Annotated in this window: 45 protein-coding genes, 2 tRNA genes and 1 pseudogene; 21 read left to right on the top strand and 27 right to left on the bottom strand. The window is 66.8% G+C overall.

The window, feature by feature from the left end; genetic code table 11:
- From ACE3Q6_RS19965 to rhaM, 3 genes and pseudogenes are all read left to right on the top strand, one after another.
- Nucleotides 1-196, top strand: a pseudogene (locus tag ACE3Q6_RS19965) (hypothetical protein); the annotation flags it as partial.
- Nucleotides 193-1,149 carry an ABC transporter permease gene (locus ACE3Q6_RS19960; RefSeq protein ID WP_374436341.1) on the top strand — a complete coding sequence of 319 codons (957 nt, stop codon included), beginning with the start codon at nucleotides 193-195 and terminating at the stop codon, nucleotides 1,147-1,149. The pseudogene ACE3Q6_RS19965 and the gene ACE3Q6_RS19960, both read left to right, overlap by 4 nt.
- Complete coding sequence (rhaM, locus tag ACE3Q6_RS19955; RefSeq protein ID WP_374436339.1) at nucleotides 1,149-1,463, top strand: L-rhamnose mutarotase; 315 nt, start codon at nucleotides 1,149-1,151, stop codon at nucleotides 1,461-1,463. Before ACE3Q6_RS19960 ends, rhaM begins: the two co-directional genes overlap by 1 nt.
- A 4-nt stretch (nucleotides 1,464-1,467) precedes the next feature.
- On the opposite strand, the gene ACE3Q6_RS19950 is transcribed toward rhaM, so the two are convergent.
- On the bottom strand, nucleotides 1,468-2,820 hold the full coding sequence (locus ACE3Q6_RS19950; protein ID WP_374436336.1) for an FGGY-family carbohydrate kinase: 1,353 nt from the start codon (nucleotides 2,818-2,820) through the stop codon (nucleotides 1,468-1,470).
- Nucleotides 2,821-2,898: 78 nt separating this feature from the next.
- A tRNA-Arg gene (locus ACE3Q6_RS19945) sits at nucleotides 2,899-2,974 on the bottom strand.
- Nucleotides 2,975-3,221: 247 nt separating this feature from the next.
- On the opposite strand from ACE3Q6_RS19945, the gene ACE3Q6_RS19940 reads away from it, so the two are divergent.
- Nucleotides 3,222-4,232 (top strand): LacI family DNA-binding transcriptional regulator, encoded by a 1,011-nt coding sequence (locus ACE3Q6_RS19940; RefSeq protein ID WP_374436348.1) that lies wholly within the window; start codon nucleotides 3,222-3,224, stop codon nucleotides 4,230-4,232.
- Between the two features lie 55 nt (nucleotides 4,233-4,287).
- On the opposite strand, the gene ACE3Q6_RS19935 is transcribed toward ACE3Q6_RS19940, so the two are convergent.
- Genes ACE3Q6_RS19935 through ACE3Q6_RS19925 form a run of 3 tightly spaced genes read right to left on the bottom strand, consistent with a single transcriptional unit; the run spans nucleotide 4,288 to nucleotide 5,892 of the window.
- Nucleotides 4,288-4,737 (bottom strand): NUDIX hydrolase, encoded by a 450-nt coding sequence (locus ACE3Q6_RS19935; protein WP_374436334.1) that lies wholly within the window; start codon nucleotides 4,735-4,737, stop codon nucleotides 4,288-4,290.
- Nucleotides 4,734-5,015 (bottom strand): NfeD family protein, encoded by a 282-nt coding sequence (locus tag ACE3Q6_RS19930; RefSeq protein WP_374436332.1) that lies wholly within the window; start codon nucleotides 5,013-5,015, stop codon nucleotides 4,734-4,736. The genes ACE3Q6_RS19935 and ACE3Q6_RS19930 overlap by 4 nt, the downstream gene beginning before the upstream one ends.
- Nucleotide 5,016: 1 nt before the next feature.
- Nucleotides 5,017-5,892, bottom strand: a complete 876-nt coding sequence (locus ACE3Q6_RS19925) for an SPFH domain-containing protein (protein WP_374436330.1) — start codon at nucleotides 5,890-5,892, stop codon at nucleotides 5,017-5,019.
- A 155-nt stretch (nucleotides 5,893-6,047) separates the two neighbouring features.
- Here ACE3Q6_RS19925 and ACE3Q6_RS19920 point away from each other — a divergent pair, with 155 nt between their 5' ends.
- From ACE3Q6_RS19920 to lpxK, 3 genes are read left to right on the top strand one after another with little or no spacing between them, the layout of a single operon-like run.
- Nucleotides 6,048-6,293 carry a DUF4170 domain-containing protein gene (locus tag ACE3Q6_RS19920; RefSeq protein ID WP_374436328.1) on the top strand — a complete coding sequence of 82 codons (246 nt, stop codon included), beginning with the start codon at nucleotides 6,048-6,050 and terminating at the stop codon, nucleotides 6,291-6,293.
- A gap of 3 nt (nucleotides 6,294-6,296) precedes the next feature.
- Nucleotides 6,297-7,490 (top strand): 3-deoxy-D-manno-octulosonic acid transferase, encoded by a 1,194-nt coding sequence (locus tag ACE3Q6_RS19915; RefSeq protein ID WP_374436326.1) that lies wholly within the window; start codon nucleotides 6,297-6,299, stop codon nucleotides 7,488-7,490.
- The gene (gene lpxK, locus ACE3Q6_RS19910; RefSeq protein ID WP_374436324.1) at nucleotides 7,490-8,476 is read left to right on the top strand and encodes a tetraacyldisaccharide 4'-kinase; all 987 of its coding nucleotides are present in this window, start codon (nucleotides 7,490-7,492) and stop codon (nucleotides 8,474-8,476) included. Before ACE3Q6_RS19915 ends, lpxK begins: the two co-directional genes overlap by 1 nt.
- A 49-nt stretch (nucleotides 8,477-8,525) precedes the next feature.
- On the opposite strand, the gene ACE3Q6_RS19905 is transcribed toward lpxK, so the two are convergent.
- From ACE3Q6_RS19905 to ACE3Q6_RS19895, 3 genes are read right to left on the bottom strand one after another with little or no spacing between them, the layout of a single operon-like run.
- A complete protein-coding gene (locus tag ACE3Q6_RS19905; RefSeq protein WP_374436322.1) occupies nucleotides 8,526-9,659 on the bottom strand; it encodes a CaiB/BaiF CoA transferase family protein in 1,134 nt (377 codons plus the stop codon).
- Nucleotides 9,656-10,288: a DsbA family protein gene (locus ACE3Q6_RS19900; RefSeq protein ID WP_374436345.1), complete on the bottom strand. Its 633-nt coding sequence runs from the start codon at nucleotides 10,286-10,288 to the stop codon at nucleotides 9,656-9,658. The genes ACE3Q6_RS19905 and ACE3Q6_RS19900 overlap by 4 nt, the downstream gene beginning before the upstream one ends.
- Nucleotides 10,289-10,318: 30 nt before the next feature.
- The gene (locus tag ACE3Q6_RS19895) at nucleotides 10,319-10,843 is read right to left on the bottom strand and encodes a DUF721 domain-containing protein (protein WP_374436320.1); all 525 of its coding nucleotides are present in this window, start codon (nucleotides 10,841-10,843) and stop codon (nucleotides 10,319-10,321) included.
- Between the two features lie 667 nt (nucleotides 10,844-11,510).
- Between ACE3Q6_RS19895 and mutY the strand changes: the two genes are divergently transcribed.
- The 3 genes from mutY (at nucleotide 11,511) to ACE3Q6_RS19880 (ending at nucleotide 14,412) form a co-directional block, all read left to right on the top strand.
- Nucleotides 11,511-12,569, top strand: a complete 1,059-nt coding sequence (gene mutY / locus ACE3Q6_RS19890; RefSeq protein WP_374436319.1) for an A/G-specific adenine glycosylase — start codon at nucleotides 11,511-11,513, stop codon at nucleotides 12,567-12,569.
- A gap of 72 nt (nucleotides 12,570-12,641) precedes the next feature.
- Nucleotides 12,642-13,757: an alkane 1-monooxygenase gene (locus ACE3Q6_RS19885; protein ID WP_374436318.1), complete on the top strand. Its 1,116-nt coding sequence runs from the start codon at nucleotides 12,642-12,644 to the stop codon at nucleotides 13,755-13,757.
- 43 nt (nucleotides 13,758-13,800) lie between these two features.
- Nucleotides 13,801-14,412, top strand: coding sequence for a glutathione S-transferase family protein (locus tag ACE3Q6_RS19880; RefSeq protein ID WP_374436316.1), 612 nt, complete (start codon nucleotides 13,801-13,803; stop codon nucleotides 14,410-14,412).
- A 148-nt stretch (nucleotides 14,413-14,560) separates the two neighbouring features.
- Here ACE3Q6_RS19880 and ACE3Q6_RS19875 read toward each other — a convergent pair whose 3' ends face one another.
- The 4 genes from ACE3Q6_RS19875 to ACE3Q6_RS19860 form a co-directional block, all read right to left on the bottom strand.
- Nucleotides 14,561-16,105, bottom strand: coding sequence for an acetolactate synthase large subunit (locus tag ACE3Q6_RS19875; protein WP_374436314.1), 1,545 nt, complete (start codon nucleotides 16,103-16,105; stop codon nucleotides 14,561-14,563).
- A gap of 234 nt (nucleotides 16,106-16,339) precedes the next feature.
- Nucleotides 16,340-17,461, bottom strand: a complete 1,122-nt coding sequence (locus ACE3Q6_RS19870; RefSeq protein WP_374436313.1) for a site-specific DNA-methyltransferase — start codon at nucleotides 17,459-17,461, stop codon at nucleotides 16,340-16,342.
- Between the two features lie 87 nt (nucleotides 17,462-17,548).
- Nucleotides 17,549-18,181, bottom strand: coding sequence for a ribonuclease HII (locus ACE3Q6_RS19865; protein ID WP_374436312.1), 633 nt, complete (start codon nucleotides 18,179-18,181; stop codon nucleotides 17,549-17,551).
- 127 nt (nucleotides 18,182-18,308) lie between these two features.
- On the bottom strand, nucleotides 18,309-18,800 hold the full coding sequence (locus ACE3Q6_RS19860; protein ID WP_374436311.1) for a hypothetical protein: 492 nt from the start codon (nucleotides 18,798-18,800) through the stop codon (nucleotides 18,309-18,311).
- Nucleotides 18,801-19,047: 247 nt separating this feature from the next.
- Between ACE3Q6_RS19860 and ACE3Q6_RS19855 the strand changes: the two genes are divergently transcribed.
- Both ACE3Q6_RS19855 and ACE3Q6_RS19850 read left to right on the top strand, forming a co-directional pair.
- Nucleotides 19,048-19,332: a hypothetical protein gene (locus ACE3Q6_RS19855; RefSeq protein WP_374436309.1), complete on the top strand. Its 285-nt coding sequence runs from the start codon at nucleotides 19,048-19,050 to the stop codon at nucleotides 19,330-19,332.
- Nucleotides 19,304-20,008, top strand: coding sequence for a transcriptional regulator (locus tag ACE3Q6_RS19850; protein ID WP_374436308.1), 705 nt, complete (start codon nucleotides 19,304-19,306; stop codon nucleotides 20,006-20,008). Before ACE3Q6_RS19855 ends, ACE3Q6_RS19850 begins: the two co-directional genes overlap by 29 nt.
- A 41-nt stretch (nucleotides 20,009-20,049) precedes the next feature.
- On the opposite strand, the gene ACE3Q6_RS19845 is transcribed toward ACE3Q6_RS19850, so the two are convergent.
- A tRNA-Lys gene (locus ACE3Q6_RS19845) sits at nucleotides 20,050-20,125 on the bottom strand.
- A 94-nt stretch (nucleotides 20,126-20,219) separates the two neighbouring features.
- Here ACE3Q6_RS19845 and dapF point away from each other — a divergent pair.
- On the top strand, nucleotides 20,220-21,059 hold the full coding sequence (gene dapF, locus ACE3Q6_RS19840) for a diaminopimelate epimerase (protein ID WP_374436306.1): 840 nt from the start codon (nucleotides 20,220-20,222) through the stop codon (nucleotides 21,057-21,059).
- Nucleotides 21,056-22,318 carry a tRNA (N(6)-L-threonylcarbamoyladenosine(37)-C(2))-methylthiotransferase MtaB gene (gene mtaB, locus ACE3Q6_RS19835; protein ID WP_374436304.1) on the top strand — a complete coding sequence of 421 codons (1,263 nt, stop codon included), beginning with the start codon at nucleotides 21,056-21,058 and terminating at the stop codon, nucleotides 22,316-22,318. Before dapF ends, mtaB begins: the two co-directional genes overlap by 4 nt.
- 329 nt (nucleotides 22,319-22,647) lie before the next feature.
- On the opposite strand, the gene ACE3Q6_RS19830 is transcribed toward mtaB, so the two are convergent.
- The 8 genes from ACE3Q6_RS19830 to pyrF all read right to left on the bottom strand — a co-directional run bounded on the left by ACE3Q6_RS19830 (nucleotide 22,648) and on the right by pyrF (nucleotide 30,317).
- Nucleotides 22,648-23,697: a DUF1513 domain-containing protein gene (locus ACE3Q6_RS19830; RefSeq protein ID WP_374436343.1), complete on the bottom strand. Its 1,050-nt coding sequence runs from the start codon at nucleotides 23,695-23,697 to the stop codon at nucleotides 22,648-22,650.
- Nucleotides 23,694-24,635: an imelysin family protein gene (locus tag ACE3Q6_RS19825; protein WP_374436302.1), complete on the bottom strand. Its 942-nt coding sequence runs from the start codon at nucleotides 24,633-24,635 to the stop codon at nucleotides 23,694-23,696. The genes ACE3Q6_RS19830 and ACE3Q6_RS19825 overlap by 4 nt, the downstream gene beginning before the upstream one ends.
- Nucleotides 24,635-26,140 (bottom strand): di-heme oxidoredictase family protein, encoded by a 1,506-nt coding sequence (locus tag ACE3Q6_RS19820; RefSeq protein WP_374436300.1) that lies wholly within the window; start codon nucleotides 26,138-26,140, stop codon nucleotides 24,635-24,637. The genes ACE3Q6_RS19825 and ACE3Q6_RS19820 overlap by 1 nt, the downstream gene beginning before the upstream one ends.
- Nucleotides 26,141-26,454: 314 nt before the next feature.
- Nucleotides 26,455-27,477: a LacI family DNA-binding transcriptional regulator gene (locus ACE3Q6_RS19815; protein WP_374436298.1), complete on the bottom strand. Its 1,023-nt coding sequence runs from the start codon at nucleotides 27,475-27,477 to the stop codon at nucleotides 26,455-26,457.
- A gap of 75 nt (nucleotides 27,478-27,552) precedes the next feature.
- On the bottom strand, nucleotides 27,553-28,038 hold the full coding sequence (gene bfr / locus ACE3Q6_RS19810; RefSeq protein ID WP_374436297.1) for a bacterioferritin: 486 nt from the start codon (nucleotides 28,036-28,038) through the stop codon (nucleotides 27,553-27,555).
- Nucleotides 28,039-28,094: 56 nt separating this feature from the next.
- Complete coding sequence (locus tag ACE3Q6_RS19805) at nucleotides 28,095-28,313, bottom strand: bacterioferritin-associated ferredoxin (protein ID WP_374436296.1); 219 nt, start codon at nucleotides 28,311-28,313, stop codon at nucleotides 28,095-28,097.
- Complete coding sequence (locus ACE3Q6_RS19800; protein ID WP_374436294.1) at nucleotides 28,310-29,551, bottom strand: imelysin family protein; 1,242 nt, start codon at nucleotides 29,549-29,551, stop codon at nucleotides 28,310-28,312. The genes ACE3Q6_RS19805 and ACE3Q6_RS19800 overlap by 4 nt, the downstream gene beginning before the upstream one ends.
- 70 nt (nucleotides 29,552-29,621) lie before the next feature.
- Nucleotides 29,622-30,317: an orotidine-5'-phosphate decarboxylase gene (gene pyrF, locus ACE3Q6_RS19795; RefSeq protein WP_374436293.1), complete on the bottom strand. Its 696-nt coding sequence runs from the start codon at nucleotides 30,315-30,317 to the stop codon at nucleotides 29,622-29,624.
- Between the two features lie 80 nt (nucleotides 30,318-30,397).
- On the opposite strand from pyrF, the gene ACE3Q6_RS19790 reads away from it, so the two are divergent.
- From ACE3Q6_RS19790 to ACE3Q6_RS19775, 4 genes are all read left to right on the top strand, one after another.
- Complete coding sequence (locus ACE3Q6_RS19790) at nucleotides 30,398-31,267, top strand: ROK family protein (RefSeq protein WP_374436290.1); 870 nt, start codon at nucleotides 30,398-30,400, stop codon at nucleotides 31,265-31,267.
- Entirely contained in the window at nucleotides 31,258-32,052 is a 795-nt protein-coding gene (locus ACE3Q6_RS19785) for a copper homeostasis protein CutC (RefSeq protein ID WP_374436288.1), read from the top strand. Before ACE3Q6_RS19790 ends, ACE3Q6_RS19785 begins: the two co-directional genes overlap by 10 nt.
- 9 nt (nucleotides 32,053-32,061) lie before the next feature.
- Nucleotides 32,062-32,835 carry a hypothetical protein gene (locus ACE3Q6_RS19780; protein ID WP_374436286.1) on the top strand — a complete coding sequence of 258 codons (774 nt, stop codon included), beginning with the start codon at nucleotides 32,062-32,064 and terminating at the stop codon, nucleotides 32,833-32,835.
- 101 nt (nucleotides 32,836-32,936) lie between these two features.
- Nucleotides 32,937-33,761: a TolB family protein gene (locus ACE3Q6_RS19775; protein ID WP_374436284.1), complete on the top strand. Its 825-nt coding sequence runs from the start codon at nucleotides 32,937-32,939 to the stop codon at nucleotides 33,759-33,761.
- On the opposite strand, the gene ACE3Q6_RS19770 is transcribed toward ACE3Q6_RS19775, so the two are convergent.
- Entirely contained in the window at nucleotides 33,758-34,192 is a 435-nt protein-coding gene (locus ACE3Q6_RS19770; RefSeq protein ID WP_374436283.1) for a hypothetical protein, read from the bottom strand. The two genes, ACE3Q6_RS19775 and ACE3Q6_RS19770, sit on opposite strands and share 4 nt — an antisense overlap.
- Nucleotides 34,193-34,472: 280 nt before the next feature.
- Between ACE3Q6_RS19770 and clpB the strand changes: the two genes are divergently transcribed.
- Complete coding sequence (clpB, locus tag ACE3Q6_RS19765; protein WP_374436280.1) at nucleotides 34,473-37,088, top strand: ATP-dependent chaperone ClpB; 2,616 nt, start codon at nucleotides 34,473-34,475, stop codon at nucleotides 37,086-37,088.
- A 55-nt stretch (nucleotides 37,089-37,143) separates the two neighbouring features.
- On the opposite strand, the gene ACE3Q6_RS19760 is transcribed toward clpB, so the two are convergent.
- From ACE3Q6_RS19760 to ACE3Q6_RS19745, 4 genes are all read right to left on the bottom strand, one after another.
- Nucleotides 37,144-37,632 carry a YidB family protein gene (locus ACE3Q6_RS19760; RefSeq protein ID WP_374436279.1) on the bottom strand — a complete coding sequence of 163 codons (489 nt, stop codon included), beginning with the start codon at nucleotides 37,630-37,632 and terminating at the stop codon, nucleotides 37,144-37,146.
- Nucleotides 37,633-37,656: 24 nt separating this feature from the next.
- Nucleotides 37,657-37,911 (bottom strand): GlsB/YeaQ/YmgE family stress response membrane protein, encoded by a 255-nt coding sequence (locus ACE3Q6_RS19755; RefSeq protein WP_374436278.1) that lies wholly within the window; start codon nucleotides 37,909-37,911, stop codon nucleotides 37,657-37,659.
- Between the two features lie 140 nt (nucleotides 37,912-38,051).
- Nucleotides 38,052-38,543, bottom strand: a complete 492-nt coding sequence (locus ACE3Q6_RS19750; protein WP_374436277.1) for a fasciclin domain-containing protein — start codon at nucleotides 38,541-38,543, stop codon at nucleotides 38,052-38,054.
- Nucleotides 38,544-38,595: 52 nt separating this feature from the next.
- Nucleotides 38,596-39,081, bottom strand: coding sequence for a fasciclin domain-containing protein (locus tag ACE3Q6_RS19745; protein WP_374436276.1), 486 nt, complete (start codon nucleotides 39,079-39,081; stop codon nucleotides 38,596-38,598).
- A 285-nt stretch (nucleotides 39,082-39,366) separates the two neighbouring features.
- Here ACE3Q6_RS19745 and msrP point away from each other — a divergent pair, with 285 nt between their 5' ends.
- Both msrP and msrQ read left to right on the top strand, forming a co-directional pair.
- Nucleotides 39,367-40,266: a protein-methionine-sulfoxide reductase catalytic subunit MsrP gene (gene msrP, locus ACE3Q6_RS19740; protein ID WP_374436275.1), complete on the top strand. Its 900-nt coding sequence runs from the start codon at nucleotides 39,367-39,369 to the stop codon at nucleotides 40,264-40,266.
- A complete protein-coding gene (gene msrQ, locus ACE3Q6_RS19735; protein ID WP_374436273.1) occupies nucleotides 40,266-40,874 on the top strand; it encodes a protein-methionine-sulfoxide reductase heme-binding subunit MsrQ in 609 nt (202 codons plus the stop codon). The genes msrP and msrQ overlap by 1 nt, the downstream gene beginning before the upstream one ends.
- Before the next feature lie 6 nt (nucleotides 40,875-40,880).
- Here msrQ and ACE3Q6_RS19730 read toward each other — a convergent pair.
- Nucleotides 40,881-41,097 (bottom strand): hypothetical protein (locus ACE3Q6_RS19730; protein WP_374436272.1); only part of this gene is annotated, 217 nt, incomplete at its 5' end.

The raw sequence follows: 41,097 nt of genomic DNA, 5'->3' as shown, positions 1-41,097 counted from the left end.
CGGCTCCGGCTCGATGATCGGCGTCCTCCTGGGCGCGCTCCTCGTCGACACCATCGACAACTCGCTCACCCGCTGGGCAGTCGTCAGCGAATTCTGGCGCGACGCCCTCCTCGGGGGCCTCATCATGGTCGCTGTCACCGTGGACACGCTGGCCAGCCGCCAACTGACCAAACTTCGCAAGGGGGGAACGCAGTGACCAAATTCCTCACCCCCTGGGAAACCGGCCTTCTCGCCGTGTTCCTCGCCACGCTCGCCCTCAACGCCAGCTTCGCGCCCGAATTCCTGACGGTGCAGAACCAGATCAACCTGTTCCAGCTGTCGATCGAGAAGATCATCGTCGCGCTGATCATGACCCTCGTCATCATCAATGCCGAGATCGACCTCTCCGTCGCCTCGATCATGGGCCTCTCCGCCGCGCTCTTCGGCTACCTCGTCAACGCGGGCACACCGGGGGGCCTCGCCATTCTGATCTGCCTCGCCGCGGGCCTGATCGCCGGCGCGGTGAACGCCGTTCTCATCGCCCGCGTCGGTATCCCATCCCTCGTCGTCACCCTCGCCATGCTGATCGGCTTCCGCGGCTTGGCCCGGGTCCTCGTCCAGGACAACTCGCTCGGCGACTTCCCGCAATGGTTCACCGACCTTGGCCAGAAGGGCCTGATCGGCCCCATCCCCCTCGCGATACTCCTCTTCTTCGCGCTCCTGATCCTCCTCGGCATGACCCTCCACCGCTCCTCCTTCGGGCGGCAGGTCATCGTCATCGGCACCAACGCCGAGGTCGCCCGCTTCTCCGGCCTGAACGTCGCCCGGGTGAAGACCGTCCTCTTCCTCCTCTCCGCGCTGATCTCCGCCCTCTGCGGCCTCCTCTACGCCGCGCGCCTCGGCTCCGTCCGCGGCGACACCGCGCTGGGGTTCGAGCTCGACATCATCACCATGGTCCTCCTTGGCGGAGTCAGCATCTTCGGCGGCAAGGGCAGCATGGTGGGCGTGTTCCTGTCGATCCTGATCGTCCTGAACCTGCGGAACGGCATGGGCCTGATGAGCATCACCGGCCACATGCAGACCGGCGTGATCGGCGTCCTCCTGATCGGCTCTGTCCTGTTGCCGAACCTCATGGCCGACCTCAAGGCCCGCAAACGAAAGGAAGCGTAATGCAACGCCACGCCTTCAAGATGCGCCTGAACCCGGGTATGGAGGCCGAATACACCCGCCGCCATGACGCGATCTGGCCGGAACTGGTTCAGCTTCTTAAGGACACCGGCATCTCGAACTACTCGATCCACCTGGACCGGGAAACCAACACCCTCTTCGGCTACCTCGAACGCCGCGACGACCACAGCATGGACGACCTGCCGAACCACCCGGTGATGAAGAAGTGGTGGGCCTACATGGGCGACATCATGGCCACCAACCCCGACGGCTCCCCCGTCGCGATCCCGCTGGCCGAGACCTTCTACATGGCCTGAGCCGCTACCACCGCGCCACGGCGTCCCGCCACGCGGCAACATACCCGGTCCACAGCGCATCCCGCTCCGGCACCACCTCCACCGCCGGAGCCGCCTTCACCGCCAACGGTCCCGCCAACAAAGCCGCCCCCAGCCCCGTCCCGGCCCCAGCCCCCGATCCGCGCACAACGCGGCCCGTCGCAGTGGCCAGCATCCGCAGGAAGGCCAGGTTCCCCCCAAAAGCCCCCTCCACGATCACCGGCCCCTCCGCACCCGCCAGATCAAGACACTCCGCCCCCATCAGCGCCGCATAGAACGACGCCGCCGCCATCCGCGCGCCGCCCTCGGGCTCCCCACCAACCCAACCGAACCGCTTCCCCGGAAACGGCCCTGTCCCGGGATGCAACGACGGCATCGCCATCACACGTCCCTCCAGCACCGTGCGCAGTTCCCCATCGGACGGCTCGACAATCCGCCCGCCCATGATCTCTTCCATCTCGCGCCCGCCCATGAACCGCGCTGTCGGCACCGGCTGGCCCAAGGCATTCACGTTCACCAGCACATCCCGCGCGGCATCCAGCTCCACCGCCCGGCCCCCCAGGGCCATCACGATCATCCAGGTCCCCGTCGAGATCACTCCACACGGAGCCTTCGTCAGATGCGGCACCAGCGAGGCGTTGGAATCATGGATCCCGCACAACACCGGCGTGCCCACCGGCAACCCTGTCGCCTCCGCCACCGAAGGCAACACTGGCCCCAGCACATCCGCCGCGCGCCGGACCGGGGGGAACAACCCCTCCCACCCCATGCGGGAGACCAGCGACGAAAACCGTCCCTCCCACGGGTTCCACAGATCGGTATGGCACCCCAGCGAGGTCGCCTCGCTCGCCGCCACCCCGGACAGCCGGAATGACCAGTACTGCGCCAGCATCAGCACATGCCGCACCCGCGCAAACTCTGCCGGAAAGGCCCGCGACAGCCAGAACACCTGAGCGCCCACATTCAGTCCAACGGGCAACCGAGGCGACCCCGTCTCGGCAAACCCCGGCCGCACCGCGTCATAGTCGGCGGCCAGACCATCGGGCCCCACATGCTCATAATCCAGCATCGGCAGCGCCAGTCCGCCATCCGCGTCCACCAGTACGCAGGCCGCCCCGTGCGTGGTGATCGACACCGCATCGACCCCCCGCTCAGCCGCCACCCGCAATCCGGACAGCGCGAATGTCCACAGCATCTCCATGTCGTGATGCGGATAAAGCCCATCGCGCACCACCGCGTTCGGCGTCCGCGCCAGCACCTCCTCGACCCCCGTGGCCAGGTCCACGACCAGCACCTTGGCGTTGGTCTTGCCGATGTCCAGCACCGCGATCCGCCGCATTCCCCGTCCCCCACGAAAGCGTCGGGAACAGCCTATCCGACTGATTTCACAAGGGGAAGCGAATGGTGGGGAAGCGACTGGTGACCCCGGATGGATTCGAACCATCGACCTGCCGCTTAGGAGGCGGCCGCTCTATCCCCTGAGCTACGGGGCCACATGTCCTGAATGCTTGGAAACGCCCGACTTGGCAACGGCTGAAAAGAAAAGGGGAGGCAAGTTTTGGCCCACTACCTCCCCCTTGGTCCGTCGTGTCCAGTTTGAGAGCTTGCAGGACGCGCCAGATATGGCCAGCCGAATGGCTGTTAGCGGTAACAGTAGCACGCGAAACCGCCTTGGACAAGCCTTGTCTTTGGCGGTAACAAAGGGGGAAGCATCCCTGTCGGAAGTGCACCTTGACCAAACTGACCCCCGACCCGCGCCATACCCTGACCCTCCGTGACGTCTCCGAGGCGTCCGGGGTCAGCGAAATGACGGTGAGCCGGGTGTTGCGCAACCGCGGCGACGTCTCTGCGCCCACCCGTGAAAAGGTGCTCGAAGCCGCCCGCGCCCTGGGCTACGTGCCGAACAAGATCGCCGGGGCGCTGGCCTCGCAGCGGGTGAACCTGGTGGGCGTCGTCATCCCGTCGCTGTCGAACATGGTCTTTCCCGAAGTGATGACCGGCATCTCCGAGACGCTGGAAGGCACCGGCCTCCAACCCGTCGTCGGTGTCACCAACTACCTGCCCGACCGCGAGGAATCCGTCATCTACGAGATGCTCTCCTGGCGTCCCTCGGGCATGATCATCGCCGGGCTGGAGCACTCAACAGCCTCCCGCGCCATGCTGGCCCGGGCAGGCATCCCGATCGTCGAGATCATGGACATCGACGGCGAACCCATCAACCACGCCGTTGGCATCTCGCACCGCCGCGCCGGGCGCCAGATGGCCGAAGCGATCATCGCCGCCGGTTACCGCAAGATCGCCTTCCTTGGCACCCAGATGCCGAACGACTTCCGCGCCAAGAAACGTCTGGAAGGGTTCGAGGAAGCGCTGGCCAAGGCGGGCCTCTCGCTCGTCGACCGCGAGTACTACTCCGGCGGCTCGGCGCTTCTGAAGGGTCGCGAGATGACGGCGGCCGTCCTGAACCGGACTCCGGACGTCGATTTCCTGTACTATTCCAACGACATGATCGGGGCAGGGGGGCTTCTCTACTGCCTGGCCCAGGGCCTCGACGTCCCCGGGCGGATCGGGCTTGCGGGCTTCAACGGGGTCGAGCTTCTGGACGGCCTGCCCCGCAAGCTGGCAACTATGGACGCCTGCCGGCTGGAGATCGGCCGCAAGGCCGCGAAGATCATCGCCGACGCGCCCGAGGCTTCCCAGGTCGAAGAGCTCTTTCCGACGCTCGAACCCGGCGACACGATCCGTCAGGCGTAATGACGCCAGGAACAAGGTTGCCGCCCGGTAAACGCCCACAGCCAACCCATTGATCTTACAAAGGTGCCGGACCCTGTCCTGCGTGGACACTGATCTCGGCCCAGACAATCCCGGTGCGCCGCTGCATTTCCGGCACCGCGCCCGGATGCCCCAGGAAGACCCCGACCGGCATCAGTTCCCAGCCCTGGCCCTCATCCCCGAAGCGGATCCGACGGACCTCGTCCCGCCCCAGGCGCCCGCCGAAGAAGACCGACTTCCGCCCGTCCTCGACCATCGAGGGAAACACCCCGCGCCAGACCAGCCGCTCGGGTCCGAGCCGCAGCCCGAACTCCTCCCACAGCTCACGCAGAAGGCAGTCCTCGGGCCCCTCGTTCCCCTCGCGCCCGCCGCCCGGCAGGTCCCAGAGACCCGGCCAGCGCAGGCCCGGCTTTTCATCCCGAAGATAGACCAGGACCGAGGCCCCGCAGAACAGCGCCGCCTTGGCCCCGGTAAAATCGGGGGTCACGGGTTGTCGTTGATGTCGCGGTCCCAGAGCTTGACCTGCCCCTCGCGGACGCCCACCAGTCGGCGCAGCACCAGCCAGGCCACGACCGAGACGATCGCGAAGATCAGGATCAGCGCCGGCACCCCTGCCGGGATGCCGAAGCCGACCAGCGCTCCGGTCACCACCGCCCCGATGGCGAAGCCCAGGAAGATGTAGCCCGGAGCCAGGATCTCCAGCACGCCAAGCGCGAAGCCCAGGACGACCCAGGCCCACCAGGTTCCCACCAGAGTCGTCAGCATCTCACGGCCGTCCTTTCAGCATCTTGAACGCGTCGCCGAAGGCTTCCAGCATGTTCGCCGGCACCAGGATCGTCTGCTTGCCCTGGCCCACCGCGATGGCCTGCATCGCCTCGACCTGCTTCAGCGCGACCTGGTATTGCGCGGCCTCAAGCCCGCTTTCCTTGATCGTCTCGGCGATCACGCCCGTCGCATAGGCCTCGGCGTCCGCCGTGACCCGCTTGGCCTTGGCCTGCTGCTCGGCCGCGTAAAGCTCGGCGTCGGCGGCAAGCTCCACGGCGCGCTTCTTGCCCTCGGCCTCCATGACCTGGGCCCGCCGCGCGCGTTCCGCGTTCAGCTGCTGCAACATCGCAGCGCGCGTCGCCTCGTCGAGGTTGACGTCCAGGATTTCGGCCCGGGTGACCTCGACCCCCCAGTCATCGACCATCAGCGTCACCTGCTCGCGCACGCGCTCGATCAGCTGGGCGCGGTTCGACTGGACCTGGTCGAGCTCCAGCTTGCCGATCTCGCTGCGGACGATCCCGGCCACGGTCGTCGCGATGGCGCCGTCCACGTTGCGGATGCGGTAGACGGTCTTTTCCGGCTCGGTCACGCGGTAGAAGACGCTGGTCTCGACCTTGACCAGAACGTTGTCGGCGGTGATCGCGTCCTGGCTGGCGTTCGGCAGCTGGCGCTCCAGCACCGACACCTTGTGCGCGATGCGGTCCAGGAAGGGCACCACGAAGTTGATGCCCGGTCCCAGCACCGACCGCAGCCGGCCAAAGCGTTCCACCACGTGCTTTTCCGACTGAGGAACGATGCGGACCCCCAGGAAGATCGAGATGATGATGAATAGAGCAATGAAGATATAGACCAGCGGCCAACCGATAAGGTCTTGCATGTCCACGTAAAAACCCCCTCTTGAAACCTTGGCGCTTCCCACGCCGGTGCATATGTTGCCCTTCGGGGGCCACAACGCAAGTCCCCGGTGTCCATCTTCCCCCGGACGGTCGAAGCGGATAGGGTCGCCGCCGATCCCAAGTCACGGAGCCGACCATGACCCAGCGCCTGCATCTCGTCTTCGGTGGCGAGCTGGTGGACCCCCAGACCAACGTCTTCCGGGACGTCAACCAGATCCACATCGTCGGGATGTTCCCGAACTACGAAAGCGCCTTTGCCGCCTGGAAGGCCGAGGCCCAGCGCACCGTGGACAACGCGCACATGCGCTATTTCATCGCCCATCTGCACCGACTGCGCGACGAGGCCAAGGCAGGCTCCGCGACCGAGGAGCTTGGCGACTGATCCATGGCGTCCTCGCTGGGTCTGACCCTCTACAATCTCGGCCAGCGGCGTGAGCAGGCCGAGGGTCTGGAGCGGCCGCCAAGGCCTGCCGGACGGCTGGTCTGGCTGCATGCGCCGGACGACGGCTCGGTCAGTCCGATGCACGCCCTTGCGCGGCGGCTGGTCGAGGAGGACGGCCTTCCCGTCCTTCTGACCGCACCGGGCGAGGTGACGGCGCATCGCGAGGTCCTGGTCCAGCCCCCGCCCGCCGACAGCCCGGCCGAGGCGCGGGCCTTCCTCGATCACTGGCGGCCCGAGATCGCGATCTTTGCCGGAGGCCAGTTGCGCCCCGCCGTGATGCACGAGGCGTCCGAGCGGCGGATCCCGATGCTGGTCGTCAACGGCCGCGCGCCCGCCTTCCTGCGCGAACGGGACGGCTGGTATCCAGGCCTGATGCGCTCGGCCCTGGCGCGGTTCCGGGGGATCATGGCGGTGGACGAGGCTGCGGCCCGCGCCTTCCGCAAGGGGGGCGCAGCCCTGTCTGCCGTGGCCGTCACCGGGCGGATGGAGGAGGACAGCGTGGTCCTCTCCGCGCTCGAGGCCGAGCGGGCCGCGCTGGCCAAGCTCCTCGCCGCGCGCCCGGTCTGGTTTGCCGCCGGCGTGACCGAGGCCGAGGAGGCGGCGGTCCTGCAGGCCCACCGCATGGCCTCGCAGCATTCGCACCGTCTGCTCATGATCCTGATGACCGACGATCCGTCCCGCGCCCCGGCATTGGCCCGACGGCTGGAAGCCGAGGGCTGGGCCACCGCACAACGCGCGCAGGAAGAAGAGCCCGAGGCGGACGTCGAGATCTTCGTGGCCGACAACCCGGCGGAATACGGGCTTTGGTACCGCCTCGCGCCCGTGACCTTCCTGGGCGGCTCGCTGATGGGCAAGGGGCCGACCCGCAACCCGATGGAGGCGGCGGCTTTGGGCTCGGCCATCCTGCACGGTCCCCGTACCGGAAGTTCCGGCCCGGTATTCGGTCGGCTGGGCGCGGCGCGGGCGACGCGGGCCGTGGCCTCGGCGACCGATCTGGGCGATGCTCTGGGCGATCTCCTCGCTCCGGACCGTGCTGCCCGGCTGGCGCAGGCGGCCTGGGCGGTGGCCAGCGAGGGGGCCGAGGTGACCGAGATGATCCTGACCCGCATCCGCGAGATCATGGACGGGGACGCGTGATGCGCGCCCCCGGCTTCTGGTGGCGCGCGCCCGACCGTCCGGGACTGCTGCCCCGTCTGCTCGCGCCCCTCGGCTGGCTTTACGCCGCAGGCACCGCCCGCCGCTTGCGCCAGCCCGGCCATGTGGCGCGGGTTCCGGTGATCTGCGTCGGTAACCTGACCGCCGGAGGGGCGGGCAAGACCCCCACAGTCATCGCTCTGATCGAACGGCTGGTCGCGCGGGGCCGCAAGGTGCATGTCGTCAGCCGGGGCTATGGCGGCAGCCTTGCCGGTCCCCTCCGGGTGGTGGAAGCGCAGCACTCCGCCGCCGAGGTGGGGGACGAGCCGCTCCTCCTGTCCGCCTTCGCGCCCGTCTGGGTCGCCCGCGACCGCGCCGCCGGGGTCCGTGCCGCGGAAGCCGCCGGGGCCGAGGTAATCCTGATGGACGACGGGTTCCAGAACCCGGCCGTGAAACCCGCGCTGTCGCTCCTCGTCGTCGATGCCGCCAAGGGCTTCGGCAACGCCCGCTGCATCCCCGCCGGCCCCCTGCGCGAGCCGGTGGCCACCGGCCTTGCCCGCGCCGACCTGGTCCTGACCATCGGCGATGCCGAGGCCCAGGCGCGGTTCGATGCCGGCTGGGGCCCGCTTGCCGTCCCGCATCTGCGTGGGGCGCTGCACCCGCTGCAGATGGGCATGGACTGGAAAGGTGAGCGTGTGCTCGCATTTGCCGGTATCGCCGACCCGTCCCGCTTCTTCGCCACGCTCCGCGCCGAGGGGGCCGAGGTCGTTCGGGGTGAGGCGCTCTCTGATCACGAAATGCTGTCCGAGACGCTCCTCCGCCGTCTGGAGGCAGAGGCCGCCGCCGCCGGGGCCCAGCTTGTCACCACGGAAAAGGATGCCGCCCGCCTGCCTGCGCACTGGCGGCCCAAGGTCCTGACCCTTGTCGTGCGGCTGAAGCTCGACGACTGGACGCCGCTTGACGCCCATCTCCACCGCCTGGGCCTCTAGGCCGATTTCTTCAAAGAAATCGGACCGGAGTTTTCGAAAACTCCGTCGCCTACAACCCGCCCAGCACCTCGTCCTGATGCTGCCCCAGCCGCGGCGCGGGCCGGTCCAGGGCCAGCTCGGCACCCGAGAAGCTCATCGGGCTGCGCACACCCTTCATCCCCTCAGGAGCAATCTGCAACCCGCGCGCCACGACCTGCGGGTCGGCGAAGACCTCGGCCAGGTTGTTGATCGGCCCCGCCGGCACGCCCGCTGCCTCGCAGGCCGCGAGGAGGTCCGTCTTGGCCCAGGTCTTCGTCGCCGCTGTCAGCCGCTCGGTCATCTCGGCCCGGTTGGCGATCCGGTCGGCGTTGGAAAGGAACTTCGGGTCCGTCGCCATCGCGTCCAGCCCAAGGATGCCGCACAGCCGCTGGTACTGCCCGTCGTTCCCCGTCGCCAGGATCAGCCAGCCGTCCTTGCAGTCGAAGACGGCGTAGGGCGCCAGGTTCGGATGCGCGTTCCCCATCAGTCCGGGCGCTTTCCCCGAGACGAGGTAGTTCATCGCCTGGTTCGCCATGATGCTGGTCGCCACGTCGAGAAGCGCCATGTCGATCTGCTGGCCCTTGCCTGTCCGTCCGCGCTGCACCAGTGCCGCCAGGATCGCCGTTGCCGCATAGACCCCGGTGAAGATGTCCGTGACCGCCACGCCCACCTTCTGCGGCTGCCCGTCCGGAGAGCCCGTGACGCTCATCAGCCCCGACATGCCCTGGATGATGAAGTCATACCCCGCGCGGTGCGCATAGGGCCCGTCCTGCCCGAAGCCGGTGATGCTGCAATAGATCAGCCGGGGGTTCACCTTGCGCAGGGACTCCCAGTCGAGGCCATATTTCGCCAGCCCGCCGACCTTGAAGTTCTCGATCACCACGTCGGCATCGGCCACCAGCTTGCGGACAAGCTCCTGCCCCTCCGCCGTCCGGAAGTCGCAGATGATCGACCGCTTGCCCCGGTTCGCGGCGTGGAAATAGGCGGCGGTCTTCTCGCCCTGGCTCTCGATGAAGGGGGGGCCCCAGCGCCGGGTGTCGTCGCCCTCGGGCGCTTCGACCTTGATCACGTCGGCGCCAAGGTCGGCCAGCGTTTGCCCGGCCCAGGGACCGGCCAGGATCCGCGCCAGTTCGATGACGCGGATCCCTTCCAGCGGAGTGGTCATTCCTTCGCCAGCTCGGCTTCGATGATCGCCTTCAGGTCCTCGTAGGCCATGTTGCCGTGCTTGGTGCCGTTGATGAACAGCGTGGGAGTGCCCTCGACACCGTCCGCCTCGAAGTTCGTCTGGAACTGCTTGATCAGCGCCTCGGCATTGGCGGTGTCGTTCAGGCAGGCGTCCATTGCCGCATCCTCAAGTCCGGCGGCGCGGCCGATGGTCTTCAGCTTCTCGACCACCTCCTGCGGGTTTTCCGACGCGGCCCAGTCCTGCTGCTGGTCGAACAGCATGTCGTGGATGCCGAAATACTTCATCTCGCCGCCGCAGCGCGCGATCAGCGCGGCCCAAAGGCCGTAGCGGTCGAAATAGACCTCGCGCAGGGTGAAGTGGACCTTGCCGGTGTCGATGTAGTCCTTCTTCAGGTCCTTGAAGGTCGTGGCATGGAAGTTCGCGCAATGCGGGCAGGTAAAGCTTGCATATTCCACCAGCTTCACCTTCGCGTCGGGCGAGCCCAGCGAGAAGTCCTTCACCACGGGAGCGGCGGCCTCGGTCGTCGTGGCTTCCTGCGCCAAGGCCGGGGTCATGGCCGCGGTGGCGGCGGCGGCAAGGGCGATCATGGCCCGGCGGTTCAGTTTCATCATGGGTCGGCGTCCTTTTGCTGCCCGAAGTCAGGATCGGGGGCGAGTTAAGATGTTTTGCGCCAGCTGTTCAAGCGCGCTGCGCAAAGAGGGGTCGGCCACTCCGTCGGCCACGGCCTGCGCCTTGGCCTGGGTGGCGGGATCGGGGGCCTTTCGCGTCTTCGGGGCCGGAGTGAACTCGGCCTGGCCCTCGGCAAAGCCGGTGGCGGCGGTCTGTGTCAGGTGGATGTGGTGGACGGCCGCATAGCCGTAGACGGCGTTCACCCTCTCCTTCAGCTGCGGCAGGGCCATCTGCACCATCGGCGCCTCCGCAGCCTTGACGAGAAGGGTCAACGTCGCGCCAAGGCCCCCCTTGCCGTACCCGATCTTCACCGGCCGGGTCTTGCGCGCCATCTCCTCGCCCGCGACTTCAGCCCAATGCGTCAGAAGCCGCGCCACGGCAAAGCCGCGCGACTCTCCGGCCGTGCGGACAGCATCCTTCATCAGGCCGAACGCCGGTTCGAACCCGCGCATGCGGTGCTCGGCGGACGGCGAGGGTAGGGGTTTGAGGCTCATCTGCTCCTGGTCCTTCGGCGCGCATTCTATCGCATGGGGCAGGTCCTGCCAGAGGCAAGGCCGCCCGCAGGAATAAAGAGTGCGTTATGCCCCTGGCGCTTTTCGAAACATTGGGCCGCCAAGCGGGCTTGTTTTGGAGCCTGGTGAGCAGTGTGGGCGATATCGCCCACCCTCCCTTACCGACAGCAAGGAATGGCCGTTTCGCTGGAAGCATCGGACCACACTTCAGCCCGCATCCGGCCCGTCCGCACCGATCTGTCGGCGTCCCTAGTAACCGACCGCGGACGGGGCTGGTCGATTCCTGGAACACACGCGGTCTTGATGCCGGGTATCAGGGTGGGCGATACGGCCACCCTGCCTTGCCTACCGCACTGGTCCGCCCAACTCTCCTGCAGCGACGCCCAGGGTGCCGTCCTGACCAACGGCGTTGTGCATGCACGGCGCGGTGACAGACTGACTCAGCACCACCGCCGTCGACCCGGGTGGCCAGATGTTTTCAGGTTCACGTAGGCCTCCCCGACGTCTAGCCCACATCACCTGGGCGCAATGTCGTCGCGTCGATGCACGCCCGGTGTGGTTATGGTGTTTCCTGTGCCCGCCCGCGCGCTGCGTCATCAGGTCCTCCGACCCTCTGGTCCCGCCCGGCCGCTTCGCTATGTTGGCGCGGATGGATGACCCCGACTCCCTCTCCGCCCGGCTCCTGTCCTGGTATGACCGCCATGCCCGTGTCATGCCCTGGCGCATCGCGCCGCAGGACCGGGCGGCGGGTGTCCGGCCCGACCCGTACCGGGTCTGGCTGTCCGAGGTGATGCTGCAGCAGACCACGGTCGCCGCGGTGAAGGACTATTTCCACCGCTTCACCGCCCGCTGGCCGACGGTGCGGGACCTCGCCGCTGCGGCCGATGCGGATGTCATGGGCGAATGGGCCGGCCTTGGCTATTACGCCCGTGCGCGGAACCTGCTGAAATGCGCCCGCGCCGTGGTTGCCGACCATGCCGGGCAGTTTCCCACGACCCGCGAGGGCCTCCTGACCCTCCCCGGCATCGGCCCCTACACCGCCTCGGCCATCGCCGCCATCGCCTATGACGAATCCGCCACCGTCGTCGATGGCAACGTCGAGCGGGTGATCTCCCGCCTGTTCCTGGTCGGGACGCCGCTCCCCGCCGCAAAGCCCGAACTCACCGCCCTCGCCGCCCGCCTCACCCCGGCGGAAAGACCGGGGGACTACGCCCAGGCCATCATGGACCTCGGCGCCACGATCTGCACCCCGCGCTCCCCGGCCTGTGGCATCTGCCCCTGGGTGCACGCCTGCGCCGCCCGCGCCCAAGGCGTCCAGGCCGACCTTCCCCGCAAGTCGCCCAAGCCCGAAAAGCCCACCCGGCGCGGCACGCTCTGGCTGGGCCACCGCGACGGCGCGATCCTGCTCGAGCGCCGTCCGGACAGCGGCCTCCTCGGCGGAATGCTCGGCATTCCGGGCGACGGCTGGGACGGGCAGGGCGGTCCGGCCCCGGCCCTCGCCCCGTGGCGCGAGATCGGCGAGGTCCGCCACACCTTCACCCATTTCCACCTGATCCTGACCGTCCTTGCCGCCCACCTCGACTCCCCGCCCTCCCGCGGCGAGCTGGTGGCCCGGCACGCCTTCCGCCCCGCCGACCTGCCCACGGTCATGCGCAAGGCTTGGGACCTCGCCCGGCACGAGATCGATGCGCAGCCCGGCGCTTCGTAAAATCCTTGGCGAGAAGTCTTTGACTCGACCGCCCCTGCAGGGCACTCAGGTCCCGTCAAATCCGGACTGCGCATGAGCCCACTTCCCTCCGCCCTTCCCTTCTGGCTCTCCTTCGGCCTCTTGCCGCTGGCGCTGGTCGCGATGACCTGGGGCGGCTGGACCATCGCGCTTCTGCCGCTGTCGACCTGGTGGCTCTTCACCATCCTCGACGCGCTGACCGGGCACAACACCGCCAATCCCGACCCCCAGACACCCGATACCGCGCTCTCGGCCTATCGCCTGGTCACGCTGGTCTGGCCCCCCGTCCAGTTCGCGCTTCTCGCGCTGATGCTCTGGCAGGTTCCCCAGGCCCCGCACCTGGATAGGGGCGAGAAGATCGCGCTCTTCTTCGGCATGGGCGTGCTCTCCGGCACCATCGGCATCAACTACGCGCATGAGCTGATGCATCAGAAATCCGGGCTGGAACGCTGGCTTGCGGACCTCCTCCTTGCCTCGGTGCTCTATTCCCACTTCCGCTCCGAACACCTGCGCGTCCACCACATTCACGTCGGCACCCCGCGCGACCCCGTGACCGCCCGCTACAATGAGGGGTTCCATCGCTTCTTCCCCCGCGTCCTGGTCCAGTGCCCGCCCTCGGCCTGGCGCGCCGAAGTGGCGATGCTGTCCCGCCGTGGCCTGCCCTGGTGGCACCGGTCCAATCCATTCTGGCGCTACGCCGCGCTGCAGGCGGGCTTCCTGGCGCTTGCCCTGGCGCTGGGGGGATGGACGGGCCTTGGCCTCTTCCTGATCCAGGCCGGCACCGCCGTCTGGCAGCTGGAGCTGGTGAACTACATCGAACACTACGGCCTGACCCGCCGCCACCTGGGGAACGGCCGCTATGAACATGTCCTGCCGCGCCACAGCTGGAACGCGGACCAGCGGGCGTCGAACTGGCTGCTCATCAACCTGCAGCGCCATTCCGACCACCATTACAAGCCGGACCGCCGCTTCCCCATCCTGCAGACATACAGCTCCAGCGAAGCGCCTCAGCTCCCATACGGCTATCCCCTTATGACCATGGCCGCGATGGTCCCGCCGCTGTGGAAAAGGATCATGAACCGCCGGGTCAAGGCTTGGCGCCGGCAGCACTATGCCGACATCAAGGACTGGCACCCGTACAACAAGGCGCTGAACCCCGTCACGGGTTGACAAACATACCAAATGGTATGTAATGGCGCCCAAGGAGGCCGCCATGCAGCTTTACTATTCCCGGAACCTCAATCCGCGCGTCGCCGTGGCCGTGGCCCGCCACCTGGGCTCGCCCGTCGACTATGTTGCCGCCGCGCCGATGGCTCCGGACCAGCAAGAGGCCTTCCGCTCGATCAACCCGAACACCCGCGTTCCGGTCCTGGCCACGCCACAGCGGAATTACTGGGAAGCCGATGCCATCGCCTGCAAACTGTCGGCCCTGGCCGGGTCGGACTTCTGGCGCAGCGGCGACAGCCAGCCCGAGATGATCATGTGGATATCCTGGGCCACGCATCACCTGAACAGCGCAGGCGGGGTCTTCTACTTCTGGAAGCTGATCGCGCCGCAGTTCATGGACCACCAGCCTGACCAACCCGTCTTCGACGAGGCGATGCGCGACTGGCGACAGTTCATGTCCATCCTGGACGGCCAGCTTGCGGGCCGGGAATGGCTGGTCGACGATCGGCTGTCCTATGCCGATTTCCGCGTGGCGACCTGCTTTCCCTTCGCCGAAGCCGCCGGCCTGCCGCTGGCGGAATTCCCGCAGGCGCAACGCTTGTCCGACCAGCTGAACCAGCTCGATGCCTGGCGCGACCCTTTCGCGGGTCTGGCGTGACGGCTCACCCGGGACCAAATTTCTTAATTAAGAAATTTGCCAAAATTCTTACTCAAGAATTTTGATCCCAGGCCGCACGGTTCAGCACAAAACCTTGATCCGCCGCCGCCCCAGCGAGGAGAAGCGAAGCGCACGACGAGCAGCCCCTTCAGCAGACCACCTCGATCAACCGCGGCCCCCGCTGCTCCATCGCCTCGGCAAAGGCCGCATTGAACCCCGCCATGTCGGCCACCCGCACCGCCTGCACCCCATGCCCCCGCGCCAGCGCCACCCAATCCAGGCTTGGCCCCTCGACATCGAACATCGCCTTTGCATTGCGGCCGACCGCGTTCACCCCCATCGCCGCCAGTTCCTCGCGCAGGATCTGGTAGCCGCGGTTGGCGAAGATCACCGTGGTCACGTCCAGCCCCTCCCGCGCCATCGTCCAGAGCGACTGCAGCGTGTACATCCCCGACCCGTCGCCCTCCAGCACCACCACCTTGCGGTCCGGGCAGGCCAACGCCGCACCGACCGCGTTGGGCAGGCCAAAGCCGATGGAGCCGCCGGTGATCGTCAGCACATCATGGCCCGGTCCCCGCTTCAGCGCCGGGGCCAGGTGGGCCGAGGCGGTGATCCCCTCGTCCACAACGATGCAGTCCTCGGGCATCAGCGCCGCGATGGACTCTCCCACCTTCGCCATCGTGGCCGGACCATCCGCCTGCGCGGGCCGGTCCTCGACCACGAAATCCTCCGGCCCAAGCTCGGCCTCGCCCAACTCCTCTGCCAGCGCCCGCAGGGTTCCTTCGATGTCCATCTCGCGGGAACACAGCTCGATCAGCCGCGTCTCCGGATCATCGGGGGTCGAGGGCAGGCCGGGATAGGCGAAGAACCCGGCAGGCCGCGCCGTGCCGCACAGGACCAATGAGGACGCCCCGGCCAGAAGCTTCTGGTTGTCCTCGATCCGATAGGCCATCCGTTCGATCTTCACCGCCCCCGCCCCACGCCGAAACCGGCTGACGAAGAACGGCTGCATCAGCCGCGCGCCGCAGGCCTTGGCAACCCGCTTCGCCAGCTGCCCCAGGTCGGTGAACAGCGCCGGCCCATCGATCATCAGGATCGCCCCCGGCTGGCGCAGGGCATTCGCCGCCGCCTTCACCTCGGCCACCGACGGGCGCCGCAAGGCCGGGGCAGGGGCCGCCACCGCGAAACTCGACGCCTCTTCCCAGGCCGTGTTCGCGGGCAGGATCAGGGTGGCGATCTGCCCGCCCTTGGCCCGCGCCGCCTGCACCGCCTCGGCCGCATCCGTCGCGACCTTGCCCGACGACGCGCAGACCCGCACCCAATGCGACACCGCCTGCGCCACACCCACCGTGTCGCCCTTCAGCGGGGCCTCGAACCGCAGGTGGTAATCCGCATGGTCGCCCATGATGTTCAGCACGCCGGACTGGGCCTTCCGCGCATTGTGCAGGTTGGCGAAGGCATTGCCGAAGCCGGGGGCCAGGTGCAGAAGCGTCGCCGCCACCTCTCCCTTCATCCGGTAATAGCCATCTGCCGCGCCCGAGACGCCGCCCTCGAACAGGCACAGGATGCAGCGCATCTCGGGGTGCTGGTCCAGCGCATGGACGAAGTGCATCTCGGACGTGCCGGGGTTTGCAAAGCAGACCTTCACGCCGGACGCGAGCAGCGTCTCTACCAAAGTCTCTGCGCCATTCATGTCCGCCTCCGTGCTTCTGCTTGCGGTCAGAAGACCGGATTCGGGGCCTCTGCACAACCCGGAAGGGCCAGATTGCCCGGGTTAAGAAATCCCTAACGTCCGCGACCAAGTGTTTGATTCCAAACAGGTCCCAGCGTTTGCCCACCGTGGACACATGAAAAAACCCCGCCAGGACATCCCGGCGGGGTGAAGGTGTCCCCCAGGCGGTCCGGGGGACAGGCGTGTTCCGAAATCTCAGTGGGTGCGGCTCCCGTCGGCCTCCATCTCGGCCCGGATCTGCTGCCGCAGGATGTCGATCGGGACCATCTTCCCGTCCCGCTTGAAGTGCCAGTAGGTCCACCCGTTGCAGGACGGGGCGCCTTCCAGCGCGGCCCCCACCTGATGGATCGACCCCTTCACGTCGTTCCCGATCAGGGTCCCGTCAGCCCGGACCTTGGCCTTGAAGCGGTTCCCGATGGAAAAGAGCTCCTCCCCCGGCCGCAGCATCCCCCGCTCGACGACCTGCCCGAACGGCACCCGAGGCTCCGCTCGCTTCGACCCGCTGACTTCCAGCGCCGAGGCATCGAACCGCCGCACCCGTTCGATCCGAGCCGCCGCGGCCTTCCGATAGGCCGCCTCCCGCTCGATCCCGATGAAGTCGCGGCCCAGCATCTTTGCGACGGCCCCCGTCGTCCCCGTCCCGAAGAACGGGTCCAGCACCACGTCGCCCGGGTTCGTCGTCGCCACGATCACCCGGTGCAGCAGCGCCTCCGGCTTTTGCGTGGGGTGGGCCTTGTCGCCGTTCTCATCCTTCAGCCGCTCATGCCCGGTGCAAAGCGGGATCACCCAGTCCGACCGCATCTGCACGCCGTCGTTCAGGGCCTTCAGCGCCTCATAATTGAACGTGTACTTCGCCGCCTCGTCCCGCGACGCCCAGATCAGCGTCTCGTGGGCATTCGTCAGCCGCTTGCCCTTGAAGTTCGGCATCGGGTTCGACTTCCGCCACACCACGTCGTTCAGCAGCCAGAAGCCCTGGTTCTGCAACTCGGCCCCAAGACGGAAGACGTTGTGATAGGACCCGATCACCCAGATCGCCCCGTTCGGCTTCAGAAGCCGCTTGGCGGCGGCCAGCCAGTCCTTCGTAAAAGCGTCGTAGGTGGCGAAGCTGGAGAACTGGTCCCAGTGGTCGTCCACCGCGTCGACCTTGGAGTTGTCGGGGCGGTGCAGCTCGCCCTTGAGCTGCAAGTTGTAGGGGGGGTCCGCGAAGATCAGGTCGACGCTGCCCGCCGGGAGGGAGTTCATCACCTCCACGCAGTCGCCAGCAAGGATCTGGTTCAGCGGAAGGTCACCCCCCGCCGTGGTATTCCTGGTCGTCATGTCTCTGCCTCTGCCCCGGCATCTTGTGTGCCGATGTTGCATTGAAGCATGAGTCAGCGGCGATTCGCCGTCAAATTCTTTTTTGAATCAAGAACTTACAGAAAGCTCTTGATACAAGATATTGTGGACGGGCTTGAACGAACGCCTATGCCAAGGGGTCACACCTAGATTTTGCAATGCTTCCAGATGGGCCTTTGTCGGGTAGCCCGCGTTGGCCTCCCAGCCGTAGCCGGGGTGCTGTTGCGCCAAATCCACCATGATCCGGTCGCGCGTCACCTTGGCCACGATGGAGGCCGCAGCGATGGACAGGCAAAGTCCGTCGCCCCCGATGATCGCCGTCCCATCACACCCCAGGCCGCGCGGGATCATGTTGCCGTCAATCAGCGCATGGTCGGCCTTCAGTCCTGCCACTGCCCGCTCCATCGCCAGGTGGCTGGCGCGCAGGATGTTCAACGAGTCGATCTCTTCGACCGAGGCATGAGCCACGGAGACCTCGGCCACGTCGATGATCCGCAGATACAGATCTTCGCGCTTCTCGCGCGTAAGCACTTTTGAATCGCGCAGGCCGTCCGGGATGCGCTTTGCGTCAAGCAGAACCGCGCAGGCGGTGACCGGACCGGCGAGCGGCCCGCGCCCCACCTCATCCACCCCCACGACCCGAATGGCGCCCCGGCCCAGGGCCAGCGTCTCATGCGTGAAGTCGGGGATGATCTCGTCCATCCGCATCGGATAGCGCGGAACCGTTTACAGAAAAAGGGGGTGGGAGCTGCTCACCCTCCCACCCCCCAGACGGAAGCGGGGAATAGGGCGGCCCCGCTTCGTTCAAGGCCGCCTCGGCGGCCCGTGTTCACCGTCCCGAGACGCGGAACCCTGCATCGCGCAGGCACTGCGCCGAATAGACGCGGTCACGCTCGCCATAGATCGTCGCGGTATTGGCGCAGCCGCGCGGCAGGCGGGGCCGGAAGCCTTCCGACCGCAGGCAGCTTTCGGGATACAGCGTCACCGACCGTTCGGCCCCGTCGATCGAGATCGCGCAGACCGACGGCACGCGCTTGGAGGAAACGGGCTCGGCCTCCGGTACCGGAAGCGGAATTGGGGCGGGTGCGGGCTTGTCGTCGGCCTTCAGCTCATTGGCGATGGCACCGACGACCAGCGCCGCGATCAGCGCTTTTGCAATGTCGTTCTTTTCGGCGCGGACCGGGATCGTCGTCGCAAGAACCACGGCCAGCGCAGCGGCGGCGCCCGTCAGGATGGCGGCGAAGCGGCGCGCCGAAAGAGTGGTCTCGCTGATCCCACGCGAGGCGATATGGCGCGGATGGGTTCTGAATTCGACGGACATGGATGCCTCCTGATGCGATCTTCTTGGTCTTGGCGGGTGCCGCTGCAGGGAGCGGCAAACCCGTTGACCAAGCCTCGCCGCCGGAAAGCGGGGTAAGCAATAACGAGGTCGTGCTAGGTCATAACGGTAGGGCAAAACCGACTTGTTATCCGATAACAGCCGCGCGAAAATGGCGATGATATTGTATATCAGCGTGCCCGCGTGCAGTTTCGGCCGATAAACGAGCAGCTCCTTCCGGGGACCAAAAATGAAGACCTTCCTCACCTCTGTCCTGCTTGCCATGGCCCTTGTCGGCCCGGCTGCGGCAGAGTGTTATGCCGACTACAAGGCCAAGCGTGACGAACCGTTGCAACTGCACTACGGTGTCGCGCAGGTGTCGGATGCAAACTGTTCGCCCGGCGCGGCCGAAGGCGAATTGGCGCCGAGACTGGCGGGCGATGGCTGGACGCTTCTGAACGTTCTGTCCACATTCGGGCCCGAGGGTCTTGAGGAAAGGAAAGCGAGTGCCGGAGACTACTTCCTCCGTTACTGACAGTCTCAAGGCCGGCAACCGCGTCGTTGCCCTTGGTATCGCAGCCATCGTCCTGATCCTTCTGGCCGCGGCGCTGTTCCTTTTCCTGAACCTGCCCGACGCCAACGCTTTCAACGCGCGGGTGGAACGGCTGTTCGTCGAAAACGACGACCTGAACACCCTGGCCGAGATCAAGCTGCTGGAGATACTCGCGCAGTCCGGGACTTCGTTCTCGGAGGTTCTGATCAGCTATCGCAGCGTGATCTTCGTGCTGCTGCTCTTCTCGACCGCTCTTCTGGTGTCCTGCCTGGTCTTCCTGGTGACGATCATCGCGCTGAACCGCCGCATCTCGGCGATCCAGCGGTCGGGCATCCAGGTGGCGAGCCTGATGATCAGCCGCGAGGCGCGGGCGGTCTACATCAACGATCTGGAATTCCAGCTGACCGAAGCGGCGCTGGAAACCCTGTCCGTGCTGGCCGAGGCCCGGATGGACGATGAGGTCCTGACCGGTGCGCAGATTGAGGCTGTTATCTCGGGCCGGAACGAGGCGGATTGCGACGAAGCGGCGGGCGCGACGCGCGTCAAGCGGTTGCGGGACGCGCTGGGCAACCAGCTGGTCTCCGAGCTTCTGGTCAAGACCATCGCCCGGCGCGGCTACATGCTGGCCGTGGGCAAGGACACGATCAAGATGATCTGAAATGCAGAAGGCCCGGGCGTGACCCCGGGCCTTGCTGTGGGTGGTGAGCCGGACAGGATTCGAACCTGTGACCCGCTGATTAAGAGTCAGCTGCTCTACCAACTGAGCTACCGGCCCCACGGGCGGCTGATTAGGCAAGCCGCTGGCGGGGGTCAAGGGCAAAAACGTGCGGCACTGGCGAATCTTGGGGCCGCGGCGTATATGCCGTCGGATGATGGACAGCAGTGCGCAAACCGGCCTTCCGTTCCTGAAAATGCACGGCGCGGGCAATGATTTCGTGGTGATCGACTCGCGTGGGCGGGGGGCGGTCATGACGGCCGGACTTGCGCGGGCGCTGGGCGACCGGAATCGGGGCGTGGGCTTCGACCAGTTGGCCGAGATCACGGACTCGACCGATGCCGATTTCGGGCTGGTTTTCTGGAACAGCGACGGCAGCCAGGCCGGGGCCTGTGGAAACGCGACCCGCTGCGTGTCGGACTATGTGATGCGCGGGCTGGGGGCGGACAAGGTCTCGCTGGTCACCGCCCGCGGCGGGCTGCGCGCCGAACGGGCGGCGGATGGCCGGGTCTGGGTCAACATGGGCGAGCCGCAGCTTGACTGGGCGTCCATTCCCTTGGCGCGGGAGGTGGATCACCTGCACCTGCCCTTGCCGGGGGACCCGGTGGCCGTGGGCATGGGCAACCCACATTGCGTCCACTTCGTGCAGGATGCCGAGGCGGTGGACCTTGCGGCGCTGGGGCCGAAGATCGAGCATGATCCACTCTTCCCGCAGCGGACGAACGTCGAATTCGCCCAGCTTCTTTCGCCATGCCGAATGCGGATGCGGGTGTGGGAGCGCGGGACGGGGATCACGCTGGCCTGCGGTTCTGGCGCCTGTGCGACGGCGGTGGCGGCGCATCTGCGGGGGATGATCGGGCCGCGCGTGGCGCTGGAGGTCGATGGCGGCACGCTGGAGGTCGACTGGCGCGACGATGGCGTCTGGCTGACCGGCCCCGTGGCACGGGTGTTCGACGGGGTTCTGTCGGTCGACTATCTGGCGTCGGTCCGATGAACGCGCCGCAGAAGCCTCCGGTCTTCGCGACGCTGGGTTGCCGTCTGAACGCCTACGAGACCGAGGCGATGAAGGAGCTTGCTGCCGCGGCGGGGCTGGCGGGGGCGGTGGTGGTGAACACCTGCGCCGTGACGGGCGAAGCGGTGCGCAAGGCCAAGCAGGAGATCCGGCGGCTGTCGCGCGAGAACCCCGGGGCGGCGATCATCGTCACGGGTTGCGCGGCGCAGACCGAACCCGAGACCTTCGCGGCCATGCCTGAGGTGGCGCGAGTCGTCGGCAACCACGAGAAGATGCAGGCGGAGACCTGGAAGGGCATCGCCGCGCCGGACCTGATCGGGGTGACCGAGCGCGTGCAGGTCGACGACATCATGTCGGTGCGCGAGACGGCCGGTCACCTGATCGACGGTTTCGGGCGGCACCGGGCTTATGTGCAGGTCCAGAACGGCTGCGATCATCGCTGCACCTTCTGCATCATTCCCTTCGGGCGGGGGAATTCTCGCTCGGTCCCGGCGGGGGTGGTGGTCGAGCAGATCAACCGGCTGGTCGACCGCGGGTTCAACGAGGTGGTGCTGACGGGCGTTGACCTGACCTCCTGGGGCGCGGACCTGCCGGGGGAGCCGAAGCTGGGCGATCTGGTGCGGCGGATCTTGAAGCTGACGTCGGTGCCTCGCTTGAGGATTTCTTCGATCGATTCCATCGAGGCGGACCCGGCGCTGATCGAGGCCATCGCGACGGAGCCGCGGCTGATGCCGCACCTTCACCTGTCGTTGCAGGCGGGGGATGACCTGATCCTGAAACGGATGAAGCGGCGGCACCTGCGGGACGACGCGATCCGGTTCTGTGCGGAGGTGAAGGCCTCGCGGCCGGAGATGGTCTTCGGGGCGGACATCATCGCCGGGTTCCCGACCGAGACGGAGGCGATGTTCCAGCGGTCGCTGGACCTGGTTCAGGAGTGCGGGCTGACCTTCCTGCATGTCTTCCCGTTCAGCCCCCGCAAGGGGACGCCGGCGGCGCGGATGCCGCAGGTTCGGGGGCCGGAGATCAAGGAGCGGGCGGCGCGGCTGCGGGCTTTGGGCGACCGGGTTCTTGGGGACCATCTGGCGGGGCAGGTGGGTCGGCTCCATCGGGTGCTGACCGAGGGGCCGCGTCTGGGGCGGACCGAGGGGTTTGCCGAGGTGGCCTTCGGGAGCGACCAGCCGGAGGGGGCGATCCTGGAGGTGCGGGTCACCGGAGTGGACGGGGATCGGCTGCGAGCATGAGGGTGTCCACGGTGGACAAACTCTGATGCACGAATGAAAACAGATACTTGGCCGCGGGCGTTAGGGGTTTCTTAACTTCCGGATTTCACACGGGTTGGGGCGGTTTTCAGATTGAGCGCTGACGCGCGAAGTCCATTGTCTCGTCGTCGGCCTGCGCCTCCTCCTCGGCCATTGGGGGCGCTTCGCCCCCCCATGCCATTGGTTTCTCGAACCGGTGGCGAAACCAATGGCATACCCAGAGGATATTTGGAGCCAGGTGAAAGGGTTTTGATCGGCTCAAGACGACGGGTTGTGCGACCTTCGTCTCTGGTTGGCGGTCATGGGGAGCGTCAGCTGAGCGCGACGAGGTGGTTGTCCCATTGGGTTTCTTCACTGGAAAGCGGTGTGAGGCCTTCGTCGCTGGCGGACCAGACCGCGCCTTGGCCGTCGGTCACGGTGAAGCCCGTGCCAGCCGTGGCCGCGCCGCAAAGGTCGGGGCGGTGGTGGGTGGCGATGTGGGTGCCGGCGGCGTCGAAGATCATCAAGGCTCCGCCCTTGGGGGAGGTGATGAGAATGCGGTCAGAGGTGGCGGCGATGGAGCCGGCGTAGCCTTGCATCGTGAAGGCCTGGGCCTCGGGTGGGGTGCACAGGAGGGGGGTGCTGCCGGGGGTCCAGAGGCCAAGCTGCGGGACGGACTCCGCTGGGTCGCCCTCCCATTGCATGGCGAAGGCGATGGTGTCGCCTTGCAGGGCAAGGTGGCGGATGGAGTTCTGGTGGAGGTCCGGGAGTTCGATCTGGTCGAGGAGCGCGCCGTCTTCGGAGAGAAGTGTCAGGTTCGGGCGCATGTCGGGGATGTTGAGCTTGGTGCGGTCGACCGGGTCGGTCTGGATGCCGCCGTTCGCCACGGCAAGACGACCGTCTGGGAGGCGCTTGATCTCGTGCGGGCCGATGCCGTGGCTGGGCCAGTCGGTCAGGCGGGTGTAGAGGGTGGTGTCCCAGAGGCCGATGCGGCCTTCGGAGCCGTCGGCCACGACTTCGGAGGTCATCAGGAGCGAGCCGTCCAGCGAATAGGCGCCGTGGCCGTTGAACTGCATGCCCTCGGGCGGGGTCAGGCGGTGGCGGGTCTCTCCGGTGGCGCAGTCGATCACGAGCGCGAAGGTGCCGGGGCGGCGGGCAAAGGCGACGGCCTCGGCCAGGTGCGGGTGCGCGGCGGCGGCGTGGCCCCGGCCCGGCAATGCGATGCGGAACAGGCTGGTGCCGGTGGTGGCAAGACCGTGGAGGAAGAAGTCCTCCCCCCGTTTCCCGGCGGCAAGGAAGGCGGGGGCGCCGATGTCGGCCCAGGTCAGGCGGGGGGCCATCGCGGCGGCGAGGGTGGCGAGGAAGGTCCGGCGCTGCATCAGTCGCCATCCGCCGAGTTGAAGCCAAGCTCGACGCCCAGGGCGGGGCCAAGTTCGGCGATGGCAGTGTCGCGGGTGGTGCGGACGGCCTGCTGCAGGATTTCCAGCTTCAGCCAAGCCTGCGGGTCGGTGATGTGGTCGATGTCGGGGTCGAGGTCTTTGGCCAGTCCGATGGCATGGTCGAAGGCGGCGCGTGTCTTCGGGCTGTCGGGGTTCAGCGTCAGCGCGAGGTCCTTCAGGGCTTCCAGCGACAGGGCGATGTTGCGGACGGACCGGGCGGAGGCGTGGGCTTCGGCCAGGTCGGGGCGGGGCTTGTCGAAGGTGCCCAGGGGGCGGCCGATGCGGCGGTCGGCGAGGGATTCGAGGCCGGTGGCAAGCTGGGTGAAGAGGGCCTGCGTGGCCTCTTCCGGTTTCAGGAAGCGGTCGTTGCCGGCCTGGCCAGCGGTGAGAAGGAGGTCGCCGTAGGGACCCCAGTCCTTGGCCAGGGTGGCGGCGGTGGTGGCAAGGTCGTCGGCGGTGGCCTGGATCAGCGGGCAGGCGTTTTCGAGGGGTTCGGTCGGGAAGAGCAGACGCTCCAGCGCGGGCAGGCCGCGGGCGGCGACGGATTGCTGCGCCATCGCTTCAGCCGTCGGAGGGGCGGCGAGCAGGGCGCGCTGGGCCTTCCAGCCGGAGCCTTTCGGGTCGGGCCAAAAGAGGACGGCGAGGCCGCGGCCGTCTTCCTCGGCGGGTCCAAGGGTCAGGTGGGCCACGGGGATCCAGCTGTCATAGGCCCCCTGGAAGGCGGCGCGCAGGACATCCGGATCGCAGCTGTCGATGGCGGCCAAAGCTTTGGTTGCATTGGCAAAGGCGGTGAAGCCGGGGCGGATGTGGTCCTGCACGACGGTTGCGGTGTCGGCGAGGGCCGGGGTGGCGAAGAGGAGGGCGAGTAGTGTGGCGCGCATCAGAGGCTACCCAGGAAGGCGAGGAGGGCCTCGCGGTCCTCAGAGGTCATGGTGGCGACGGCGTCGCGCTGGGGTTGGGCTTCGCCGCCGTGCCAGAGGATTGCCTCGAGCAGTGAGCGGGCGCGGCCGTCGTGCAGGTATTCGGTATGGCCGGCGACCTGCGGCGACAGACCGATGCCCCAGAGCGGCGGGGTCCGCCATTCCGACCCGGTGGCGCGGCCTTCGGGGCGGTTGTCGGCAAGGCCCGGCCCCATGTCATGCAGGAGGAGGTCGGTGTAGGGCCAGATCAGCTGGAAGCTTTGTTCGGGCTGGTCGGTTAGCCGGTTGGTGACGTGCTTGGGCGTGTGGCAGGACTGGCAGCCGGTGGTGTAGAAGACTTCCTTGCCCTTCAGGACCTGGGGGTCGTCGATATTGCGACGTTCCGGCACTCCGAGGTTGCGGGAGTAGAAGGTGACGAGGTCGAGGGAGGGTTTGTCGACCTCAAGCCCGTCGCGGATGTTGGGCTCCTGGCCGGAGGGGGCGTCAAGGCAGGTGGGCTGGCCCTTGGTGCAGTCGCCCCAGGGGTCGGGGTGAAGGGGGGTCGAAAGGCCCATGTCGCCCGCGAAGGCTCCGGCGGATTGCTCGCGCACCGTGGGGGCGCCGGCCTTGAGGCCGAAGCGGCCGAGCATGGGGGTGCCGAATTCCACGGACGGGACGATTTGCGGGCGGCCGGAGATACCGTCGTTGTTGGCGTCGCCTTCGTCGGCAAGCGCAAGGATGTCGGCGGCGGGGATGGCTTCGAGGAGGCCGAGGCCGATCATCTGCGGGGCGACGCGGGGCGAGAGCATCAGGCCATCGGCGGGGGGGCCGTACGCGGGGTCGCTGAAGGCGTAGGTGGGGGCGCGGAGGGAGACAATGGTGCCGTCGGGAAGGGTGACGGGGGTCTCTTCCCATGTGATGTCCATCCGGCCCTCGGCAGCGTGGCCTGGGGTGGCGAGGTCCTGGAGCTGGCCGCCGTAGGTCGGGTCGGGCTGGGTGGCGATCCAGTCGGCGATGCCTTCGGGGACGGGGCCGCCGGGGACGGAGAGGCGGAGGAACATCGAGACGCGCGAGGCGTCGGCGTCGGCGGGGGTGTGGCCGCGGCCATCCTTCAGGTGGCAGTCCTGGCAGGCGCGGGCGTTATAGAGGGGGCCCAAGCCGTCGGAGGCCTTGGTGGAGGAGGGGGCGGCGACCCAGGTCTTGCGGAAGAGCGCGTTGCCGAGCTTGAAGTCCATCTCGCGCTCGAAGGGCATGTTGGCGGAGTGCTGCGAGAAGGCGTCAGCCGTGGTGATCGCGCGGACAGTGGCGGCGCCGGCGGGTTTCGCCTCGAACGGTTCGGGCTTGGTGAAGTCGGTGGGCGGGGCGAGGACGGCGGCGATCTTCGCGGTGTCTTCGGGGGTCCTGGGAATGACGGGGAGGTGGCGGTCGTCCAGATCCTGCGCATAGGCAGGGGCGGTTGCGAGGCAGAGCATGAGGGCAAGGCGCATGAGCGGCCTCCTTTTGGGCGACTCATACTCCCGAGTTCTTGAGTATTTCAATCGGAAAAGCGGTGGGAGGTTCGATTCCAAGTAGGATCCCCCCTGTGGTGCCCGGGCCGAGAGGACGTCGCATCGGCATCATTCTGCGCAGGTGGCGAGCGAATGTCAGACATTTTAACGCGACGTCAGCGAAAACGATTGCGTTTCGTGCTTGCACTCGCGATAATGCAGTTCTTGTCGGTGCGCGTTACGAGTTGCATGGTAATCCACGCACCTTGGTCCGGCCGCCCGCAAGCGCGGTCGGGCCTTTGCTGGCGCAGGTCTTACAGAAATCCGCTGAAGTCTGGCTGTTCGACGTGTTGCATCGGCGGCAGGTTCGGCTGGTTGATCGCCTGCAGGACGGCACGGGCCAGAAAATCCGCACTGCGCTGGGTGTCCTCTTCGATCACGATAATCGCCGGATTCGCCATCCCGAGGAACCGACGGGTCCCCTTGGCGATCACGTCGACATCCTCTCCGATCTTGCGCCCCGCTTCGGTCAGCGCCGAGGCCAGGGCCAGCGCCGCAGTATCCGAGGAACAGACGAACCCATCCCGTTCGGGATGCTGGGCCACAGCCTGTCGGGCGGCCAGTTGCATGTCCTCGATCGACCCACTGATGGTGGTGTCCGTGATTTCGCCGAACTGCAGGCCAATCTCACCGGCCACCTTTTTGGCTGTCACGAAGGTGTCGCGCCCGTAGTGACGTTCCTGCGGAGGGCCGAGCAGCCAAAGGCTTCTGCGCCCGCGCCGCTGCAGAAGCTGGGCCGCCTGCGCGGCAAAGGCGCCGTTGTCGTAATCGTAGAAGGAATGGAGATGGGACAGGTTGCTGCGGCCGTGGGTGGCGAAGGGAAAGCCCTTTTCCAGGAGATAGGCGGTCCGGGGATCGTCGATGAGGGTCTCGTTGAAGATCACGGCATCGGCCATTCGGCCTTCGACCACCTGACGGATGGCATGAAGCCCCTCCTCGTGACTGAGGGCGGGCGTGATCGCGATCTGGAACCGCGTCGACAAGAGCGCGCGGGCGATCGAGGGGATCAGGCGGCTCATCTGATTGTCCGGTGAGATGCGGAAGACCAGACTGATCATCAGGGTCTGCCCGGTGCGGAGCCGCACACCGGCGCGGTCGGGAATGTAGCCGACCTGTTCAGCGATCTGACGGATCCGGCGCTTGGTCTCTTCGCCGATTTCCGGCGAATTGTTCAGCGCACGACTGACTGTCGGCACGCCGAGGCCGCAGATGTCCGCGATGGTCTTGAGGGTCGGCCTTCGGTTGGGTCCGGGGCCGGGACGTTCGATGGTGTTCATTCGTGCTGCCCCAATAGGTCGGGTCGCGAATGAGGAGACAGTCGTGACGTGCAAGCTGCTGGCATCTTTGCGTGCCTATTCCGCCTTGCTGGCAGGCTTGGCATTGAGAAGGCCATAGCGCTCGGCACCCAGGCGGTCGAAGAGGCCGATCTGGGTTTCGAGGAAGTCGATATGACCTTCCTCGTCCGCGATCAGGTCATCGAAAAGCCCCCGGGTGACGAAATCGCCCACCTGGTCGCAATGGCGCCGCGCCTCGATGTAAAGCGTGCGGGCGTCGTGTTCGGCGGCCAGGTCGGCCTCCAGCGTCTCGCGCACGGTCTGGCCGATGCGAAGGGGGTCGAGCTTCTGCAGGTTCGGATGGCCTTCCAGGAAGATGATCCGGGCGATCAGGCGGTCGGCGTGGTGCATCTCCTCGATCGATTCCGCGCGGGACTTGTCGGCCAGGTGGCCGAACCCCCAATCCTCTTGCAGGCGGTAGTGCAGCCAGTACTGGCTTACGGCCGTCAGTTCCGACCGGAGAGCCGCGTTGAGGTAGTCGATGACCTTGGCGTCGCCCTTCATGATGCCTCTGTGCGTTGTTCCATTCCGGAACAACGCAGGTGGTCGGGTTTAGTTCCCTAGCCTGTCCGGAGAATTTTTTCGGGAAGGCGAAACGCCGCTGTCTTGCCTATCGTGTCGATGAAAAGCGGCAGGCAGCCGCCGCAATCGGCCCGTTTGCCGAGGGCGCGATAGACCTTGCCGGGCGTGATCAGCGCCTGCGGGTCGGCCGCGCGCATCCAGTCCACCGCAGCCCGGATGTCCTGGTCAGAGATCCTCTGGCAGTGGCAGATGATCACTGGAAGACCGCTCCGGGGCTGTCGAGGCTGTCGGAGCCTTCGAATTCGACCTTGGAGAGGCCAAGTGCGGTGACGGCCCGGTCGATGGACGCGGTCTGGGTGACCAGAGCGTCGACGGCGGCCATGATGATAGCTTCGCCTTCGGCATTGCCGGGGGCGATGAGGGTGTCGAAGGTCTTGCCGGCATCGCCCGCGTCCTTCATCGCCTGCAGCGCTGCGACCGAGGCGTCGAGTTCGGCTTTCAGCTGGCTGTCGACGGCGGGGTCGGCGGCTGCGACCAGGTCGGACAGCGCCGGGCCTTGCAGGGTTGTGCCATCCGTCCGGGTGTAGGTCCCGAGATAGACGTTGCGGATGCCAATGCCGTCGTAGAAGTGGCTGTTGTGGGTGTTGTCCGAGAAGCAGTCGTGCTCTTCCTCGGGGTCGTTGAGCATCAGGCCAAGCTTGATCCGCTCGCCCGCCAGTTCGCCGTAAGAGAGGCTGCCCATGCCGGTGAGGATGGCCAGGAGCCCGGCCTGCGGGTCGGCGGTCACGGCGGCTCGGGCGGGACCGTCGGCGTCCCAGTTGTCCACCATCTCGGTCAGGTCGGCGACGAGGAGATCGGTCGCTGCCTGAAGATAGGCGGCGCGGCGGTCGCAATCGCCGTTGGTGCAGGCATCCCCGCTGGCGAAATCGGTGGCCGGGCGGGTGCCGGCGCCGGGGTTGGTGCCGTTCAGGTCCTGGCCCCAGAGCAGGAATTCGATGGCATGGTAGCCCGAGGCGACGTTGGCCTCGATCCCGTCGGCTTCGTGGAGGGTGCCGGAGATCAGGTCGGGGGTGATCGTGGTGGCGTCGATCTCGGTACCCGAAAGGGTGAACTTCGGCGTTGCGATGACGTTCAGGGTGGCGAGCGCGTTTTCCTCGTTCCCGTAGTCGGCCGAGGTGTAGTCGATCAGCCCCTCATCCAGCGGCCAGGAGTTCACGCGGCCTTCCCAGTCGTCGACGATGGGGTTGCCGAAGCGGAAGGCCTCGGACTGCTGGTAGGGCACGCGGGCTGCCTTCCAGGCGTCGCGGGCGGCTTGCAGGGTGGCGTCGTTGGGCGTGGCGATCAGGGCCTGGACGGCGGTCTGGAGCGCCTGCGCGGTGGTAAGGCTGTCTTCGTAGGTCGCAAGTGCCAGGTTGGCGTAGTGGGTCGTCACCTCCTCGGGCGTGGCGGCGAGGGCCGGGGTGGCGGTGAGGAGGAGGAGGGCAACAAGACGCATGGGTCGACCTTCGGCGAATGGAGTTCCCGAATGTCTGACTAATTTAGTGGGTCTTGTAAACCCGATTCTTTTACTTGGAGAATTCCGCGATGACCGCGCGGGCGGCGGCGGCGGGATCCTTCGCCTGCCAGATGGGGCGGCCGACGACGATGTGGTCGGCCCCGTCGGCGATGGCCTGCGCTGGCGTGGCGATGCGCTTCTGGTCTCCGGTCGCGGCCCCAGCGGGTCGGACGCCAGGAGTGACGATGAGTTTTCCGCGCGCCTCGGAGAGGGCGCGGATCATCGCGGCCTCTTGCGGGCTGGCGATGACGCCATCGGCACCGGCCTGCAACGCGCGGGCGGCGCGTTCGAGGGTGATGTCGTGGATGTCGCCGGGCTTGATGAGGTTGGCGTCCAGGTCGGCGCGGTCGAGCGAGGTGAGGATCGTGACGGCGAGGATCTTGAGGCCCGTGCCGCCCTTGCCTGTGGCGGCGGCGCTGACCACCTGCGGGTCGCCGTGGACGGTGAGGAAGTCGAGGTCGTATTGCGCCAGGCCCCGGACGGCAGCCTCGATGGTCGCGCCGATGTCGAAGAGCTTCATGTCAAGGAAGACGCGCTTGCCCTGTTCGTGCTTGAGCTCGTTCGCCAGGGCAAGGCCGCCGCCCGTGAGCATCCCGAGGCCGATCTTGTAGAAGCTGGCCGCGTCGCCGATGCGGTTCACAAGGTCGAGGCCCTGCACCACGTTCGGCACGTCGAGGGCGACGATGAGGCGGTCATCTGCGGGCATGGGGGTCTCCGGGCGGTTTCGCGGCGGTTTGACGGGGCGGGGCAGGGCTGTCAAGACTGGCGCAAAACACGGGGACAGGGATGATCCTGGCATTCGATATCGGCGGGAGCCGGATCAAGGCGGCGGCCTGGGACGGTGGGCTGCGGCCATTGGGCGAGGTGGTGACGCCCCTGGGCGACAAGGCGGCCTTCACGAGGGCGGTGGCAGGGTTCGTCACGGGGCGGGAGCGGGGTATTGCAATCTCGATCGCCGGGGTGGTCGACCCGTCGACGGGCGTGGGGAAGGTGGCGAACATCCCTGCCATCGACGGGTTGCGCTTGGGACCTGAGCTGCAGGCGGCGACCGGTTTGCCGGTACAGGTGCTGAACGACGCCGACTGCTTCGCGCTGGCCGAGGCAGAGCAGGGTGCGGGGCGCGGGCATGGGACCGTGTTCGGGGTGATCCTGGGCTCGGGCGTCGGTGGCGGGCTGGTGATCAATGGCCATGTGGTGACGGGCGCGGGGGGCTATGCCGGGGAGTGGGGGCATGGCCCGGTCATTCGCGGCGAGTTCGCCTTCCAGTGCGGCTGCGGACAGGTCGGCTGCATCGACACGGTTGGCTCTGCGCGCGGATTGGAACGGCTGCACCGCAAGCGCACGGCAGAGCTTCTGGGGTCGGAGGCAATCATCGCGGGCTGGATGGCCGGGGAGGCCGAGGCGGGCGAGACCATGGCGCTTTGGCGCGAGCTGGTCGCGGGGCCGTTGGCGATGGTGGTCAACGTGATCGGCGCGGATGTAGTGCCGGTGGGCGGCGGATTGTCGAGGGCACCGGGGCTGGTGCGCTATCTGGACGAGGCGGTGCGCGTCCGCATCCTTCGCCGGCCGAAAACGCCTCTGCTGGTGCCTGCCGAATGCGGGCCTGACGCCGGGCTGCTTGGGGCGGCGATGGCAGGGGTCGCGGCATGGGGATGACGCTGGAGGTCTGTGTCGACACGGCGGAGGGCCTGGCCCAGGCCGTCGCGGGCGGGGCGGACCGGATCGAGCTTTGCGCGGCGCTGGCGGTCGGGGGGCTGACGCCTTCGGCCGGGTTGATCGGGCTCGCGGTAGGCTGCGGGGTTCCGGTCGTGGCGATGATCCGGCCGCGAGCGGGGGATTTCGTCTGGTCCGAGGCCGAGGTCGCGATGATGGAGGCGGAGATCGAGGCGGTGCGCGCGGCGGGGCTGGCGGGGGTGGTGCTGGGGGCCAATTTGCCGGATGGGCGGCTGGATGTGCCGGTGCTGCAGCGATTGGTGAGGGCAGCGCGGGGAGACGCCGGGGACCGATTTCTTCCAAGAAATCGGGACGGAGCCTTTGAAGGCTCCGGTCCGGAGTTTTTGAAAACTCCGGGGGCCTTCGAATTGGTGCTGCACCGCTGCATTGATCTGGTGCCGGATATGTCGGCGGCGCTGGAGGAGGCGGTGGCGCTGGGGTTCGACCGTATCCTGACCTCGGGCGGGGAACTGACCGCCGAGGCCGGGGCGGCGCGGATCGCGGCACTGGTCGGACAGGCGGCGGGTCGGATCACGGTGATGCCTGGGTCGGGGGTGAACCCGGCCAATGCAACCCTTTTGAAAGGCCTTGGCATTACTGAAATTCACGCGTCATGTTCGGCCTCGACCCCGCTTTCGGGGCGGGTGGTCGAAATGGGGTTCGCCCCGCCCGTGCGGCGGCAGACCGTTGCGAATGCGGTGCGGGCGCTTCGAGCGGCCCTGGAGTAGGAGCGGGTGATGGAGTTGAGGCTGGACTACGACCGCCCGGAGGACGGGCCGGGATCAGGGCCGCTGACGGTGGGCTGGTTCCTGGCACAGGACAAAGGCGCGGTGCTGTATGATCCGCCCGAGCGGGTGCAGATCCGCGCGCCGAACCGGGCACATGCGAAGTCGGCGAGCCGTTGCCCTGCGGTGATCCAGCTGGAAAGCCGGTACTTCCTGGTGAAATGCCCGTTCGATCTGCACATCGGCTTTCAGCGCGATGACAAGGGCAAGGCGGTGCTGGTGAACCGGGCGGGGGCGAACAGTCCGATCCGGTCGTCGAAGCTGAACGAGGTGCTGACGCTGGTCAGCGAGGCGGAATGGCGCTTTCCGGACCGTCCGACGGTGCAGCTCCACCTGCCCTACTACTTCATCGCCGACGAGATGGTCTACCTGACCCAGCTTGCCGCCTTTGCCCATTACCGGCCCGACCCGTTGCCCGGCACGATCTTCGGCGGGCGCTTCCCGATCTCGATCTGGCCGCGGCCCCTGATGTGGGCGTTCGAATGGCACGAGCCGCAGAAGGACCTGATCCTGCGGCGGGGCGAGCCGTTGTTTTATGTCCAGTTCGAAGGCATGGACCCAAGCCGCGCGGTGCAGTTGGTCGAGGCCGAGCGGACGGCGGAATTGCAGGCCTACCTGGAACAGATCTCGGGCGTGGTGAATTACGTGAACCAGACGTTTTCGCTGTTCAAGGCGGCGGAAGCGTTGCGGCCGAAGAAGCTTCTGGTCGCGAAGGACAGGGGGTAGGTGCCTTCGGCTGACCCCGGAGGGCTTCGCGCCCTCCGGACCTCCTGCGGGATATTTGGGCCAGTATGAAAGCGCAATTTTAGTCGAATTGGAGAGACCGGGTGCGCAGCATCATCGAGACCTACGAGTTGGCCACCGGCCGCGTTACCGAGGTGCTGGCCGTTGACGGCCGGATCGAGGCCCCGAACTGGGCGCCGTCGGGGGACTGGCTACTGGTGAATGGCGAGGGGCTGCTTTACCGCGTGCCTCTGGCACGCCCCGCGCTTGAGGCGCTGGACACGGGCGTGGCGGTGAAGTGCAACAACGACCACGGGATCAGCCCGGATGGCCAGACGATCATCATCTCCTCGCATCATGAAGGGGCAGGCTCGCAGGTCTATCTGATGCCGGTCACCGGCGGCGATCCTGTGCGGGTCAGTCCCGACAGCCCCAGCTGGTGGCACGGGGTGTCGCCCGATGGCCGGACGCTCACCTATGTCGCGGCGCGGGGTGATCGGAAGGTGATCGACGTCTACACCCTGGTGCCGGGGCAGGAGGAGAAGCGGTTGACCAACGGCGAGGGGCATTGCGACGGGCCGGACTTCTCGCCGGACGGCGGCCGCATCTACTACAATTGCGACCGGACCGGGCACGCGCAGATCTGGGTGATGGCGGCCGACGGGTCTGGACAGCGGCAGCTTTTCGAGGACGACTGCGTCAACTGGTTTCCGCATCCCTCGCCGGACGGACGGCACCTTCTGTACCTCGCCTATCCGCCGGGGACGACGGGGCATCCTGCGGACCTGCCGGTGGCGTTGGTCCTGTGCGATCCCGAAGGTGGCAACCGGCGCAGGGTGCGGGAGTTCACGGGGGGGCAGGGGACGATCAATGTGCCCTGCTGGGCGCCGGATTCCCGCGCCTTCGCCTATGTGCGCTATGAGCCTTAAGCCGGGCGGAGACCGCTGAGGCCCTTCGGCGCCTTGGGCTTTGGTTCGGGCGGGGGCAGGTCCACGGTGGCAAGGATCGGCTGCAGGTGGCGCGGGTCGCCCCAGACCGAGATGTAGACCTCGGGCGGGAAGCCGTTGGCCAGGTGCTCGGGTGTGAGGTCGATGATCCGTACGCGCAGGTCGTCGCCGTGGGCGAGAGAGGGGGCGAGGATCTCTTCCGCCACGGGGCCGAGGTGGCCGATCAGTCCTTCGCGGTGGTGGGGGATCAGGCCGAGGATCGGGCGCTTGAGCCGGGCGAAGACGCCGATGCGGCCGTCGGACAGCCGGTCGAGCCGGGCGCTGTCGCCGATGGACAGACCGGTGCGGGCGACGTGGATCACCAGGCCCTCGACCGGGGCCTTGTGGATCAGGGGAAGTTTCGAGTCGCTCATTTCCAGGCCTTTCCATAGGACGAAGACCAAGCTTGGGGGTGGGAGCGGTCAATGCAAGGCAAGGTTGATCGGGGGGCGCGCGGCCTGCCTGATCCCGCCGAGCGGGGGCCGGACAATCGGCAAGGAAAGGCCGACGGGGCAGGAAACGGGGGAGTGTGGTTTTTCCGCAAAGGGGGATTGCAAAGCCCGGGGCCTGCGACCAGATCATGGGCAAGGCCTTCACGCGATGGGCTGGATTTCCGGGCATCGCAAGCGGGGCGCTTCATAGAGGAGAATGCCGATGAATTTGGAGAAATTCACGGAACGGTCGCGCGGTTTCCTTCAGGCCGCCCAGACCATCGCGATGCGGGAAAGCCACCAGCGCGTGCTGCCCGACCATTTGCTGAAGGCTTTGATGGATGACGACCAGGGCCTGGCGGCGAACCTGATCCGCAAGGCAGGGGGCTCGCCCGAGCAGGTCAACGCGGCGGTGAATGCCGCGATTGCCAAGCTGCCGAAGGTGACGGGCGGCGATGCGCAGACCTATGTCGATCCGCAACTGGTGCGGGTGCTGGACGAGGCGGAGGCCGTGGCGAAGAAGGCCGGGGATTCGTTCGTTCCGGTGGAGCGGCTGCTGACCGCGCTGGCGCTGGTGAATACTCGGGCCAAGGATGCGCTGACGGCGGGGGCGGTGACGGCCCAGGGGCTGAACACGGCGATCAACGAGGTCCGCAAGGGGCGGACGGCGGACAGCGCATCCAGCGAGGACACGATGGAGGCGTTGAAGAAGTACGCGCGCGACCTGACCGAGGCGGCGCGGGACGGCAAGATCGACCCGATCATCGGGCGCGACGAGGAGATCCGTCGCGCGATGCAGGTTCTGTCGCGGCGGACGAAGAACAACCCGGTTCTGATCGGTGAGCCCGGGGTGGGTAAGACCGCGATTGCGGAGGGGTTGGCCCTGCGCATCGTGAATGGTGACGTGCCGGAATCCCTCAAGAACAAGAAGCTGATGGCGCTGGACATGGGTGCCTTGATCGCCGGAGCGAAGTATCGCGGCGAGTTCGAGGAGCGTCTGAAGGCGATCCTGAAGGAGATCGAGGCGGCGGCGGGGGAGATCATCCTCTTCATCGACGAGATGCACACTCTGGTCGGTGCCGGGAAATCCGAAGGCGCGATGGATGCGGCGAACCTGATCAAGCCGGCGCTTGCCCGGGGTGAGCTGCACTGCGTCGGCGCCACGACCCTGGACGAGTACCGGAAGCATGTGGAGAAGGACGCGGCGCTCGCCCGTCGCTTCCAGCCGGTCTTCGTCGAGGAGCCGACGGTGGAGGATTCGATCTCGATCCTCCGGGGTATCAAGGAGAAGTACGAGCTGCACCACGGGGTGCGGATCACCGATGCGGCTTTGGTGGCTGCGGCGACGCTTTCGCATCGGTATATCACCGACCGCTTCCTGCCGGACAAGGCCATCGACCTGATGGACGAAGCCGCCAGCCGTCTGCGGATGGAGGTGGATTCGAAGCCCGAGGAGCTGGACGCGCTGGACCGGCAAGTGCTGCAGTTCCAGATCGAAGCCGAGGCGCTGAAGAAGGAAGATGACGCGGCGTCGAAGGACCGGCTGGAGAAGCTGGAGAAGGAGCTTGCGGACCTGCAGGAACGCTCGGCCGAGTTGACGGCCAAGTGGCAGGCCGAGCGCGCCAGCCTTGAGGCGGCGCGGACGCTGAAGGAGCAGCTGGACGTGGCGCGGGCGGAACTGGAGCAGGCCAAGCGCGAGGGCAACTTCGCCAAGGCCGGTGAGCTCCAGTACGGCCGTATCCCGGCGCTGGAAAAGGACCTGGTCGAGGCGGAAGCCAAGGAAGGGCAGGCCCTGGTGGCCGAGGCCGTGCGGCCGGAGCAGATTGCTGAGGTCGTCGAACGCTGGACGGGCATCCCGACCACGAAGATGCTGGAAGGCGAGAAGGAGAAGCTTCTCAAGATGGAAGAGGAGCTTGGCAAGCGCGTCGTGGGGCAGCGGGCGGCGGTGGAAGCCGTTTCGCGCGCCGTGCGGCGGTCGCGGGCCGGGCTGTCGGATGAAAACCGTCCGCTGGGGTCGTTCCTGTTCCTCGGGCCGACCGGCGTCGGCAAGACCGAGCTGACCAAGGCGCTGGCGGCGTATCTCTTCGACGACGACCAGGCGATGGTCCGGATCGACATGTCGGAGTTCATGGAGAAGCACTCAGTCGCCCGTCTGATCGGCGCGCCTCCGGGCTATGTGGGCTACGACGAGGGCGGGGTGCTGACCGAAGCCGTCCGTCGTCGCCCGTATCAGGTCGTGCTGTTCGACGAGGTCGAGAAGGCGCATCCGGACGTGTTCAACGTGCTTCTGCAGGTCCTGGACGACGGGCGCCTGACCGATGGCCAGGGCCGGACGGTGGACTTCAAGCAGACGCTGATCATCCTGACCTCGAACCTCGGGGCGCGGGCGTTGTCGGAGCTGCCGGAAGGCGCGGATTCGTCGGCGGCGAAGGCCGAGGTGATGGAGGCCGTCCGGGCACATTTCCGGCCGGAGTTCCTGAACCGTCTGGACGAGCAGATCATCTTCGACCGGCTGAACCGGGCGGACATGTCGGGGATCGTGGACATCCAGCTGCACCGTCTGGAGGCCCGCCTTGCGGCGCGGAAGATCACGCTGGACCTGGACGATTCTGCCAAGGCCTGGCTGGCCGAGGAGGGATACGATCCGGTCTTCGGCGCTCGTCCCCTGAAGCGGGTGATCCAGCGCCAGCTGCAGGATCCGCTGGCCGAGATGCTGCTGGCCGGGGACATCCTGGACGGGTCGGTCATCAAGGTGACGACCGGGCCGGAGGGGCTGATCATCGGCGACCGCGTGGTGCAAAGCCGCCGCGAGCGTCCGGCCCAGGCCGTGGTGCACTAAAAGGGGCGGGCATTGCGCCCACCCTGAACGAGCGGGGGCCTTCGGGCCCCCGTTTTCACATCGTCCGCGGCTCGGGCGCGCTGATCGGGGGGAACTGACCGTCCGGGGTCACCTGATCCACCGCCTCGGGGAGCGTGGTGCTGAGACGGGACAGAAGCTCTTGCCGGCTAAGGCCCGTCTTTGCGCTGAGTTCCGCGAGCGTTTCCTCGTCCAACGCCTCTTCAAGTTCCGAGGAGGACAACGGCGCATTCGGCCCGCGCTGGACCCAGCTGTCGACCTTCGCTCTCTGCACCGGATTGGCGAAACGCTCGAACAGCTCGGACAGGCCGCCCATCAAGTTGCCCCCGCTGGACTGGCCGAACATGGACTGCAAGCTGTCCATCAGCCCGCCCTGTCCGCCACCCTGGTTGAGGCCTTGAGGCTGGCGCATCGGATCAGGGGAAGCGCCGTTGTTCAGGATGCTGCCGAGCTTGTCGCGGTTCTGGTAGCCCGCCATGGCCAGAAGACCGAGGAGGGCGACGAGGGAAGGGCTGCCTTTTGCCATGAGGGGGCTCCTTGTGTGGGGGTGTCAGGTGCGGCGGCGCATGAAGCCGTAGATCATCAGGACGATGATCGCGCCAAGGGTGGCACCGATCAGGCCGGCGCCGTCTTCGGGGCCGTACCAGCCCAATGCCTGACCGAGGAAATTGGCGACGAATGCGCCGACGATGCCGAGGATCGTGGTCATCACGAAGCCTGACGGTTCATGCCGGTCGCCTGGCATGATGAACTTGGCGATGATGCCGGCCAGGAAGCCGATGACGATTGTCCAGATGATGCCCACTTTCGCGTCTCCTTTTGACCGGGCGGCTGCCCGGGCTACGAAAGGAAACGCCAGCAGTGCGGATTGTGTTCCCTGCCGCCAAAAGCAAAGGGGCGGGAAATGATCCCGCCCCGCGCTTGTTCAGGTGTGGTCCGGTCGGATCACTTCGGCAGGAGGACCTTGTCGATCACGTGGATCACCCCGTTCGAGGCGATGATGTCCGCGGTGGTGACACGGGACTGGTTCACCTTCACACCGTTCCGGCCATCGATATGGACGGTCTGGCCCTGAACGGTGGCGACCGACGACCGCTTGCCGGCAAGCTGGTCCGAGGTCACAGCACCCGGGACGACGTGGTAGGTCAGGACCTTGATGAGCTGGTCCTTGTTCTCGGGCTTCAGGAGGTTCTCGACCGTGCCCGCGGGCAGGGCGGCAAAGGCTTCGTTGGTGGGCGCGAACACTGTGAAGGGGCCATCGCCCTTCAGCGTGTCCACGAGGCCTGCCGCGCTGACGGCGGCGACGAGGGTGGAGAAGTCGTCACTCGACGAGGCGATGTCGACGATGTCCGGCTCGGTTTCGGCGGGCACGCAGGCGGCGATCAGCGTGGCGACCGAGACGGCTCCGGCAAGGCGGAAGAGAGTGCGGCGATTCATGTGATGTCCCCTGTTGGTTAAAGGAAAGGGGCGCCGAAGCGCCCCTTCTTGATCAGCCTTCCGGCGGCAGGATGACGGAGTCGATCACGTGGATCACGCCGTTCGAAGCCTCGACGTCCGGGCCCGAGATCACGGCGCCGTTCACTTTCGGGCCGCCTTCCAGGGTGATGGTTACGTTCGCGCCCTGGACGGTGGCGGCGGTCATGCCCTCGGTCAGGTCGGTCGACATCACCTTGCCCGGAACGACGTGGTAGGTCAGGACGGCGACGAGCTTGTCCTTGTTCTCGGGCTTCAGCAGGTCCTCGACGGTCCCGGCCGGCAGAGCGGCGAAGGCGGCGTCGGTCGGCGCGAAGACGGTGAACGGGCCTTCGCCCTTCAGCGTCTCGACCAGGCCCGCGGCTTCCAGAGCGGCGGCGAGCGTGGTGAAGCTGCCGGCGGCAACGGCGGTGTCGACGATGTCCTTCGCGTGGTTTTCCGCGAAAGCGGGCATCGCAAAGGCGGTGGCGGCGGTCAGAGCCAGGAAAGTTCTGCGGATCATAGGGTCACTCCGTTTGATCGGTCATGCCGTCGTTGGCGAGGCTGATAGGGATCGGATGCGACATCGGATCATACCGAATTTCGCGTGAGGCCGGGTTGACGCAACGGGCTTGCGTCCTAAGCCCGCGCCTTTGCGATTTTCCAATCAACGAACCGTGAGAGAAGTTCAGCGGTTGTGAGCGATCCTGCAGATGTTTCACTGCCTTGTCAGACACGTGACGCGGATTGTTTTGCCTTTGTCGGCGAATGACGCATCTTTGGGGATATCCGCAGACGGAGCCCGCAAATGCATCTGAAATGGTCCGATGTCACACCAAAAGCCCTGTGGCTGAACCGACGCCAGCTTGTCGGAGGAGGCGCGGCGCTGCTGGCCTCGCCGGCTTTGGCGAAGATCGAGGCGGCGAAAAGCGCCTATTCCACGGATGAGGAGCCGAACAGCGTCGAGGACATCACCACCTACAACAACTTCTACGAATTCGGTACGGGGAAGGGCGATCCGGCGGAGTATGCCGGCGGGCTGACGGTCGATCCTTGGTCCGTGGTGATCGACGGCATGGTGGACCGGCCGGGCACCTATGACCTGGCCGACGTCATGAAGGGCCAGCCGCTGGAGGAACGGATCTACCGCTTCCGCTGCGTCGAGGCCTGGTCGATGGTCATCCCCTGGATCGGCTTCCAGCTCTCCGGCCTTCTGGACCGCGTCGGCGTGCAGCCCTCGGCAAAGTTCGTGGCCTTCGAGACCCTGGTGCGGCCCGAAGAGATGCCGGGCGTGGCATCTCCGTTCATTGAGTGGCCCTACCGCGAAGGTCTGCGGCTGGACGAGGCGATGCATCCGCTGACGATTCTGGCGACGGGTCTTTATGGTGAGCCGATGCCCAAGCAGAACGGCGCACCGATCCGGCTGGTGGTTCCGTGGAAATACGGATTCAAGTCGATCAAGTCGATCGTGCGGATCAGCCTGGTTGACACCATGCCGCCCACGACCTGGAACATGCTGCAGCCGCAGGAATACGGCTTCTATTCCAACGTGAACCCCAACGTCGACCATCCGCGCTGGAGCCAGGCGTCCGAGCGGCGCATCGGCTCGGGCCTCTTCGGCGGGCGGCAGGACACGCTGATGTTCAACGGCTACGAGGCCGAGGTGGCCGGCCTTTACGCCGGCATGGACCTGGCCGTGAACTACTGATGGACCGCGTGAACGCGCTTGCCCGAAGAGTGCCGACCTGGGTGGTCTACCTTCTGGGTCTGGTGCCTTTGGCCTGGCTGGTCTGGGGCGCGGTGTCCGACGGGCTGGGCGCTGACCCGGTGAAGGCGATCGAGCACGCCCTGGGGGAACGTGGGCTTCAGTTTCTGCTGGCATCGCTGGCGATCACGCCTTTGCGCCGTGTCGGGCTGAACCTCTTGCGGTTCCGGCGAGCGCTCGGGCTGCTCGCATTCCTCTATGTAACGCTGCATCTGGTTGCCTGGGTGTGGCTGGACATGGGGCTGCGCTGGGAGGAGATGCTGGCCGACCTGACGAAGCGGCCCTTCGTCATTCTCGGGATGGTCGGGTTCGTGGTAATGATTCCCCTCGCGCTGACCTCATGGAACGGAGCCATCCGCAGGCTGGGAGCTGCCGCCTGGAATCGCCTGCACAAGCTTGCCTATATCGCGATTCTGGCGGGAGCCGCCCATCTGGCGCTGCTTTCCAAGGTCTGGACGGCCGAGATCCTGATCTATCTTGGCCTGACGCTGGGGCTTCTGGCGGTGCGGCTGATCCCAAGGGGTGCGCGCAGGCCCCAGGCCGCGGCCTGAAAGCCGTCATTCAGACGCTGCAGCCGCAAGAAAATTGCCGCATTGCCGCGTCCGTAGTGGGGTTTCTTGCGCCAACCACCAGATTTTGCGGTCTTTTCCGGTTTCTGCAAAAATTTTGCGACGAACGTGTTTTTTGCTCTTGCGGGTTCCGGCCCGGCTCCGTAAATACCCCCTCACCGAAGCGGAACAGCGACGGTGACGGACGGAAGCGGACGGGAACGGA

Origin of the sequence: Tabrizicola sp. (assembly GCF_041913445.1) — a bacterium.
Lineage (GTDB): Bacteria > Pseudomonadota > Alphaproteobacteria > Rhodobacterales > Rhodobacteraceae > Tabrizicola.
Note: the sequence above shows the minus strand (reverse complement) of the source record. Positions and strands in the feature narration are given on the sequence as shown.

Bases quoted from the DNA above. Each gene is read 5' to 3' on its own strand.
- dapF (WP_374436306.1), top strand. From the start codon at position 20,220: ATGATGGACAGCAGTGCGCAAACCGGCCTTCCGTTCCTGAAAATGCAC.
- msrQ (WP_374436273.1), top strand. From the start codon at position 40,266: ATGGACCGCGTGAACGCGCTTGCCCGAAGAGTGCCGACCTGGGTGGTC.
- ACE3Q6_RS19750 (WP_374436277.1), bottom strand. From the start codon at position 38,543: ATGAATCGCCGCACTCTCTTCCGCCTTGCCGGAGCCGTCTCGGTCGCC.
- clpB (WP_374436280.1), top strand. From the start codon at position 34,473: ATGAATTTGGAGAAATTCACGGAACGGTCGCGCGGTTTCCTTCAGGCC.
- ACE3Q6_RS19865 (WP_374436312.1), bottom strand. From the start codon at position 18,181: ATGGACGAGATCATCCCCGACTTCACGCATGAGACGCTGGCCCTGGGC.
- ACE3Q6_RS19950 (WP_374436336.1), bottom strand. From the start codon at position 2,820: ATGCGGCGGATCGCGGTGCTGGACATCGGCAAGACCAACGCCAAGGTG.
- ACE3Q6_RS19900 (WP_374436345.1), bottom strand. From the start codon at position 10,288: ATGAAACTGAACCGCCGGGCCATGATCGCCCTTGCCGCCGCCGCCACC.
- ACE3Q6_RS19800 (WP_374436294.1), bottom strand. From the start codon at position 29,551: ATGCGTCTTGTTGCCCTCCTCCTCCTCACCGCCACCCCGGCCCTCGCC.
- bfr (WP_374436297.1), bottom strand. From the start codon at position 28,038: ATGAAGGGCGACGCCAAGGTCATCGACTACCTCAACGCGGCTCTCCGG.
- ACE3Q6_RS19820 (WP_374436300.1), bottom strand. From the start codon at position 26,140: ATGCGCCTTGCCCTCATGCTCTGCCTCGCAACCGCCCCTGCCTATGCG.
- ACE3Q6_RS19925 (WP_374436330.1), bottom strand. From the start codon at position 5,892: ATGCAAGACCTTATCGGTTGGCCGCTGGTCTATATCTTCATTGCTCTA.
- ACE3Q6_RS19875 (WP_374436314.1), bottom strand. From the start codon at position 16,105: ATGAATGGCGCAGAGACTTTGGTAGAGACGCTGCTCGCGTCCGGCGTG.
- ACE3Q6_RS19780 (WP_374436286.1), top strand. From the start codon at position 32,062: ATGGAGTTGAGGCTGGACTACGACCGCCCGGAGGACGGGCCGGGATCA.
- lpxK (WP_374436324.1), top strand. From the start codon at position 7,490: ATGCGCGCCCCCGGCTTCTGGTGGCGCGCGCCCGACCGTCCGGGACTG.
- ACE3Q6_RS19895 (WP_374436320.1), bottom strand. From the start codon at position 10,843: ATGAGCCTCAAACCCCTACCCTCGCCGTCCGCCGAGCACCGCATGCGC.
- ACE3Q6_RS19915 (WP_374436326.1), top strand. From the start codon at position 6,297: ATGGCGTCCTCGCTGGGTCTGACCCTCTACAATCTCGGCCAGCGGCGT.
- ACE3Q6_RS19770 (WP_374436283.1), bottom strand. From the start codon at position 34,192: ATGAGCGACTCGAAACTTCCCCTGATCCACAAGGCCCCGGTCGAGGGC.
- ACE3Q6_RS19880 (WP_374436316.1), top strand. From the start codon at position 13,801: ATGCAGCTTTACTATTCCCGGAACCTCAATCCGCGCGTCGCCGTGGCC.
- ACE3Q6_RS19920 (WP_374436328.1), top strand. From the start codon at position 6,048: ATGACCCAGCGCCTGCATCTCGTCTTCGGTGGCGAGCTGGTGGACCCC.
- mtaB (WP_374436304.1), top strand. From the start codon at position 21,056: ATGAACGCGCCGCAGAAGCCTCCGGTCTTCGCGACGCTGGGTTGCCGT.
- ACE3Q6_RS19885 (WP_374436318.1), top strand. From the start codon at position 12,642: ATGAGCCCACTTCCCTCCGCCCTTCCCTTCTGGCTCTCCTTCGGCCTC.
- ACE3Q6_RS19870 (WP_374436313.1), bottom strand. From the start codon at position 17,461: ATGACGACCAGGAATACCACGGCGGGGGGTGACCTTCCGCTGAACCAG.
- rhaM (WP_374436339.1), top strand. From the start codon at position 1,149: ATGCAACGCCACGCCTTCAAGATGCGCCTGAACCCGGGTATGGAGGCC.
- ACE3Q6_RS19855 (WP_374436309.1), top strand. From the start codon at position 19,048: ATGAAGACCTTCCTCACCTCTGTCCTGCTTGCCATGGCCCTTGTCGGC.
- mutY (WP_374436319.1), top strand. From the start codon at position 11,511: ATGGATGACCCCGACTCCCTCTCCGCCCGGCTCCTGTCCTGGTATGAC.
- ACE3Q6_RS19930 (WP_374436332.1), bottom strand. From the start codon at position 5,015: ATGCTGACGACTCTGGTGGGAACCTGGTGGGCCTGGGTCGTCCTGGGC.
- ACE3Q6_RS19790 (WP_374436290.1), top strand. From the start codon at position 30,398: ATGATCCTGGCATTCGATATCGGCGGGAGCCGGATCAAGGCGGCGGCC.
- pyrF (WP_374436293.1), bottom strand. From the start codon at position 30,317: ATGCCCGCAGATGACCGCCTCATCGTCGCCCTCGACGTGCCGAACGTG.
- ACE3Q6_RS19815 (WP_374436298.1), bottom strand. From the start codon at position 27,477: ATGAACACCATCGAACGTCCCGGCCCCGGACCCAACCGAAGGCCGACC.
- msrP (WP_374436275.1), top strand. From the start codon at position 39,367: ATGCATCTGAAATGGTCCGATGTCACACCAAAAGCCCTGTGGCTGAAC.
- ACE3Q6_RS19785 (WP_374436288.1), top strand. From the start codon at position 31,258: ATGGGGATGACGCTGGAGGTCTGTGTCGACACGGCGGAGGGCCTGGCC.
- ACE3Q6_RS19760 (WP_374436279.1), bottom strand. From the start codon at position 37,632: ATGGCAAAAGGCAGCCCTTCCCTCGTCGCCCTCCTCGGTCTTCTGGCC.
- ACE3Q6_RS19905 (WP_374436322.1), bottom strand. From the start codon at position 9,659: ATGACCACTCCGCTGGAAGGGATCCGCGTCATCGAACTGGCGCGGATC.
- ACE3Q6_RS19825 (WP_374436302.1), bottom strand. From the start codon at position 24,635: ATGCGCGCCACACTACTCGCCCTCCTCTTCGCCACCCCGGCCCTCGCC.
- ACE3Q6_RS19860 (WP_374436311.1), bottom strand. From the start codon at position 18,800: ATGTCCGTCGAATTCAGAACCCATCCGCGCCATATCGCCTCGCGTGGG.
- ACE3Q6_RS19745 (WP_374436276.1), bottom strand. From the start codon at position 39,081: ATGATCCGCAGAACTTTCCTGGCTCTGACCGCCGCCACCGCCTTTGCG.